At 53.2% G+C, this 56,815-nt stretch carries 55 protein-coding genes and 1 tRNA gene (1 of these 56 cut by a window edge); 27 read left to right on the plus strand and 29 right to left on the minus strand.

Features of this window, described 5'->3' with window-relative positions; genetic code table 11:
• Positions 1–599: 599 nt before the first annotated feature.
• Genes NXT00_RS04025 through NXT00_RS04035 form a run of 3 tightly spaced genes read right to left on the minus strand, consistent with a single transcriptional unit; the run spans position 600 to position 5,147 of the window.
• Positions 600–1,247, minus strand: coding sequence for a DUF3239 domain-containing protein (locus NXT00_RS04025; RefSeq protein WP_259078429.1), 648 nt, complete (start codon positions 1,245–1,247; stop codon positions 600–602).
• 2 nt (positions 1,248–1,249) lie between these two features.
• Positions 1,250–2,929, minus strand: coding sequence for a DNA repair helicase XPB (locus tag NXT00_RS04030; RefSeq protein WP_259078427.1), 1,680 nt, complete (start codon positions 2,927–2,929; stop codon positions 1,250–1,252).
• A complete protein-coding gene (locus tag NXT00_RS04035; protein WP_259158189.1) occupies positions 2,922–5,147 on the minus strand; it encodes a helicase-associated domain-containing protein in 2,226 nt (741 codons plus the stop codon). Before NXT00_RS04035 ends, NXT00_RS04030 begins: the two co-directional genes overlap by 8 nt.
• 65 nt (positions 5,148–5,212) lie before the next feature.
• Here NXT00_RS04035 and NXT00_RS04040 point away from each other — a divergent pair, with 65 nt between their 5' ends.
• Entirely contained in the window at positions 5,213–5,401 is a 189-nt protein-coding gene (locus tag NXT00_RS04040; protein ID WP_259078423.1) for a hypothetical protein, read from the plus strand.
• A gap of 72 nt (positions 5,402–5,473) precedes the next feature.
• Here the strand turns inward: NXT00_RS04040 and NXT00_RS04045 are convergent, their stop codons facing one another.
• The gene (locus tag NXT00_RS04045; RefSeq protein ID WP_259078422.1) at positions 5,474–6,091 is read right to left on the minus strand and encodes a resuscitation-promoting factor Rpf1 domain-containing protein; all 618 of its coding nucleotides are present in this window, start codon (positions 6,089–6,091) and stop codon (positions 5,474–5,476) included.
• A 623-nt stretch (positions 6,092–6,714) separates the two neighbouring features.
• On the opposite strand from NXT00_RS04045, the gene NXT00_RS04050 reads away from it, so the two are divergent.
• Positions 6,715–7,113 carry a cold-shock protein gene (locus NXT00_RS04050; protein WP_259078420.1) on the plus strand — a complete coding sequence of 133 codons (399 nt, stop codon included), beginning with the start codon at positions 6,715–6,717 and terminating at the stop codon, positions 7,111–7,113.
• Positions 7,114–7,148: 35 nt separating this feature from the next.
• On the opposite strand, the gene NXT00_RS04055 is transcribed toward NXT00_RS04050, so the two are convergent.
• Together NXT00_RS04055 and NXT00_RS04060 are read right to left on the minus strand one after the other, a co-directional pair.
• On the minus strand, positions 7,149–7,658 hold the full coding sequence (locus NXT00_RS04055; protein ID WP_259078418.1) for a DUF2771 domain-containing protein: 510 nt from the start codon (positions 7,656–7,658) through the stop codon (positions 7,149–7,151).
• 15 nt (positions 7,659–7,673) lie between these two features.
• Positions 7,674–8,477 (minus strand): glutaminyl-peptide cyclotransferase, encoded by an 804-nt coding sequence (locus NXT00_RS04060; protein WP_259078417.1) that lies wholly within the window; start codon positions 8,475–8,477, stop codon positions 7,674–7,676.
• 68 nt (positions 8,478–8,545) lie between these two features.
• On the opposite strand from NXT00_RS04060, the gene NXT00_RS04065 reads away from it, so the two are divergent.
• From NXT00_RS04065 to NXT00_RS04075, 3 genes are all read left to right on the plus strand, one after another.
• Positions 8,546–9,274, plus strand: a complete 729-nt coding sequence (locus tag NXT00_RS04065) for a DUF3027 domain-containing protein (RefSeq protein ID WP_259158190.1) — start codon at positions 8,546–8,548, stop codon at positions 9,272–9,274.
• A gap of 197 nt (positions 9,275–9,471) precedes the next feature.
• Positions 9,472–10,932, plus strand: a complete 1,461-nt coding sequence (locus NXT00_RS04070) for an NCS2 family permease (RefSeq protein WP_259158192.1) — start codon at positions 9,472–9,474, stop codon at positions 10,930–10,932.
• 69 nt (positions 10,933–11,001) lie between these two features.
• A complete protein-coding gene (locus NXT00_RS04075; RefSeq protein WP_259158194.1) occupies positions 11,002–11,886 on the plus strand; it encodes an RNA methyltransferase in 885 nt (294 codons plus the stop codon).
• Here the strand turns inward: NXT00_RS04075 and NXT00_RS04080 are convergent.
• The 3 genes from NXT00_RS04080 to serC all read right to left on the minus strand — a co-directional run bounded on the left by NXT00_RS04080 (position 11,853) and on the right by serC (position 14,936).
• Positions 11,853–12,806 (minus strand): DUF6928 family protein, encoded by a 954-nt coding sequence (locus NXT00_RS04080; RefSeq protein WP_259078409.1) that lies wholly within the window; start codon positions 12,804–12,806, stop codon positions 11,853–11,855. The genes NXT00_RS04075 and NXT00_RS04080 overlap by 34 nt on opposite strands.
• Positions 12,803–13,657, minus strand: a complete 855-nt coding sequence (gene sepH, locus NXT00_RS04085) for a septation protein SepH (protein WP_259078407.1) — start codon at positions 13,655–13,657, stop codon at positions 12,803–12,805. The genes NXT00_RS04080 and sepH overlap by 4 nt, the downstream gene beginning before the upstream one ends.
• Positions 13,658–13,811: 154 nt before the next feature.
• The gene (gene serC / locus NXT00_RS04090) at positions 13,812–14,936 is read right to left on the minus strand and encodes a phosphoserine transaminase (protein ID WP_259078405.1); all 1,125 of its coding nucleotides are present in this window, start codon (positions 14,934–14,936) and stop codon (positions 13,812–13,814) included.
• Between the two features lie 579 nt (positions 14,937–15,515).
• Here serC and NXT00_RS04095 point away from each other — a divergent pair.
• From NXT00_RS04095 to NXT00_RS04115, 5 genes are all read left to right on the plus strand, one after another.
• Positions 15,516–16,805, plus strand: a complete 1,290-nt coding sequence (locus NXT00_RS04095; protein ID WP_259158196.1) for a citrate synthase — start codon at positions 15,516–15,518, stop codon at positions 16,803–16,805.
• A 152-nt stretch (positions 16,806–16,957) separates the two neighbouring features.
• The gene (fkpA, locus tag NXT00_RS04100) at positions 16,958–17,317 is read left to right on the plus strand and encodes an FKBP-type peptidyl-prolyl cis-trans isomerase FkpA (RefSeq protein ID WP_259078400.1); all 360 of its coding nucleotides are present in this window, start codon (positions 16,958–16,960) and stop codon (positions 17,315–17,317) included.
• 470 nt (positions 17,318–17,787) lie between these two features.
• Entirely contained in the window at positions 17,788–18,126 is a 339-nt protein-coding gene (locus tag NXT00_RS04105; RefSeq protein WP_259158198.1) for a DUF485 domain-containing protein, read from the plus strand.
• A gap of 3 nt (positions 18,127–18,129) precedes the next feature.
• Positions 18,130–19,776, plus strand: a complete 1,647-nt coding sequence (locus NXT00_RS04110; RefSeq protein ID WP_259078392.1) for a cation acetate symporter — start codon at positions 18,130–18,132, stop codon at positions 19,774–19,776.
• Positions 19,777–19,872: 96 nt separating this feature from the next.
• Positions 19,873–20,709, plus strand: coding sequence for a hypothetical protein (locus NXT00_RS04115; RefSeq protein WP_259078390.1), 837 nt, complete (start codon positions 19,873–19,875; stop codon positions 20,707–20,709).
• Here the strand turns inward: NXT00_RS04115 and NXT00_RS04120 are convergent.
• The 3 genes from NXT00_RS04120 to NXT00_RS04130 all read right to left on the minus strand — a co-directional run bounded on the left by NXT00_RS04120 (position 20,672) and on the right by NXT00_RS04130 (position 23,500).
• On the minus strand, positions 20,672–21,547 hold the full coding sequence (locus tag NXT00_RS04120) for a DUF1906 domain-containing protein (protein ID WP_259158201.1): 876 nt from the start codon (positions 21,545–21,547) through the stop codon (positions 20,672–20,674). The genes NXT00_RS04115 and NXT00_RS04120 overlap by 38 nt on opposite strands.
• A 70-nt stretch (positions 21,548–21,617) precedes the next feature.
• Positions 21,618–22,865, minus strand: coding sequence for a cation:proton antiporter (locus tag NXT00_RS04125; RefSeq protein ID WP_396124744.1), 1,248 nt, complete (start codon positions 22,863–22,865; stop codon positions 21,618–21,620).
• Positions 22,866–23,427: 562 nt separating this feature from the next.
• Positions 23,428–23,500 (minus strand) — tRNA-Arg (locus tag NXT00_RS04130).
• A 195-nt stretch (positions 23,501–23,695) separates the two neighbouring features.
• On the opposite strand from NXT00_RS04130, the gene NXT00_RS04135 reads away from it, so the two are divergent.
• Together NXT00_RS04135 and cobF are read left to right on the plus strand one after the other, a co-directional pair.
• Entirely contained in the window at positions 23,696–23,992 is a 297-nt protein-coding gene (locus NXT00_RS04135; protein WP_259078386.1) for a hypothetical protein, read from the plus strand.
• 4 nt (positions 23,993–23,996) lie between these two features.
• The gene (gene cobF, locus NXT00_RS04140; RefSeq protein ID WP_259158203.1) at positions 23,997–24,746 is read left to right on the plus strand and encodes a precorrin-6A synthase (deacetylating); all 750 of its coding nucleotides are present in this window, start codon (positions 23,997–23,999) and stop codon (positions 24,744–24,746) included.
• On the opposite strand, the gene NXT00_RS04145 is transcribed toward cobF, so the two are convergent.
• The 4 genes from NXT00_RS04145 to NXT00_RS04160 form a co-directional block, all read right to left on the minus strand.
• Positions 24,741–24,998 (minus strand): mycoredoxin, encoded by a 258-nt coding sequence (locus NXT00_RS04145; RefSeq protein ID WP_259158205.1) that lies wholly within the window; start codon positions 24,996–24,998, stop codon positions 24,741–24,743. The genes cobF and NXT00_RS04145 overlap by 6 nt on opposite strands.
• 11 nt (positions 24,999–25,009) lie before the next feature.
• Positions 25,010–25,504 carry a dihydrofolate reductase gene (locus NXT00_RS04150; protein ID WP_259158206.1) on the minus strand — a complete coding sequence of 165 codons (495 nt, stop codon included), beginning with the start codon at positions 25,502–25,504 and terminating at the stop codon, positions 25,010–25,012.
• Between the two features lie 2 nt (positions 25,505–25,506).
• Positions 25,507–26,310: a thymidylate synthase gene (locus NXT00_RS04155; RefSeq protein ID WP_259158208.1), complete on the minus strand. Its 804-nt coding sequence runs from the start codon at positions 26,308–26,310 to the stop codon at positions 25,507–25,509.
• A gap of 126 nt (positions 26,311–26,436) precedes the next feature.
• Positions 26,437–27,195 (minus strand): 3'(2'),5'-bisphosphate nucleotidase CysQ, encoded by a 759-nt coding sequence (locus tag NXT00_RS04160; protein WP_259078379.1) that lies wholly within the window; start codon positions 27,193–27,195, stop codon positions 26,437–26,439.
• Between the two features lie 57 nt (positions 27,196–27,252).
• Between NXT00_RS04160 and NXT00_RS04165 the strand changes: the two genes are divergently transcribed.
• From NXT00_RS04165 to NXT00_RS04175, 3 genes are read left to right on the plus strand one after another with little or no spacing between them, the layout of a single operon-like run.
• Positions 27,253–31,968 carry an ATP-dependent helicase gene (locus NXT00_RS04165; RefSeq protein WP_259158210.1) on the plus strand — a complete coding sequence of 1,572 codons (4,716 nt, stop codon included), beginning with the start codon at positions 27,253–27,255 and terminating at the stop codon, positions 31,966–31,968.
• Positions 31,969–31,988: 20 nt separating this feature from the next.
• Positions 31,989–32,387, plus strand: a complete 399-nt coding sequence (locus tag NXT00_RS04170; RefSeq protein ID WP_259078376.1) for a YccF domain-containing protein — start codon at positions 31,989–31,991, stop codon at positions 32,385–32,387.
• Complete coding sequence (locus NXT00_RS04175) at positions 32,387–33,199, plus strand: DNA-formamidopyrimidine glycosylase family protein (protein WP_259078374.1); 813 nt, start codon at positions 32,387–32,389, stop codon at positions 33,197–33,199. Before NXT00_RS04170 ends, NXT00_RS04175 begins: the two co-directional genes overlap by 1 nt.
• A 44-nt stretch (positions 33,200–33,243) precedes the next feature.
• Here the strand turns inward: NXT00_RS04175 and pgi are convergent, their stop codons facing one another.
• Both pgi and NXT00_RS04185 read right to left on the minus strand, forming a co-directional pair.
• Complete coding sequence (gene pgi / locus NXT00_RS04180) at positions 33,244–34,881, minus strand: glucose-6-phosphate isomerase (protein ID WP_259078372.1); 1,638 nt, start codon at positions 34,879–34,881, stop codon at positions 33,244–33,246.
• A 130-nt stretch (positions 34,882–35,011) separates the two neighbouring features.
• On the minus strand, positions 35,012–35,329 hold the full coding sequence (locus NXT00_RS04185) for a chorismate mutase (RefSeq protein WP_259078370.1): 318 nt from the start codon (positions 35,327–35,329) through the stop codon (positions 35,012–35,014).
• Positions 35,330–35,413: 84 nt separating this feature from the next.
• Here NXT00_RS04185 and pcrA point away from each other — a divergent pair, with 84 nt between their 5' ends.
• Entirely contained in the window at positions 35,414–37,795 is a 2,382-nt protein-coding gene (gene pcrA / locus NXT00_RS04190) for a DNA helicase PcrA (protein WP_259158212.1), read from the plus strand.
• A gap of 34 nt (positions 37,796–37,829) precedes the next feature.
• On the opposite strand, the gene NXT00_RS04195 is transcribed toward pcrA, so the two are convergent.
• From NXT00_RS04195 to NXT00_RS04210, 4 genes are all read right to left on the minus strand, one after another.
• Positions 37,830–40,541 (minus strand): ABC transporter permease, encoded by a 2,712-nt coding sequence (locus tag NXT00_RS04195; protein WP_259158215.1) that lies wholly within the window; start codon positions 40,539–40,541, stop codon positions 37,830–37,832.
• A complete protein-coding gene (locus tag NXT00_RS04200) occupies positions 40,541–41,218 on the minus strand; it encodes an ABC transporter ATP-binding protein (RefSeq protein WP_259158217.1) in 678 nt (225 codons plus the stop codon). The genes NXT00_RS04195 and NXT00_RS04200 overlap by 1 nt, the downstream gene beginning before the upstream one ends.
• A complete protein-coding gene (locus NXT00_RS04205) occupies positions 41,218–41,757 on the minus strand; it encodes a PadR family transcriptional regulator (RefSeq protein WP_259078365.1) in 540 nt (179 codons plus the stop codon). Before NXT00_RS04205 ends, NXT00_RS04200 begins: the two co-directional genes overlap by 1 nt.
• A 146-nt stretch (positions 41,758–41,903) precedes the next feature.
• Positions 41,904–42,617, minus strand: coding sequence for a M23 family metallopeptidase (locus tag NXT00_RS04210; protein WP_259078364.1), 714 nt, complete (start codon positions 42,615–42,617; stop codon positions 41,904–41,906).
• A gap of 658 nt (positions 42,618–43,275) precedes the next feature.
• On the opposite strand from NXT00_RS04210, the gene NXT00_RS04215 reads away from it, so the two are divergent.
• From NXT00_RS04215 to NXT00_RS04230, 4 genes are all read left to right on the plus strand, one after another.
• Positions 43,276–44,916, plus strand: coding sequence for a DUF6350 family protein (locus tag NXT00_RS04215; protein WP_259158218.1), 1,641 nt, complete (start codon positions 43,276–43,278; stop codon positions 44,914–44,916).
• Positions 44,917–44,944: 28 nt separating this feature from the next.
• Positions 44,945–45,565: a phosphoribosylglycinamide formyltransferase gene (gene purN, locus NXT00_RS04220; RefSeq protein ID WP_396124749.1), complete on the plus strand. Its 621-nt coding sequence runs from the start codon at positions 44,945–44,947 to the stop codon at positions 45,563–45,565.
• The gene (gene purH, locus NXT00_RS04225; RefSeq protein WP_259158222.1) at positions 45,558–47,120 is read left to right on the plus strand and encodes a bifunctional phosphoribosylaminoimidazolecarboxamide formyltransferase/IMP cyclohydrolase; all 1,563 of its coding nucleotides are present in this window, start codon (positions 45,558–45,560) and stop codon (positions 47,118–47,120) included. Before purN ends, purH begins: the two co-directional genes overlap by 8 nt.
• 73 nt (positions 47,121–47,193) lie before the next feature.
• Positions 47,194–48,030, plus strand: coding sequence for a CoA ester lyase (locus tag NXT00_RS04230; protein WP_259078358.1), 837 nt, complete (start codon positions 47,194–47,196; stop codon positions 48,028–48,030).
• Here the strand turns inward: NXT00_RS04230 and NXT00_RS04235 are convergent.
• The 6 genes from NXT00_RS04235 to rpmB form a co-directional block, all read right to left on the minus strand.
• Complete coding sequence (locus NXT00_RS04235; RefSeq protein WP_259158224.1) at positions 47,993–48,664, minus strand: TetR/AcrR family transcriptional regulator; 672 nt, start codon at positions 48,662–48,664, stop codon at positions 47,993–47,995. The genes NXT00_RS04230 and NXT00_RS04235 overlap by 38 nt on opposite strands.
• 2 nt (positions 48,665–48,666) lie before the next feature.
• Entirely contained in the window at positions 48,667–49,569 is a 903-nt protein-coding gene (locus NXT00_RS04240; protein ID WP_259158363.1) for a putative nucleotidyltransferase substrate binding domain-containing protein, read from the minus strand.
• A gap of 169 nt (positions 49,570–49,738) precedes the next feature.
• A complete protein-coding gene (gene rpsR / locus NXT00_RS04245; protein WP_259078355.1) occupies positions 49,739–49,987 on the minus strand; it encodes a 30S ribosomal protein S18 in 249 nt (82 codons plus the stop codon).
• Between the two features lie 15 nt (positions 49,988–50,002).
• The gene (gene rpsN / locus NXT00_RS04250; protein WP_259078353.1) at positions 50,003–50,308 is read right to left on the minus strand and encodes a 30S ribosomal protein S14; all 306 of its coding nucleotides are present in this window, start codon (positions 50,306–50,308) and stop codon (positions 50,003–50,005) included.
• A 3-nt stretch (positions 50,309–50,311) separates the two neighbouring features.
• Positions 50,312–50,476 (minus strand): 50S ribosomal protein L33, encoded by a 165-nt coding sequence (gene rpmG, locus NXT00_RS04255; protein WP_006063179.1) that lies wholly within the window; start codon positions 50,474–50,476, stop codon positions 50,312–50,314.
• A 3-nt stretch (positions 50,477–50,479) separates the two neighbouring features.
• Positions 50,480–50,716 (minus strand): 50S ribosomal protein L28, encoded by a 237-nt coding sequence (gene rpmB, locus NXT00_RS04260; RefSeq protein ID WP_259078350.1) that lies wholly within the window; start codon positions 50,714–50,716, stop codon positions 50,480–50,482.
• 449 nt (positions 50,717–51,165) lie between these two features.
• On the opposite strand from rpmB, the gene NXT00_RS04265 reads away from it, so the two are divergent.
• The 7 genes from NXT00_RS04265 to NXT00_RS04295 all read left to right on the plus strand — a co-directional run bounded on the left by NXT00_RS04265 (position 51,166) and on the right by NXT00_RS04295 (position 56,319).
• A complete protein-coding gene (locus NXT00_RS04265; protein WP_259078349.1) occupies positions 51,166–51,432 on the plus strand; it encodes a type B 50S ribosomal protein L31 in 267 nt (88 codons plus the stop codon).
• Between the two features lie 14 nt (positions 51,433–51,446).
• Positions 51,447–51,620, plus strand: a complete 174-nt coding sequence (gene rpmF, locus NXT00_RS04270) for a 50S ribosomal protein L32 (protein WP_259078348.1) — start codon at positions 51,447–51,449, stop codon at positions 51,618–51,620.
• 167 nt (positions 51,621–51,787) lie between these two features.
• Positions 51,788–52,480 carry a response regulator transcription factor gene (locus tag NXT00_RS04275; RefSeq protein WP_259078347.1) on the plus strand — a complete coding sequence of 231 codons (693 nt, stop codon included), beginning with the start codon at positions 51,788–51,790 and terminating at the stop codon, positions 52,478–52,480.
• Complete coding sequence (locus NXT00_RS04280) at positions 52,477–53,919, plus strand: HAMP domain-containing sensor histidine kinase (RefSeq protein WP_259078346.1); 1,443 nt, start codon at positions 52,477–52,479, stop codon at positions 53,917–53,919. Before NXT00_RS04275 ends, NXT00_RS04280 begins: the two co-directional genes overlap by 4 nt.
• A 60-nt stretch (positions 53,920–53,979) precedes the next feature.
• Positions 53,980–55,206, plus strand: a complete 1,227-nt coding sequence (locus NXT00_RS04285) for a S1C family serine protease (protein ID WP_259078345.1) — start codon at positions 53,980–53,982, stop codon at positions 55,204–55,206.
• A 53-nt stretch (positions 55,207–55,259) separates the two neighbouring features.
• Complete coding sequence (locus NXT00_RS04290) at positions 55,260–55,853, plus strand: molybdenum cofactor biosynthesis protein B (RefSeq protein WP_259158229.1); 594 nt, start codon at positions 55,260–55,262, stop codon at positions 55,851–55,853.
• Between the two features lie 199 nt (positions 55,854–56,052).
• Positions 56,053–56,319, plus strand: a complete 267-nt coding sequence (locus NXT00_RS04295; RefSeq protein WP_259158231.1) for a hypothetical protein — start codon at positions 56,053–56,055, stop codon at positions 56,317–56,319.
• An 88-nt stretch (positions 56,320–56,407) separates the two neighbouring features.
• On the opposite strand, the gene mscL is transcribed toward NXT00_RS04295, so the two are convergent.
• A protein-coding gene (gene mscL / locus NXT00_RS04300) for a large conductance mechanosensitive channel protein MscL (protein WP_259078341.1) crosses the window boundary here: on the minus strand, positions 56,408–56,815 show its 3' portion. 9 nt of this gene lie beyond the right edge of the window; the window shows 408 of its 417 coding nt (coding positions 10–417); its start codon lies beyond the right edge, outside the window — the gene reads right to left on this strand; its stop codon occupies positions 56,408–56,410.

Here is a 56,815-nt window from a genome sequence, read left to right on the forward strand (position 1 = left end):
AGCGCTGATGGTACTGCAAACGGGAGTTTGTGGGAGAGTAAGTCACCGCCGACCTAAAACTTAAGATGGTGGGGAGGGGTTGTGTGCAGGCTGTGTGCTTGTGCGCATCCCCTCCCCCTTTTTTTGTCTCATATACCCGTAATCGGTTCCGGGTTGCTTACCATTTCTGGCGCAGGACTATTTTGTCCTTGAAATAGGCTAGAAGATTCCAGATGGTTAGTGTCGATACGGGCAGGATGCGGAGTAACTAACTCGCGGTTATTGTAGTCACCATTTTGCCGACTCCTAGGGGCCCAGGAGTAATAGATCCAGGGAATAAACGCCTAATTGCTCGGTGGAGAGTATACTCTCTACCGGCTCGGGATATAGAGCTGTGCAGCCGGCTTTAGATCTCAAGGGAGTTAATCGACAGCTATAATAAATGGTCCAAAAACTTCCTGTATTCTCCAGCATGGCGCCGTCAGCTCGGGGGGCTTGGGATCCGGATAATTTGGTAGACCTAGATCTAGCGGCTTGATGCTGTACCTAGTTCAAGTGGTCCCGATTCTTTCCTGCAACTAATACCTAAGCGGGGGGCACCCATATCTCCAATAGGGTGGCTATGAAAGCTCTAACTCGAGCAAATTTCTCGGGGTAGCTTGAACGTCTTCAAGACGGTGAAGATTTTCTTCCAAGACTCTCCATTGTTCCTCAGGGATTGCTGCTCTAGCGCGCGCAATTACCTCCCGGTCCGGTGTCCCCCATGTAATAGGCACAGGGGAGACTTCGCCCCATGCATCCTTTGCGTATACATCTTTGCGTCCACTCACCGCTACCGCAGGAACTTTCTCACCGATCTTTCGGGTGTGGTCCCCCAATCCAGTAACGGTGCGCGTAGCTAATGCCCATTGTGGTGGCTGGGTATCGAGTGCGCTTAAATTAACGAGGGCTAAAAGGACGCAGTCACGTGGATTAACCTCCGCGATCATAGCGGCGCACAGTTCGTAGCTATTATAAAGTTTCTCGGCGCTGCCAATAGCTCTAGGTAGAACGAAAACGAGCACTGCGTTCATAGCCGCTAGAGCACCTAAAACGATCTTGGCCACGACTGCGTAACCACCAAGATTTATATAGTCAACCACGAATATTAGGCCTATCAGGAGTACGACGGCTAATAGAGCCGCTTTGATTAATCGCGATCCATCGCGCAGCAGCTCGTTATGTTTGCGGGCATACTGTTCGTCGACGCTAAACGAGAATTTTTGCATCTTTATCCTTCTTTCCGTGGTGCAATCTGAGGCAAGAGCTCATCGAGGTCTTGAAGATCGACTATCCGGTAGGCGTAGCCTTGTTCTGCTAAGAAGCGTTGCCGATTCGCCGCGTACTCGGCGTCAATACTGTCACGACTGACAACTGTATAGAAGTGCACCGATTGCTTGTTTGCCTTAGGTCTGAGCAACCGCCCTAAACGCTGCGCCTCTTCTTGACGGGATCCGAAGGTACCCGAGACCTGAATCGCCACCTGGGCGGCAGGAAGGTCGATAGAGAAATTCGCAACTTTGCTCACCACAAGTGTTGGCACTTTCCCTTCGCGAAATTGCTGGAATAGTTCCTCTCGTCGGCTCGTGCGGGTACGCCCGTCAATGAGCGGCGCTCCGAGTTTCTCACTGAGCTCCTCAAGCTGCTCGACGAAAGCGCCGATAATTAAGGCTGGATCCCCAGCGTGGAAATCAAGAATTTTTCGCACCGCTGAGGTTTTGCTCTCCGAGCACGCTGCGAGGCGGTAGCGCTCCCTAGTTTCGGCGATAGCGTAGCTCATCTTCTCATCGTGCGTCATGGTACTTCTGACCTCAATGCACTCTGCGCTCGCGATGAACCCCTGCATTTCAAGGTCTTTCCAAGGGGCATCATAGCGCTTGGGTCCGATCAGTGAAAAGACATCGCTCTCGCGCCCGTCTTCTCTAATTAGTGTTGCTGTGAGGCCGAGGCGACGCCGTGATTGCAGATTGGAAGTCATACGGAAAACCGGGGCAGGAAGCAGGTGGACCTCATCGTAGATGATGAGGCCCCAGTCTCGGCTATCGAAGAGTTCGAGAGCCCGATACTCGCCCTTGGATTTGCGTGTCACCACCTGGTACGTGGCTATGGTGACGGGTCGAATCTCTTTCTTTTCCCCGGAATACTCACCGATCTCCGCCTCAGTGAGAGAGGTCTTCGCCAGCAGCTCGTCGCGCCATTGCCTCCCTGCAAGGGTGTTAGTGACCAAAATAAGGGTGGTCACTTGCGCCTTAGCCATAGCCGCGGCACCTACGATGGTTTTCCCCGAACCACAAGGTAACACTACGACACCTGAGCCCCCGTTATAAAAGGCGGCTGCGGCCATCTTCTGATAATCGCGGATATTCCAATCGCCGGTCTGTAGCGTGATGGGGTGACTTTCCCCGTCTATATATCCGGCAAGATCTTCGGCCGGCCACCCGATTTTAATGAGCTCTTGCTTCAAGCGCCCGCGCTCGGAAGGGTGGACGGCAATAGTTTCTGAATCAATACGGCTCCCCAGCATTGGTGCGATATTCTTATGCCGCGTGATCTCCGTCAGCACGCTAAGATCTTCAGACTCAAGTATGAGACCGTGAGCGGGATGATCGAGGATCCGCACGCGCCCGTAACGAGCCATTGTTTCAGCTATATCTATCAGGAGTGCTTGAGGGATCGGAAAACGCGAGTAGCTATCGAGGACGTCGATAAGCTGCTCAGCGTCGAATCCTGCGGCACGGGCATTCCACAGGGCAAGGGGCGTTATGCGATAGGTGTGGATATGTTCAGGGGCGCGCTCGAGTTCGGCGAATGGGGCAAGGGCAGCCCGAGCAACATCGGCGTTAGGGTGGTCAATTTCGAGTAGAACTGTTTTGTCTGACTGGACAATAAGGGGGCCCGATCCGTTAGTCATCCGTTTTTCCTTCGCCGTGTATGATCTGCGCTGCACTGAGGCGATGAGCGGGGATACGAATTAGCTCCCCGGTAACTTTCTCAATGGCTGAGATATGACCCGCGGTCATCGCAATGGGGCTCATTTCTTGAGAGTGCTGGATACCTGCAGCATCGACATAGCTAAGTATAAGGTCTAATTTATGGCGAATCGCTTTGTGAACCACGCTTATTGATGCCTCCCCGGACCCGATAGAGTGCGAGGGCGGAGAAGCCTTCAGTGCCTGGAGTGCTTTGAGGATGGAATCCTCACTGAGACTAGGTGTTGATCGTGGAGCCGGAGGGGTTTCCTGGCGTTCACGCTGAGGCCTGATATCGACGCTTAAACCGTGGTGATCCTCGGCTACGGCGTGGTAGCCATCCGCCCGTAAGGCTGCAATAACGTGGGCTAGCGGCGCTGACGATACCGCGACTGTGGGTGCTATCTGACTGAGGCTGAGCCTTTTGATACTTGGGCTGGCAATAATCTGAGTAAGAAGCACAGCATCGTCGATGCGGAGATAACTGGTGGCCACCCCGCCACGGATCTGCCCATGGGTGCGGGAAATATCATCGATGAGAAATTCGATTACTGAGGGTAGCTCCCCGACAAGGTGAGTCGTGAAGAAATTCCTGATATCAGCGGCGCTGCGCCCAGCGTCGAAGCCTCGACGCAGAGAGGATTCCGAGATTCTATATACACTAGCAAGCCCTGGGGATTCGAGGTCAGCATAAAGGTTAATAGAGCGGTGCACCGTTGATTCGAGAGGACCCGGGGCGAGCAAAGTGAGATCGCTATTAGGAATGAGATAGCTGATTTCCTGAGGCGTGAGCGCGACAAGGAGCTCAGCGAAGTTCTTGTCAATGCTGCGAAGCGCAGGAGCAGCGAAGTAGAATCCGTCACTGTGGATGAGAGCCCCCATCGAAAGGCCTTCGTTAATGAGCTCATCGATAAACTGATCATCGTAGGCAAGCTGTTGATAAGGATGGCGAAAAGCTAATTCCGCTGAGATATGTGCTCGAGTTAATCCGGTATCGCCAAAGAGCTTAAAAAATTGCCGTCGTAATGGGGGAAGCTTTTCATCCCAAGTTTCTTCGCTATTGAGGCGGATTGATTGTCCCTTATCATCTTTAGTGCCTGCTATCCAGTGTTGCAAGGCCCCTGCCCGCCACCAGCCCTGCCAGATCATCTCCCACTGAGTGGCCAAGGGCGATTCGAGGAATTCTGCGCAGCGCTCGGTATTGGCCAATTCCAAACCACCCTCCTCGTTGTGGTGGGTGACAACAAGGCGTGCCCCAAAAAGAAGAGCCACGACGGTATGCACAATGCCTTGACTCGTGTGGAGGATGTGAGTCAGTTGTTGTTCACCGCGTACTCCTAATCCGCGATTTTTTAATAGCGCAACGGGTGTGGTGTCTAGGTACTCCACTGTATGGCGACATAATCGTACGATATCAAGAGCGGTTGCAACCGCCTGTTCCGCTAGCTGAGAGTCGAGTTTAGGCTGTGAGTGACTGTTGGGGGAGCTTAGGGGTATAAACCGGTGACCTGCGAGAATCTGGCGCACATAGGTAGGCAAAGCCACTGTAGTATCATCTCGCCGCACCAATAGACCGTCGGCGATTAGGCGGGGTATTGGTTTGGATTGATCGGCATGAGGGTGCGCATCGCGGGTTGTTCCCGTAGCCTGCGGAGCCGCGAGGGCTGTGAGGATCTTCAGCGATATGTGATCAAGAGCCGACACTTTAAGAGCCGTTGTCGCGAAATCATCGCTATCTTTTTCTGCCAGAACGCGAACCACAGGGTGAAGATAGTCAGCCACGGACTCCGCTAGGGCTATGCCGTTAGCAGTGGGGATTACTAAAAGATAGCTGCTGAGGGTATCAATGAGCTCAGAGAGAGACCAAGACCCTTCGATATAAGGGCTTAGTAAGTTTTTCATATCCTCTTCGGGTACCGCGTGAAGATCGCCTCCTAAAGTATCCAAAGCCTCGAGAACTGCGATCTCGCGCGCGTTGAGCTGGAAGAGTGCGCGCACAATACTCTGTTTAAGTCTCAAACGGCCAGCCAGAGAACGAATATGTGGGGGTGTCGGAAAGAGAATATCGGGGCGGTTGGAAAAAAGAACACTCAACTCATCATCGTCGAGGGAGGTGAGATACTCTTCAAGAGATGGTGGTGTGGGGGTGGCAGAATTCATGGTGAAATCCAATTGTAGCTGTTGAAAAGGTGCGGTTTTGGTGAAGATTTGCCAAAATGAGAAGTATGTCAAATATGGAGAAAAAAGGTTATGTTGATCCAGGTTGGCCCACCGAGGTTCCAGGCGGCGGCCACTATGTAACGGATATTATCGCGAAATTTGCTGGTGCCAACAGTCCGTTCGGCGATATTGAGTTTCCTGTTCCAGCCGAGCAGACCGGCTACGTTCATCCTTATACGCGTATCAACAAATAGTATTTCCCAGCAGAAAAGGGCCCGACCGCTCAATAAGCAGTCGTGCCCTTTTTTTGTGGCTACATCGAGCTCCTAGAAGATGGAGTGAATGAGCTCACGGTTAGCGCTATAGAAGGCGTTGAGGTCTACGCGGAAGGAGTAGTAGAGAGCTTCGATCTGCGGGGGAACAGTGAGACCAAATTCTGCGAGGCGAGCCACGATGAGGTTATAGAGCGCGTCAACTGGTAAGGATTCCGCGTTTTGGCCGTCGCGCTCAGCCGCGAATTCTGCTTGGGCTACAGCTTCTTGGACTACAGCTGGAGCATCCGCCACGATAGTGCGGGGGGTAGGAGCTGCGTTGAGTCCTAGGCGAGACGAGCAGGAGGGCCACGCACCCCAGCCTTGGCCGGCGAGCACGCGCTCAGCGACCGCGATTTGCTGCTCACGGGTTGCTTGGTAGGCGTAGGGGGCGAACTCGCCGCCACCATAACCACTCCAGGTCGATGGGGAGAATTGCAGCCCCCCGTGGTAACCGTTGCCGGTATTAATGGACCAATTGCCTCCAGCTTCGCATTGGGCTAGTCGATCCCAGTCGGAGTCAGGAGCAGCATTGGCTGCTGGAGCGAAGATGACGGTGGTTGCTCCTACTACTGCGGCTCCAGCGGCTAGTTTCTTCAGCGGTGTAGCGGTCTTGCGGGCATGTTTCGCCATGAGTTTCTGGGTATCCTCTCAGTGGCCACCGGTTGTGGGGAGAAAGCGGTTAGCTTACTCCTGATACTGGCTGTTGATTTTCGAGCCAGTACTTCCCTTGGTGTGCTTGCAATGTCATTAAAGTGGTCATGATCCCCAATGAGGATCAGCTGTCTTTTTGGTCCTCTGAGCGTAGATTTCTCTCCATAAGGCATTTCGATGATCCAAGCAAAGACCAAGGGAGTGGTGGAGATCATCGAAGAATTGATGAGTATACATCGTACTTATGTTTGGAAAAACCAGAGCTGCAAAGGTTCTGGTCAATCAGCCTAGCGTATTTATAACGAAATTGTCACGTTTTACTGTTTACTTTTTCTCGTAGGTGGCCTCGGGTGGACTATCGTGGCTTGTAGGCAGCACTTTTCGGGTAAGTCGTGGCGAGAGTTAGGTAGTCGCAATATTTGTTGCTGATTCGTTATCTTGGGGCCACTACAGCTCTCTCCTTTAGGGGGTTAGCGTCAGGCTTCAGCCTTCGCTAGAATAGTATCTTTCGTCTATCTATTTTGACCCTCGCAGATTAGACTGAAGAACCAGTGTCCCGCGGAGGCGGCTGAGCTTAAAAAATTTAGGAAGGAATGAGTGTCATGCCTATTGGCAAGATCAAATGGTACGACCCCGAACGAGGTTTTGGCTTTGTATCCAACCCGGGATCTGAAGACGTTTTCGTTAGCCAAGCTGTTCTTCCAGATGGCGTCACTGAACTTCACCGCGGTCAGCGAATCGAATTCGATTTTGCATCTGGCAAAAAGGGCCCGCAAGCCCTCCGCGTCGCTATTATTGATCCACCTCGCGTACACGCAAAGCCGCAGCGCGTTGAGCGTAAGCACTCCGCCGAGGAGCTGGGATCCGTGGTCGCTGATCTCGTGAATCTCCTTGACGGTAAGGTGTTGCCGCAATTAACTGCGGGTCACTATCCTGACCGTAAAGAGGGCAAGCGTATTGCTGAGATTCTGCGAGCTGTCGCTGCTGAGCTCGATATCTAGCATTGAGATCTAATCTCACAGAGCCCGTCTGATCTTTAGGAGGCGGGCTTTTTCGTTGCGCCAACAGACCAAACCACGCTCAGCGGAGTTTCAGCTCCGTCGGCGTCGCGGCCGATGAGTACGGATTTAATCTCCACTACTAATAGCTCGGCATCACTATTGGTTGTGGGGATTTCGATATGCTTCTTTTCGTAGGGGCCGAAGTAGAATTCACTGTTGTGGGCTGGGTCGTCGTAGATACTCAAGACTGTCCAGTCATGGTCGTATATATCTCGAGGTACGTCAACAACCAGCTCGTTAGCGGCGCTAAGATCTTTGAGAGTGGGGCTGTCTTCTCGGCAGGGCTCTCCAAGTTCGCATACGCTATACGGGGGAACTTCGAAGCGCTCGCTTCCCAGTTGAGCCTGTATTTTGAGGTCCTCCGGCGCAGTACCGGGGCGGTTATTCCACCAATTTTGAAAGGCTATTGAGGTGATGAGAACCACGAGAACCGCCACACCAAGCCCCGCTACCTGAACAATGGTTTTTTTCGTCTTTGGGCGCATATTTTTTAAATCCTCCTAGGCTGGCTCACTGCTAAACCGGACCTCATAAAGGTCGGGCCACTGCTTACCCGTGATATAAAAGCGATCAGTGCCGGGGATATTAGCAATACCATTGAGAACATGATCGGTATCGCCGCTGGTGCGATTTGGAACCGTCGAGGCATCGATAATGGCGACCACTCGCTTATGGTCGAGATCAATTTTATAAATATCAGTACTTAAATAGATGTTTGCATAGACATATCGAGTTCCGGACTCCTTTGTGCAGGCGAGCTCGTTGAGCATACTTACCGGCTCACCATCGCGAGTAATGGAAATACGATCGCGCTCTGCGAAGCTCTCTCCGTCGAGAATTCTGAGAGTGTCACTTCCGTCGCTCATCACCATATAGTCCTCGTAGGAGCACAAACCCCACCCCTCGCCGGGGTAACGCACTGTATGAGTAACGTCGAGACTTTCTGCGTTGCGGGCAAAGGCAATTCCGCTTTGCCACGTGAGTTGCCATACCGTATCGCCAAATCGTGTGGCGCCCTCGCCAAAAAGCTCTGGGTCGAGCGGCTGATTATGAGTACTGACGCCGTCGAGTGTGTAGTAGTAAATTCGGGATCGATTGTACTGTCCGCCGCTAACCAGGAGGCGATCACCATCAACCTCCAGCCCCTGGGTGTAGGTGGTGGAGTCGAATGGATAGGTATGAAGAATTTCAACGTGCTGATACTCGATGGGGGCAGCAGAATACGGGGCGCAGGCCCCCGAGCTTAGCGCTGCAAAGACACTTATACTCGCGAAGGCACCGCGCCAATAAGAACTACTCGTCATAGCTATTATCATGCCCCACCACGGCTCGATTTGCGCAGACTTGCTCGGCTATAGGCCATAATAGAGGTGTGTCACGTAAAAGAACCCCTCCGCTGTTATTGAGTGCTAGAGCAGTATCGATCGCCCGTCGCGCCCTTGAGGAACTGGACGAAGGCGAGGTAGGAAGCCATATTGGGGTTGCGGCTCTTGGCAATAATAGTGCCACGCATTGTTTCGAAGCTGCCGTCCCTGGGTATCCTGGGTGGGAATGGAATGTGGTGGTTGCTGCCGCACCTGGTAGCCGTTGGGTAACTATCTCCGAACTTGGTCTCGTCAGTGGAGGGGAGGCTCTTAAAGCCCCTGAATGGGTTCCCTACCACGATCGAGTGCAGCCCGGCGATCTTGGCCCTGGGGATCTCATGCCTCCAGCTCCCTCAGATCCCCGCTTAAGCGATAAGGATACGGAATCGGTTCTCTTAACCGGTCAGGCTATTGCGCCAGGACAGCGAAAGCTTGCTGCGATAGAACTGGAGACCATGAAGCAACGCTGGCACAAAGGAGAGTGGGGACCGGACACTGAATATGCACAAAAAGCCCCGCACCCGTGCAGGAGCTGCGCATTCTATCTGCCGTTCGCTCACCCATTAGGGCCTGATTTCGGGGTATGCGCTAATGAATACTCAGCGCACGATCAGGTGGTGGCCAAAGACTATGGATGCGGTGCGCACTCGGGAGTGGAAACCCCACAAACTCAAAAGCGGGTAGAGACACCCGCTTTCGACGACGAATCCCTCGTCGAGGTGGAGGTGCGCACGTAGGCGGTGGGGTGATGTGAAAGAGCACTCCGGCCGGAGCCGGTATAACCCTTATGTAATATATCTCACATTCTCTCCTGATCATTTGTTAACAATGCAGCTTAAATGGGATTGTTTAAGACGTGCACTCCTCAAAAGTGATTTTTCACATAGTGAGAGTGCAATCGATAGTTACCTAGCCCAACCATTCTGGAGAGAATATGGCCGAAACCGCTGTGGGGCAGAATGCCTCCCCACTAGATCGCTTTTTTCACATCACGGAGCGGGGTTCCTCAATCAGCACAGAGATCCGCGCTGGCGTCGTCACCTTCTTCGCGATGGCGTATATCATCATCTTAAACCCCCTCATTATCGGTACCATTGCCGATTCTGAGGGGCTTACTCTTGGAGTACCCCAAGTAGCAGCCGCTACGGCTCTCGCCGCAGGCGTTATGACCATCGCCTTCGGTTTGATCGCTCGGTATCCTTTCGGCATCGCTACCGGTCTGGGCATTAACACCCTAGTGGCGGTAACCATGGTCAGCGTAGAGGGCCTCAGTTGGCCAGAGGCTATGGGGCTGGTTGTCCTGGACGGTATTATCATCGTCCTGCTTGCCGTATCTGGCTTCCGCATGGCAGTTTTCAACGCCATCCCGGCATCGATCAAGGCAGCTATGGGTGTAGGTATTGGTATGTTCATCGCCATGATCGGACTCGTCGACGCTGGTTTCGTTCGCCGTATACCAGATGCCGCAGGCACGACAGTTCCCGTCACTCTCGGCTCCGGGGGATCGATTGCCTCGTGGCCCACCTTTGTTTTCGTGATCGGCCTCGTTCTGTGTGGAATTCTGGTGGTACGCCAGGTTCGCGGCGGGCTCTTCATCGGAATCGTTGCCACCACACTTGTCGCAATGGTTGTCGAAGCTCTCACGCATGCCGGCCCATCCTTTGTCGACGGGCAACCCGTAGCAACTGGCTGGTCGTTGGCAGTCCCTACTCTGCCCGAAACTATCGGTGGACTTCCAGATCTTTCCATCATCGGCAATATTTCCCTCTTCGGAGCCTTTACTCGAGTCGGCGCGCTGGCGGCCACACTGCTTCTCTTTACCCTTGTGCTGGCCAACTTTTTCGACGCAATGGGGACCATGACAGCACTAGGCAAGCAGGCTGAACTTACCGATGAAAAAGGAAATCTTCCTAACCTACGAGCGGCACTGATCGTGGAAGGCGCAGGTGCCATCGTTGGCGGTGGAGCCTCAGCCTCCTCCAATACGGTTTATATCGATTCCGCAGCAGGCATTGCCGATGGTGCCCGAACTGGTTTAGCAAATATAGTCACCGGCATTCTCTTTCTCTTGGCTATGTTCCTCACCCCGCTCTACTCCATTGTTCCTATCGAAGCGGCAGCCCCAGTGTTGGTCGTGGTGGGTGCGCTTATGATCGCACAGGTTCGCGATATCGATTTCTCCCAATTCCATATCGCGCTACCGGCCTTCCTCACTATTGTCATCATGCCTTTTACCTATTCCATCGCTAATGGAATCGGGGTGGGCTTCATTGCGTATGTCATCATGGCAGCCGCAGCAGGAAAAGCAAAGAGTGTGCATTGGATCATGTGGCTCGTTTCGGCCCTGTTCCTTATCTACTTTGCAGCGGAACCACTGTTGCAGATCGTTGGCTAAAACCCTTTATTAAAGCCGCCTACCACATAAGTGGTAGGCGGCTTTTATCTTTTCGAGAGAGTAACCTCAATGGCTATGACTTATGTGAACATCATCCCTATTGACTCTGCTGTCGATGAGCGGGTAGCCGATTTTCGAGATCTCAAACATTCCGATAAACGCCCCGATATTCCGGGGGCCAAGGGCCTCGTCATAGCCGAGGGACCCTTGGTGATAGAAAGGCTCTTGCGCTCCCGATTTCCAGTTCGGAGCCTAATAGGGTTCCCATCGAAGGTGGACAATTTCCTCGCCCAAGATCATATCCCTGAACTCGTCAAAGATATTCCTATTTATGCAATCGAGCGCGATGATCTCGCTGAATTAGCGGGGTACGATATGCACCGCGGTCTCCTTGCCTCCGCCGACCGACCCAGCCCACTTGCCGTATCGGACGTTATTGAGCATGCGCGCACACTCGTCATCTTGGAAGGCGTCGGCGATCACGAGAATATTGGATCAATTTTTCGCAACGCGGCGGGGATGGGGGTCGATGGGGTGCTCTTTGGCAATGGATGCGCAGACCCGCTATACCGCCGCGTGGTGAGGGTATCGATGGGACACGTCCTGCGTACCCCGTTCGCCCACTTCGGGGGACGCTATACCAACTGGCAATGGGGACTAGAGCAGTTGAGAGAACAAGGTTTTCACCTCGTCTCCCTGACCCCAGACCCGCAGGCTGCGCATATAGCCACCGCGCTTTATGATTCACATGCTCAGCCCTATGAAAAGATTGCACTCTTAGTGGGAGCTGAAGGCCCAGGCTTAACGGAACATGCCATGCGGGCAACAGATATTCGAGCTCGTATTCCCATGGCGCCGGGTACTGATAGTCTTAACCTGGCCACTGCAGCCGCCATTGCACTCTACGAGAGAGTCCGCTCTCAAGCCTTTTCGTCGGGCTCTTCAGATTGTTGAGCTTTTAAGGATGAGAAAAAATTCTTTATCGATGGCGTGAGCCGATCGGAGTAGCGCAGCTTCTCTCCGAGGTTTTCCACAAACGCGTCGTAGAGTAAATGAGCACGCACGGCCGATTTCTGCGCCCAGCTGAATGAGCCACGAGCAGCTTGACCGAGTCTTAGCGTTAGGTCGTCGTCAAGCTCTGCTTCCTCGTCGGGATCTTCGTAATCATCGTAATCTCGATAAACCTCGCCGATCCCCAATTTTGCGGTGGACTGTTGCGCGATTTCGCCGATTGTTGGCTTTCGTGGAGCCGGAGGAGGTTCTGGGCGCCCATCGGTGGCATAACCCACCACGTTGATATTGGGGGCGGAGACTGGGTCGAACCCGAGCCACGCTCTCTGCGCAGCTAATGCCAAATCGAGAGGAGCAAAGGGGAGTAGGATCCCACCCTGACCGGAGCTGAATTCTCCCGCCCAATATGGACTTTCGAAGGGCTCTACGAGACCGCTATCTTCAATAATGCGGTCGGGCTCGGCACTAAATGCCCGCTTGAGCGTTGTGCCATGCCAGTGTGCGAAACCGGCATAACCTGATGCGGTATCGGTGGCGATTACAAATATATCCGCAGCAGGTATTGCTGCGATCAAACGTGGGTCTACATTTTCCAATCGATCTAGATGAGCCACGAGAGTCTGCATAAGACCCAATCCTGGGAAGGCCGCAATATAAAACTCATCGCGAGAGGGATGCGTTGAATGGTTTAGGCTAAAAGATCCGATTGGGGTTATAGGTAGTGTGGGATAAATTTGGGCGAGCAGTTTTCTTCCGAACCCACGATCAGCACGCGGTGAGGCGCTAATGACCTTTTCTGGATTGGCGCTCGTGACGTACCACAAGGTCAGTACCACGTCGCGGGAAAGCCTTTTTACGGTCATTTGCGGGGGCGCTTGGTATTCGTGCGAACTCCCAACAGCACATCTTCCCAGTGCGGCGTTACTGCTTTCCGACGTCGTTTCTCTGGCTTTTCCCCATCAGGATGCTGCAGCAATTCATCTCCACTGAGTTCCTCGAAGGTATCAGTTTTCTCCAGATCTTCTTGGGAAGTCTCAGCCGGACGCAACGAACTCACGGGACTCAAGGAGCGGACTGGCTGAGAAAAACTCGGATTGATGAGGTCTGCTGCGAGCCCATTGCGTGCAACAGCGGTGGCAGGAGAGGAGGAATGACGCAGATAACTCCACTCAGCAATATTGCTGACTAAGCCGGATTGCCACGTCAACGTGACGACCCACTGGGCGGCAGCATCGCGATAAGTATCCCACGTTGCCTGAGATAGATCCATATCGCGGGCGGCGAAAGCAGTAGCAAGGACTTCCCACAGCGTGAGTTTGGCAGGGCCATCGTCGCGGACGGGGTAGGCTTGCTTGGCCATGTCGGCTAGGCGTTTGCGCTCACCAATGATGGGATGTGCATAGGGCTCGATGCGAGAGGGAGAAACGCCGTTTAGCTCAGCAACCTCTTCGATCGTGGCGCCAGCGCGGATGCGATCTTGGATCTCTCTCGGGCGCATTTTTAGCGGTGAAGATGTCCGTAGGTCGACCCCGCGGGAAGGCTTCTCAGCCTTGTCATCGTTGTCAGGGAGCTCTTTTTTTATTTTCTCGCTGGGCTGCACAGTTGCGAGGAGGGAATCAGTGACCGCCAGAAAAAACTGCTCGTCCGTTTCCTTATCGGTAAATACCAATGAGGTGGGAGTCGATTCCGACTCATTGAAGAAGAGTTCTTTCATAGTTGCGGCTCTCCAATCGGTGATGTATCCGAGTTGAGGATCGGGGGAAAGTCCCCGTTCCTCAACTCAACATACTGAGGTGCGTATCCACCCAATCTTATCGCATCCCACCTCCTGTATTGGAGTTCCACGCAGGAGCTGAGTGCCACAAAGATTAGCGATGATCCAAGATATGATCGATCGCTTGGGTGAGAAGGTGAATATCTGCCGCATCAATAGCTGGGAATAATCCCACACGAAGCTGGTTGCGGCCTAGCTTCCGGTAAGGTTCCACATCGACAATGCCGTGTGCGCGCAGGATTTTCGCCAACGCTGCAGCATCGACGCTGTCGTCGAAGTCAATCGTGCCTACCACAAGGGAGCGGTGTGAAGGCTCACTGACGAAAGGTTGGGCATGAGGGTGGTTCTCGGCCCACGCGTATAACGTATCTGAATTGCGGCGGGTGCGTTCCACCATAGCATCGAGTCCGCCCAGCTCATTCATCCATTTTACCTGTTCAGCGAGCATGATAAGGGTGGCCACCGCCGGGGTATTATACGTCTGGTTCTTGCGGGAATTGTTCACTGCAGTCTTGAGATTGAGGAACTCAGGGATATAGCGACCCGACTTGGCAATCTCCTCAACGCGATCGAGTGCGCGAGGACTCATGATGGCTATCCACAACCCGCCATCCGCAGCGAAGCACTTCTGAGGGGAGAAATAATAAACATCAACCGCGTTCAAATCGGCTGGTAGACCGCCAGCACCTGAGGTGGCGTCGATAACAGTCAGAGCATCTTCGGGGGCCGCGGGGCGATGGGTGGGAATCATAGCGCCCGTGGAGGTCTCGTTATGCGCCCATGCGATGACATCGCATCCGTCAAAGTCATGAGAGCCCGGTGTGGGGATCTTGCCTGGCTCAGCAGAGATAATGGCGGGCTGATCAAGCCACGGGGCTTGGGCGGCTGCGGTCGCGAATTTAGAGGAGAACTCACCGCATACCAAGTGTCCTGATTTTTTTCGTATGAGACCGAAGGTGGCGGCATCCCAAAAGGCAGTCGCTCCACCTAAGCCAAGAATGACTTCATGGCCTTCGGGGAGATTGAATAGTTGGCTTAGGCCGGTGCGGATACTCCCGACAATGTCTTTGATCGCAGATTGGCGGTGCGAAGTACCCAGAACGGTGCGGGCTCCAGCTGCCACGGCATCAACCTGCGCGGGCCGCACCTTTGACGGCCCACAGCCGAAGCGCCCATCGTGAGGAAGAAGGTGTGCGGGGATTCTAGGTGTCTCACTCATATTTCTGCTTTCTGGTTTCGGGTAGATACTCGCGGGTGGATACTCATGGAGTAGAAATTCCAGATTACCGATATTCGTGCCCTAGTGGGGTATAAGTGAGGAAAAATCTTTCAGCCATAACCGTTACCTTAACGGGGGTAGTTAGAGGACGTTGATCTTCCCTTTTTGCCTAGTTTTAGTGAAATAAAGGGGGTAAAGGTAGTTCATATCACAATTTTTGCTAAAATGTGCACCAGGCCACTTTTTAATATTTTGGCGTCACTCACAGCTCGATAAACCCGCCAGCGCCTAGGATTAGAGGGTGGAGTGGTTTGAGGTTGTGGCTCCATAGAAGAAGTGCTCGCTATATTTGAACTAGAATATTGGGAAACGGCAATCCGCTCTGCAAGGCATGTAGGTGAAGATCCTTTTCAACCAAAAGAATCAATCCAATCTCTTGTGGAATTGGCACGTTGTAAGAACTCGTGTGACTTATTTGGCCAGCCTCCTGCTGCTCACGAAGTCTCTGCGAGGGTCGCGAAGTGTGAGGGTGGAGCTAACGAGCCGGGAACCACAACGAGTTTTCATGAAAGGGAAGCTATGACTACCAACAAAGATAAGGCCGTTCTTCAATATCCAGGCGGAGAATATGAACTTGACATCATTCGCTCTCATGAGGGTAATGACGGCATCGCGCTGGGCAACCTGCTCGCTGACACTGGTTTTGTTACCTACGATCCGGGTTATGTATCCACTGGGTCAACGGAATCGAAGATTACCTATATCGACGGCGCAGAGGGAATTCTTCGTTATCGCGGCTACAATATTGCTGACCTCGCTGAGAATGCCAATTTCAGTGAAGTTTCCTATCTACTGATCAAAGGGAAGCTCCCGAATCAAGAGGAGCTCGACGCTTTCGAAAATGAAATTCGCCATCACACGCTCTTGGACGAGGACTTTAAAGACCAGTTCTCCATCTTCCCGCGCAACGCGCACCCCATGTCGGTGCTCGCATCCTCGGTGAATATTCTCTCGACGTACTACCAGGATCAATTGGATCCACTGGATGAGAGGCAACTTGATATGGCCACAGTGAGGCTGCTGGCCAAAGTGCCTATGCTGGCAGCCCAGGCGTATCGTGCATCCAAGGGCGCACCGTTTATGTACCCGGACAACTCCCTCAATACCCGCGAAAACTTCCTGCGGATGATGTTTGGCTATCCAACTGAGCCTTATGAGGTTGATCCGGTGATGGCTCGTGCTCTGGACAAGCTGCTGATTCTGCACGCCGATCACGAGCAGAACTGCTCCACATCGACGGTTCGGATGATCGGATCTGCTCAAGCCAATATGTTTGTTGCCATTGCTGGTGGCATCAATGCCCTTTCTGGCCCCCTTCATGGAGGTGCTAACCAGGCGGTATTGGAGATGCTCGAAGAAATCGACGCCCAAGGTGGAGACGCAACAGACTTCATGAACCGGGTGAAGAATAAGGAGCAAGGCGTTCGCTTGATGGGGTTCGGACACCGCGTCTACCGCAACTACGATCCACGCGCCGCTATTGTTAAGGATGCTGCCCACGAGATTCTCGAGCATTTGGGCGGTGACCACCTGCTCGATCTAGCAATGAAGTTAGAGGAGATTGCACTGAAGGATGATTATTTTATTCAGCGCAAGCTGTACCCGAATGTTGACTTCTATACGGGTCTAATCTACCGAGCCATGGGATTTAATACCGATTTCTTTACGGTTCTTTTTGCAATCGGCCGGTTGCCTGGCTGGATTGCTCAGTATCGGGAGCAATTGGCCACCTCAACAAAGATTAATCGACCACGCCAAATATACACTGGCGAGGTGAATCGCACGCTTCCACCTATCTCCGAGCGCTGAGAAATTACTGGATAATTAAGGTCTCGCTGGACTTTACCGCTAGAATAAGCGGGAAAGGTTCCAGTGGGGCCTTAATTTATCAACTAAGACCTCATATGACGTAGAACCAAAACCCATCGACAGTAGTCGTGCTTGAAGGAGATACAGCTTCCATGGAAAAACCAGTTATTGAAGTCCCCGCAGGTGCAGCCCCTGAAGATCTTGTCATCACTGACCTTCTTGAAGGTGATGGAGCAGAAGCCCAGCCTGGTGGCATGGTTGAAGTGCACTATGTGGGCGTAGATTTTGAAACCGGCCAGGAGTTCGATTCCTCCTGGGACCGCGGACAATCCATTGAATTCCCCTTAAGCGGCTTGATAGCTGGATGGCAAGAGGGAATACCCGGAATGAAGGTGGGAGGTCGGCGCCAACTCGTTATTCCCCCAGAGGCTGCGTACGGCCCTGCTGGAGGCGGCCATCCACTTGCGGGACGTACCCTTGTCTTTGTGATTGATTTGCTAGACGCCCGCTAAATCGAATTCTTCAAACCCGCATCGCTAAAGCTGATGCGGGTTTTTTGTACGCAAAGGAAGAGTAGCTTAACAAAATTGTCGATTCCAGAACAGTGGTTTTTTTAGGGTGCGGGGGTAGCTAAAATCTTGCATAAAGCGAGGAGGTCGGGGGTAGTAGATAAAAAAGATAGTGAAAATAATTCAGGATCTGCGGCTATTGGGGGGAAGTTTGGGTAGGTTAGGAAGCGAAGATATATACATGTGACTGGCAACACATGGTGTTGCTGTTGTGGCTTATTTCTAAAAATTTACCTAGACGTCAAGCCGCACATCGCCAGAGTTTTAGCACACGCGAAATTCTCAAATATTCCGGCTCCGCGTAGTAAAAGCTCAGCCTTAGGCCCCAATCGACCGAAAATAATATAGCTCCGCAGTCAAAAGACCCACCTCGGTATTTGCACGCGAAGCTGTGATGCGAAAGAGAGTGCACCATGAATGCTCAGCCCATGCCTAGGCGGCGCGAGCCCACCGCCCAAGAATTTGTAGAGATGCAAAAAGACCGCCAATTCCTGGAACTCAAGTCGACCTATCGATCCTTTACTTTCCCTATGTCGCTTGCGTTCTTTGTGTGGTACATCGCCTATGTCCTAACCGCTACGTATGCGCCGAGCTTTATGGCCACCCCCGTGTACGGGAATGTGAATATCGGAGTGATTTTCGGATTTGCTCAGTTTATTACCACCTTCGTAATCACGTGGGTGTATATCCGTTATGCCAATAGGAATATTGAGCCCCAGGCTGCAGCAATCCGTTCACGTATGGAGGGTTAAAAAATGAAGATATTATATGTAGCTGAAACCGTTTCAACCGGAAACCCCGTGCTCAACATCTCCGTCTTTATCATCTTCATTGTTATAACCATGGGGGTGGTGTTAAAAGCTGGGCGGTCTACAAAGGAGGCCTCCGACTTCTATACCGGTGGTGGATCCTTCTCTGGACGACAAAATGGACTCGCAATTGCGGGTGACTATCTTTCTGCTGCCTCCTTCTTAGGTATCGTCGGTGCGATAGCGCTCAATGGATATGATGGATTCCTCTATTCTGTCGGCTTCTTTGTTGCATGGTTGGTCGCCCTTCTACTGGTGGCTGAACCCTTAAGGAATGTGGGTCGTTTCACGATGGCCGATGTGCTCTCCTTCCGTCTCCGCCAGAAGCCAGTACGGGTGGCAGCGGCATTTGGCACCCTATTCGTTTCCCTGTTTTATCTGATCGCTCAAATGGCCGGAGCGGGATCCTTGGTATCAGTCTTGCTTGATGTCCACGACTTTGGAAAACAGGCGATAGTAGTCGCAGCGGTGGGAGTAGTCATGATTTTGTACGTGCTCATTGGGGGCATGAAGGGCACCACCTACGTGCAAATGATCAAAGCTGTTCTTCTAATTATTGGCGTGGGCAGCATGTCGATTTTGGTTTTTATCTCCATCAAGGGTGGTCTCTCCGCCGTTATGGACATGGCGGTAGAAACCCATCGTGTGTCAGACACCCTCGCCCAAAAAGGTTACGAAGCGTCTCAGATTCTGGAACCAGGGTTAAAATTCGGCCAGACTGCGACCTCACGTCTTGATTTTGTTTCCCTCGGACTATCTCTAGTCCTGGGTACAGCCGGTCTCCCGCACGTGCTCATGCGCTTTTACACCGTTCCTACCGCAACGGAGGCACGGCGCTCAGTTACGTGGGCTATCATCCTCATCGGCGCCTTCTACCTGATGACGTTGGTTCTTGGATACGGTGCTGCCGCTCTGGTGGGACCGGACCGGATCCTTGCCGCACCTGGGGGAGCCAATTCAGCCGCTCCGTTACTTGCTTTGGCACTCGCTGGCCCGTTCTTCATGGCGATTATTTCGGCAGTAGCCTTTGCAACCGTCCTAGCTGTTGTCGCGGGACTCGCAATTACCGCCTCGGCATCAATCGCTCACGATATCTACAATGGGGTACTTCGCAATGGAGAAGCCACGGAAGAAGAGCAAGTACGGGTATCGCGCATAACGGTTGTCATCATTGGCGCGGTTTCGATAGCTCTGGGTATCCTTGCCATGGGGCAAAATGTAGCTTTCCTAGTCTCTCTTGCATTCGCAGTTGCTGCCTCGGCAAACCTACCTACCATATTGCTCTCGCTGTACTGGAAGAAATTCAATACCACAGGTGCTGTAGCCTCTATGTACACAGGTTTAGCTCTGGCCGTCTTGCTTATAGTCTTCTCACCAGCAGTCTCGGGATCGGCGAATTCCATGCTGGGGGAGAACGTCAACTTTGCATACTTCCCGCTCAACAGTCCAGGTATAGTATCGATTCCTTTGGCCTTCTTAGCCGGCATTATTGGAACTTTTATGGGCAAACCAGATAACCTCGATCACCTTCAGGCGGAGATGGAAGTCCGCTCTCTAACTGGCGTCGGAGTCGAAGCGGCGGTCGATCACTAGTATCGCGGTAGAGCCTTAAGGTTCCAAAAATAACCCTGTTAAGGCTTTAATCACGGCCGTTTGTAAGTGCTCATATACCGTCAATAGAATGAAGAAATGCTCTTAACCTCTGCTAGCAGGAAGGGCTTCGGTATATGGCCACACCGGGTCATAGGCCCGCTACTCATAGTCGGACTATGCCTCGGGGCTTGCACCCGCGAACCTGCAGATCAACCCTCCCTAACCCGACGTCAACACGAAGGGCGATGGCTTGATCTCAAAGGGTTTCAGGTCCCTCAGCTGGGAGATCCAGTAAAAGATAATTTCAGCGCTCAAATTACCTATGTCAATATCGCCGAAGGCGGTCATATCGGGACTGTGAATGAGCGCGCACCCCGTCCCGCTCTCAGTCTGATCAAGCTCTATATCGCTCAATATATTTTCGAGCGTGGCGATACAAGCGATTTCCCCCGGGCTAGGTCAATGGTTAGAACTTCCGATGACGATCTAGCCACGGATCTGTATGAAAAATATCCGCAATCCATCGATTGGGTGATTAAAAAATACGGTCTCGAATCAACCCAAGCGAATACTCAGTGGGGATATTCGCTGACGAGTACTTTCGACGTTGCCTACTTCCTTGCCCAGGTGCTCATTAATAATCCGCAGGCGCCGGTGCTGCGAGCGATGCGAGACACGGCAGCGACCGCTAAGGACGGAACGAGTCAAAACTTTGGTACCGCTATTTTTCCGGGAGTGGAAGGAACTAAGTTTGCGTGGTCTAATGAAAAAGACATCCACGCCTCCGCATCTTTTGGAACTGACTTTGTGGTCGTGGCCAGCAGTTACGGTGATGCGGACAAGCTGACCAAGCTCGTCCGCATGCAGCTTATCGATGCTCCGTTAGCGACATCGACTAGCTCGACAGCCGCACAATTTGAAGAGCCTGATTAATCTGATCCCCATGTGGCAATGGGAAGCGATCTGCACCTGGAATGTGCGAGCTTAAACCAGCAAGAGCGTGTCCCAGATCAGCGCGAGGTGGCGCCGGTGGTTGGGGGAGAAGGATTCCGCGGTCGCCCGGTCGCCACTGACCCCAGTCGCGAGCATAAACATTGTTGACATCAACGAGAATTCCGTCCACAGTACGTTGTTGACCGGCCTTTTGGTGGATGGTTGTGAGGGGATGGATACGTCCCTGGGAGCCCCAGTCGTGCTGCCAGTAGAAGGATCCGAGTCCATCGCGACTGGCCCACTCAATAGTGTTGTAATTGCCATAAACGCCCATGCTGTAGCCCCCTAATAAGAGAGCTTCTTGGAAAGCTCGAAGGTAGGGGCGAATGAGTTGATCGTACTCTGCCCATGTGGGGTTATCGTCGATGGCTACGTAGATGGGGCGACCAGTCGGTCCCCCTGCAGCCTTGTGCAAAGCGATAGCCTGCGGCGCGTGGATTGCCGCGCCGTATGCTCCCTGGCGCCAATCCGCTGTGGGGCCTTTGCCAAATTGATAGACGGAAGCGGTGCTGAGACCGTTCGCTGCAAAATCACGAGTCTCTCTTAGGCCAACGGGTTTGCCTAGCATCCAGAGTGCATCGGGGCGTGGGCGGGAGACATAGCGGACAGCGCCCGCAGCACCGCTGGCTTTTACAGCAGCTGCCGAGGGAACGCCAGCAGAATAGTCGAGAACGGTTGCTTGGATGGGTCCCAAAGCAAATGCTTGGGGTGAAAAGCCTATGCTGATGGCGGCGCTGAGAGCGAGAGCCTTGACGAGGCGGGTGTTAAAGAAAGACATATTGCTCCTTATCAGTGATGCTAATAGATCACACTGGTTCAAGACTTTAACACTTTCAACGCTTAAAAAACTACCCTGTTTGTTCCTGTTGCGAGTTGGATTTATCCAACAGGTGAGCCAGTAGAGGGAAAAGTAGCACTGTGATGCTACCTGCCGCCACCAGAATTGAAGCGTTGGCAGAGCTTATGATCTCAGAGGTTGTCGCCACATCGGTGACGGCCACAATAATGGGTAGCGCGGTCGCGCCATATAAGCTGAGCTGGATTTTCTCTCGAGTTGTCTCGAGCCCGGAGCCAGTATTGGAGAAAATCTCGCGAAGTAAAATCGGTAGCCCGCGCGCGATATAGATGACCGGAATGAGAATCGCTAGACGCATGGGGTTGTCGACGACGGCGGCAGTGTCGATTGCCATACCCGAGCACACGAAGAAAACGGGAATTAATAAACCGTACCCAACGACATCGAGACGCTGTTCAAGAGCGTTGCGATATTTTTTCGGCACCAACTGACGCAGGATGAAACCAGCTGCAAACGCGCCCAAAACTACGTCGAGTTGGAAAGCGGCTGCGACCGCCATCAATATGGCGAGCATCCAAATCACTACGCGCAATACCATCTGATTCGTTGCGCTCGCTGAGCTAATCATAGCTCTGCCCACCCATGGAACTAGATTCCTTACTGTCGCTGGAATTGCGGCGATGAGCACCGCAATCGCGAAGAATGAAAGCAGTACCGTGGCGGTTAGCCAGGTGGTGCGGGTAGAAAGCAGCAGAGCCATAGCGAAAATAGGGAAGATCTCGCCGATAGCGCCATGCACTAGCAGCGACTTGCCTACATTAGTATCCAGCATGTCCTGTTGTTTCATGATGGGCAGGAGCGTGCCTACGGCCGTCGATGTCACTGCGATTGCGAGCACCGTTGCAGTAGCCGATGTGCCATAATCTAAAATATAATTAGCGCCTATATAAGAGAGGGCGATACACGCGAGCCATGTAACAGAGGCCGTGAATCCTTCCCGGCTGCGTACAGTTGACACCTTGATCTCGTATCCAGCCAATAAGAAGAGCATCCCTAGGCCCAGATCTTTAAGTAAAGAAACTCCACCTTCAATATCAGCGAGGTGAAGGGCATGAGGGCCAATGAGAGCTCCCAAACCAATAAGCAAAACCACAGCTGGAATACGCTTCCCGGTCAGCCAAGACAATATTGGGGCTAAGGAGGCCGCAGCCATGATCCACGCGAAGGAGACAAGCGTGCTGGTTTCCACGGAGCCGGCGGCCAGGAGGACGGGTTCTGAATCACCCAGAAAATTCTGCATTGCATTGATTTTAATGTGATCACCGGAGAAATCTCATAATAAGAATCAAGCCAATTTCTCAGGCACGGGTGAATATCCCTAAGGCTGGATGGTGCTACAGACAGCGCACCCGGTCAAGGGCAATGTGAACTTCGTGCTTCTAGCGGTATTGGATGTCATCTCTTCCATTGTTAATTTCGCATTGCCACCTGTACCCCTGCGTTCTCGGAAGCTGCGATAAAGGGGGGGGAGGAAATTAAGCAAAGTCACAAGACGGCAAAGATTATGGCTGCGCCCTTAGGACTCCGTGATCCTAGCCGAATGAGCACGGCAGATATGAGGGCCGACGATAGGGGTGCATTCTGCACATCGAGTCCACACCAAGGGGCCCACGCGGTTAACACGAATCGAATTCTCCAAGCGTCAAAGCCTCATAGTTAAGGAATGACTCAGAATAAGACAGGTTGCGATTGTTGTTCACGCATAAAGGAGATGACGGAAGCGGGGTCCATGAGATAGATACTAAAAATCCGGCTATCGTTTGGAGCCCACTCACTAGGGATCGCTCTTAGGAATAAAAAAGTGCCCCAGAGAGGAATCGAACCTCCGACACCGGCTTTAGGAGAGCCGTGCTCTATCCACTGAGCTACTAGGGCAGCGGTTGGGTCAAAGCCCACCATCTAGGTAGCGTACCCGAATACTAAGAAGTGGCCATAATTAGTACCCCTAGCAGCAAAAATATCTCGCCATTCCAGCCGGTGGCTATCTGGCCTATGCTTTTGCTTAGCCATAGAACCGTATAGAATCACCACTACTAACTAGTGCAGACGAAGTGTGAGGAAGGTTTAGATATGTCCAGCGAGGCGATTTTTCGCGATGTTACAGGAATTAGCGTATCAGCATCAATGATCGAGGAGGATGGCCACCAGTATCTCGCCCTTGATCTGATCGACGACGAGGGACATCCGCTCTCTCGTTTGCTCACCCTCAACCGGTATGACGCTAAACAGATGTCAATGGCATGTGAGCACTATTTACGTCAACAGATATCGGCTGATTTTACCGTCCTATCAGGGCACTTCACCTCTAGTGAACGTGAGAGCTTTGTGGATCCAGTGGATCCAGTGGATCCACAAGATGAGAATTAGATAAATGCGGACAGTTCTCGTGATCGGCATCGGTGCCGGCGACCCAGATTTTCTCACCCTACAGGCTAGCGCAGCTCTTAAACGCGCCCGAGCTGTTTTCGCTCTCGATAAAGGCGATACTAAGGCCGATCTCTTAGAGCTTCGGCGTCGTATCATCGAGCGCCATGCTCCACAAACACCGATCTATTCCGTGGAAGATCCTCCCCGAGTTCGCAACCCTAAGAATTATGATGCCGAGGTACGCTCCTGGCACAGCGCTCGAGCGCACCTGTTGGCCTCAAGTATTCGAGACAATTCAGACAAGGACGATACGATCGCCTTTCTTGTCTGGGGGGATCCCTCTCTTTATGATTCCACCTTGCGCATTATCGAGAAAATGCGGGAGCTCGAGGGGCTAGAGATGGCAGTTGATGTTATTCCTGGCATTACTGCTATCCAAGTGCTGACCGCACGCCATGGACTGCTTCTCAATCGTATTGGTGAAGCTATTCATATCACTACCGGCCGCAACCTCAAAGATACCCGAGAGATAGAGCGCCGCAATTGTGTGGTTATGCTGGACGGCCACGCAGCTTGGCTGGAGAATTTTAGCCCTCAGACCTATATGTGGTGGGGCGCCTATCTGGGCACCGATAAGGAGGTACTGCGCCACGGGTATGTTTCAGAGATCGGTCACGAGGTGCGCGATCTCAAGCAAGATCTCCGTCAGTGCCACGGCTGGATTTTGGATATCTATCTCCTGCGAGAGCTATAAGGCGCTGAGCTCCTTATAGCGGCGCGCCACTTGACCGGCCGGAGGATTGGTGGCGTGGGATCCGTCAGAATACAGCACGGTGGGCACTACCCGATTGCCGCTATTGACGGATTCCACCCACGCTGCGGCTGTGGCATCAGCATCGACATCAACCGTGGTGTAGGGGATATTCTTGTGGTCCAAATCGGCCAGCAAGCGCCGACAGAACGGGCACCACGAGGTGGCGTAGATGGTGATGGGGGTTGAACTCATGAATCAAATCCTTAGTCGCTGAAGATTTCTGTTGCTATTCTATCCCAGGTTTGAAAACAATAACGCTGGCCTGAACGGGAGATGGTCCAATCGGTGTGATCGGTGAGTCTAAAATCTTGGGGGATCTCAGGGGCTAGAACGGCTTTTTCACCAACTTCGATATCGGCGTCGATAAGTGTCCGAACAATGCGACCCACCTGGGGGAGTGTTTGCCGGTAAATCTCCCCACCCCCGATGATCCAGCCACGATCGGGTAGCTGAGCTAGATCGTGTATCACCCTGGCACCCTGCGACCACGCGCCGGGTTCGCGAGAGGAAATAATAATATTTTCCCGATGAGGTAGGGGACGCACGCTCAACGATTCCCACGTCTTGCGCCCCATAATGACAGTGTGGTTAAGTGTCTGTTCTTTAAAGAACCGCATATCCTCTGGCACATGCCACGGCATGGTAAGGCCATCGCCGATTATACGGTTGAGATTTTGCGCCCAAATAGCTCCTAGCATCTCTACACCGCCACCTGAGCCTTAATTACAGGGTGCGGATCGTAGCCTTCGAAAGCAATATCGTCGAAGGTGTAGGAGAATATATCTGGTGCCGTGCGTAATTTGAGCTGGGGATAAGGGCGGGGATCTCTGGATAATTGCAGGGCTACCTGCTCACGGTGATTATCATAAATATGGCAGTCGCCACCGGTCCAGATAAATTCCCCGACGTCAAGACCAGCTTGCTGGGCAAATATGTGAGTAAGTAGAGAATAGGAAGCGATATTAAAGGGAACCCCGAGAAACATATCGGCACTACGCTGGTAAAGCTGGCAGGAAAGCTTGTTATCTGCCACGTACAGCTGGAATAAGAGATGACAGGGGGGCAGAGCCATATTGTCGAGCTCGGAAACATTCCACGCCGAGACAATATTGCGGCGGGAATCGGGGTTATTTTTCAATGTGGTGAGAGCTTGAGAGATCTGATCGATATGAGCCCCATTGGGGGTCGGCCAACTGCGCCACTGCACCCCATATATGGGGCCTAGGTCCCCATTCTCATCGGCCCATTCGTTCCAGATGCGAATATTATTGTCCTGTAACCATCGCACATTTGATGAACCCTGCAAGAACCACAGTAATTCACCAACAACTGAATGCACGTGCACTTTCTTGGTAGTAATAAGCGGAAACGATTGCGCTAAGTCAAAGCGCATTTGTTGTCCAAATAAGCTTGTCGTTCCCGTACCTGTGCGATCGTCTTTATGAGATCCTTCTGAGAGAATTTTCCGCAGGAGATCCTCATAGGGGGTGGCAATAGTAGACACGGTGAACGCTCCTTTATCTCCGAGTTGTATTTATGCTCAGTGCACCATCGTACGTTTTTAAACCCGCCACACACCGAGTGAATCAAAGGTCTCGGGGTGCAGCGGGCTAAAGTCTAGAGGTGCATCTTAATAAGATCCGTGCTCATCTCGAAACTCAGTAGCCAGCTTAATGATCTCTTCCGCTAACTCTGGGCGGCAGATGAGAATATCTGGCATATAGGTATCTTTGTTGTTATAGGTTAATTCACTGCCATCGAGGCGCGAGCAATGCAGACCTGCGGCTTTACACACACCAACTGGGGCTGCGGAATCCCACTCGTACTGGCCGCCGGCGTGGATATAGGCATCATAATCACCCAGCAGAACGTGCATAGCCTTGGCACCAGCCGAACCTAAGGAGACCGAGGAGAAACCGAGGCTCTTTGTTACATGCTGGGCTACCGCGGGTGGGCGGTTGTGTGAAATTGCGATACGCTTGGACATCGGGCCGGTAACGGCACGGGCTTCGTCGGAATGGAAGACCACGCCAAGGTCGGGAAGACCAACTGCGGCATGAGTGGGAATCCCGTTCTCAACCAGTGCGATATGCACAGCCCAATCCTGACGTCCGGTGGCATATTCTTTAGTGCCATCGAGCGGATCGATGATCCAAACGCGCTCTTTACCTAAGCGCTCTGGGTTATCGGCTGCTTCTTCAGAAAGGAATCCGTCGTGTGGGCGGTGCTGGGCGAGAACGCGGGCGATCCAGTTTTGGGCAAGATCGTCGCCAGCATCGCCTAGGGCACGATCCCGCAGAACATCATCTGTGCGCACGCCTTTAAGGATATCGCCGGTGCCTTTGGCGATTCGGTAGGTCAACGTAGCATCATCAAATTGAGCAGTCATAGTTAACTAGTCTAGAGGGTCAGCGAAAAATTGAACATTATTGACAATGATCTCTCAGTGGATTCTGAGAAAGTTTTCGAGCGTTTTCAACCAGCTGTGCGCACCTGGTTCACCGATGTATTCGCCTCACCTACCTCTGTGCAGAATGCCTCATGGAAGGCCATTTCTGCTGGTGAAAATGCCCTCGTGGTTGCTCCAACTGGCTCAGGTAAAACGCTAGCAGCCTTCTTATGGTCACTTAACGAGCTTTCTACGACCTCAGGTCAAACCACACTAGCTGTGGCAAATAACACTTTCGACCCAGCGTCGGAATCAGATAAAGACGCAGGTGTAGGCGTTAAGGTCCTCTATATCTCTCCACTGAAAGCGCTCGGAGTCGATGTCGAGCGCAACCTGCGCGCCCCTCTTATCGGAATCGCGCGCACCGCAGCCAATCTCGGACTCGCGCACCCTACTATCACCGTTGGTGTTCGCTCGGGTGACACCCCAGCCGCCGAACGCGCAGCGCAATTACGTAACCCACCAGATATTCTTATTACCACCCCAGAGTCTGCCTACTTGATGCTGACGTCCAAGGCGCGAGGCATCCTCACAACAGTGCGCACCGTGATAATTGACGAGATTCACGCCATAGCGGGTTCCAAACGCGGGGTGCATTTGGCCCTCAGCTTAGAACGCCTCGAGCGCCTGATTGCAGCCGAGGGCACGAACCGGAGCGGACTCCAGCGCATCGGGCTTTCAGCAACCGTGCGGCCGATTGAGACAGTAGCCCAATTTCTAGGCGGCGATCGTCCTGTGCAGATTATTAACCCCCCAGCAACTAAGAGCTTTGATCTCGTGGTCCGCGTGCCCGTGGAGGATATGTCGGATTTGCCCACACTCGATCAATCTCTCACAGCTAATGATGAACTGATCGACGATTCTTTAGGGCTCAGTAGCAATACCGACGAAACTATGATGATCGGCGGGGATCAGCGCACTGGCTCCATCTGGCCACATATAGAAGCCATGCTCTACGACGAGGTCATGGACCACCGATCCACGATCATCTTTGTCAATTCCAGACGCAGCGCCGAAAAGCTCGCCGCGAGGCTCAACGAACTCTATGTCACAGAGCATTCGCCCGAGGTGCTTGAGACCCCAGCACAAAGTACGATTCCGGCCCAGGTGATGCCGAGTAAGGATGCGATCAAAGATGCGGGTTTGGTGATCGCCCGAGCGCACCACGGCTCGGTGAGTAAAGACGAGCGCGCCACCACTGAAACCATGCTCAAAGAAGGAGCACTCCGCGCTGTGGTGTCCACCAGCTCACTTGAACTAGGCATTGACATGGGAGCAGTGGACTTAGTCATTCAGGTCGAAGCTCCGCCATCGGTGGCATCAGGGCTGCAACGAGTAGGGCGCGCCGGGCACGTGGTGGGAGCGGTTTCACACGGCTCTTTCTACCCCAAACATCGCTCGGATCTCGTGCAAACAGCAGTGACTGTTAAAAGGATGCGGGGCGGCCGTATTGAGGCACTGCATATCCCGCGCAACCCCCTCGATGTGTTGGTTCAACAGACTGTCGCCCAGGTGGCTGTCGAGGATATCGATGTCGAGGAATGGTATGCGACTGTTATACGCGCTTTTCCCTACCGCACGCTGCCGCGTGAGGTCTACGATGCCGTGCTCGACTTAGCCAGTGGAGTGTACCCTTCCACTGATTTTGCGGAACTGAAACCCCGCATAGTCTACGATCGCATCACTGGCACGTTATCTGCCAGACCTGGGGCCCAGCGTGTTGCGGTGACCAGTGGCGGCACGATTCCCGATCGGGGCTTATTCGGGGTCTATCTCGTAGGCGGCGAGGTCGGCGCACGCCGTGTGGGTGAACTCGATGAGGAGATGGTATATGAATCTCGGGTTGGTGATGTATTCACTCTTGGAGCGTCGAGCTGGAGAATTGAAGAGATCACTCGCGACCAGGTATTGGTTAGTCCCGCACCAGGGCATTCGGGGCGCCTGCCGTTTTGGGTGGGCGATCAGCTCGGTCGCCCAGCGGAATTAGGAAAAGCGGTCGGCGCTTTCCGACGCGAGATCTTTTCTACACCACAAGCTCTCGAGGAGATTGCCACCCTCGACCATAATGCCCGCGAGAATATCGTTCGTTTTCTCCAGGAACAGCACGAAGCGACAGGGGTCATCCCCGATGAGCGCACCTTTGTTCTGGAACGTTTCCGCGACGACCTCGGAGACTGGCGGGTCGTTTTACATACGCCGTTCGGTCGCGGCGTTAATGCCGCGTGGGCGTTAGCTGTGGGCTCGGAGATTGCGCAGCGCACAGGAATAGATGCGCAAGCAGTGAGCTCGGACGATGGGATTGTGCTGCGGTTGCCGGATGCTGATGTGGAACCTGGGGCTGAACTATTCCTCATTGACCCCGATGCAATCGAGCATATTGTGACCGAGCAGGTTGGCAATTCGGCGCTCTTTGCCTCGCGTTTTCGCGAATGTGCCGCCCGTGCGCTGTTATTGCCGAGACGTCATCCGGGCAAGCGCGCACCACTATGGCAGCAGCGGCAGCGGGCCGCCCAGTTACTCGATGTGGCTCGGAAATATCCGACTTTCCCCATTATCTTGGAGGCAGTACGCGAATGCTTGCAGGATGTTTATGATCTACCGAGTCTGATAGGCGTTCTCGAAGACCTCAAGCTCAAGAAAACCCGCATTGTTGAGATCACAACTGAGCAGCCCTCGCCATTCGCGGCCTCGATTCTTTTTAGTTATACCGGTGCCTTTGTCTACGAGGGCGATAGCCCCTTAGCTGAAAAACGAGCAGCCGCCTTGGCCCTCGACCCAGCCCTCTTGGCCAAACTCATGGGCACAGTGGAATTGCGGGAGCTCCTTGAACCTGAGATTATCGCCGAAGTAGACGCCCAGCTGCGTCGTATTAGCACGGATCGCCAGGCCCGCAACCCCGAGGAATTTATAGATGCCTTGCGCATTTTAGGGCCTATTGCTGATCTGAATGAGCATATTAGCTTTGATACCAGAACGGCTGAACTCCTCAAACAATTCCCCAACAGGATCATGCAGGTACGCATTAACGGCCTCGACCATCTGGCACAGGTAGCCGACGCGGCTGTTTTACGCGATGGTCTTGGCGTCCCCGTACCGAGAGGGGTGGGAGCACAGATTGAGCCAGTGACTGATGCTCTTGACCAATTAGTAGCCAGGTGGGCTCGCACCCGCGGACCATTTGTGCTCTCAGATCTCCAAAACGCATTCGGTCTGGCTGCGAGCGTCGCTTTTGCTTCCTTAGAAAAACTCATGGAATCTAAGGCAATCATCGCTGGCCATTACCGTAAGGGAATTGAGGCGGAAGAGTATATTGCCAGTGAAGTGCTCCGCATAATTCGGAGTAAATCGCTGGCGAAATTGCGCAGCCAAACCGCCCCCGTGTCACCTTCTGCCTTTGCCCGGTTTCTCTCGTCGTGGCATCAAGTGGCTGCCGTGGGCAGCGAGCCTGAACTCTATGGTGTGGATGGGGTGTACAGCGTTATCGAGCAGCTCGCCGGCGTCCGGTTGCCGGCGAGTGCCTGGGAGGAGTGGATCTTCCCCAACCGCGTGCGAAACTACAACCCGGCGGACCTTGATGAACTGACCTATAATGGTGAGGTACTCATCATCGGCCAAGGTAAGGCCGGGGCCGGAGATCCATGGCTGACCTTGGTTCCAGCTGCCTACGCAGATTCTCTGATCACCGACCCCAGCGATTATTCGTTGACTGATTTACAAGAAAGTGTATTAACTCAACTGGGCACTTCTGGCAGTCATCTCTACCAGGAGCTCAGATCGGATGCCCTCGATAAGGACCTGAGGGAGGCGCTATGGGGTCTCTTTGAATTGGGGCTGGTGTCTCCCGATAGTTTTCGCCCTATTCGCGCCCGCCTGGCAGGGGGAAAGAATACCGCGCATAGGGCCAAGCGCACCCCGAACCGAAGCAGGGGGCGCTTTCGAGGAATGCGCAGTCAAGTCCCCACTCACACCACGCCTCCCGATATGGTGGGACGGTGGGGGCGCACGATAGCCGCCTCCACGGATGCCACGTCGCGGGCCTTTACGCTCGGTGAAACACTACTGGATCGCTATGGAGTGGTAACTCGTGGTAGTGCGATGGGTGAAGATATCGTTGGTGGCTTCGCCTTGGTGTACAAGGTTCTCAAGCAGTTCGAAGAATCTGGTAAGGCGATGCGCGGGCACTTAATTGAAGGTATGGGCGCTACTCAATTTTCAACACCGGCGATTATCGACCGTTTGCGTGGTTATGACGATAGTGCCGATATTTCAGGATGGCCGTCGGGTGCGAAGAACCCTGAGGTTGTGGTTCTTGCCGCAGCCGATCCTGCCAATCCTTATGGGGCCGCTATCGCCTGGCCAGAACGGGGTTTAACGCGGGCTGCTGGATCCCTTGTTGTGCTCATCGATGGCCTCCTCGCGGCTTATATGACTCGAGGAGGAAAGAACCTCATCCTGATGGACACCCCCGAGCCAGCTTATGATTTGGTCATTAATGCCCTCGGAGAAAAGGTGCGTTCCCGGCTGGTTATCGAGAAAGTCAACGGAGATTCAGCTTTGGAGTCGCCTCTCCTTAAATCGCTGAAAGAGGCTGGTTTATCCATCAACCCACGGGGACTGGTCTTGATGCACCAGCCTACCCCGCGCCGCAATACACGAGGGCGACCAGGGCGGAGTTTAGACGATGCGTCTGCTGATCTCAGCTTCGATGACTAGTGATCGCTAAGATGAGCCTTATGCGTACTATCCTCAATATCATTTGGGTCCTCTGCGGAGGCCTGTGGTTAGCATTGGGCTATTTTTTAGCGGGAATTATCGCTTTCCTTTTCGTAATTACCGCCCCAATTGGGGTGGCTAGCTTCCGTATGGCCAGCTATGCGCTCTGGCCTTTCGGCCGAGTCGTGGAACCCCAAGCAACAAACGGCTTGAGCGATGTAGCCAATATCCTCTGGTTCCTAGTAGCAGGCTGGTGGCTGGCCCTCAACCATATTATGACCGCTGCAGCGCAGGCAGTCACCATTGTGGGGATCCCACTAGCTATAGCTAATATCAAGATGATTCCGGTGAGTCTGTTCCCGTTCGGGAAACGAATTGTCGCCGCTGATCAGTCCTCCCAACCGCGCGGTATTCTTTAATGCCCGAGGGTGATTCCGTCTTCCGATTAGCCCGACGCCTGCAATTTATGAGCGGACGGGAAGTTATCTCTAGCGATATTCGGGTTCCCCGATTCGCCCTTGCGGATTTCAGTGGTCGACAATGCGAGAAGGTGTGGCCCTATGGCAAGCACCTGTTTATGGCTTTCGGTCCAGATATTCTGCAGACCCACCTCAAAATGGAGGGAACATGGTCGGTTCACCGCTTAGGCGATCGATGGCGAAAGCCAGCTTTTACCGCCCGCGTGGTACTCAGACTGGCAGATCCCCCCAACGATCCCATCGAAATAGTGGGCCATTCTTTAGGACTGGTCAGAGTAATCAAGGCGAGTGAATATGACGAAGCGATTGGTTATTTGGGACCTGACGTTCTAGCCCCTGAGTTTGATGCCGCCGAGGCTAAAAGACGCCTCCTTTTAAGGCCGGATCGAACGATCGGGGCAGCTCTGATGGATCAGAAAAATCTAGCTGGAGTAGGTAATGAGTACCGAGCCGAGATTCTTTTCCTGGCTGGTTTGCACCCGTTACGCCGTGTTGGAGATGTTGATATCGATCAAGTGTTAGCAATCACTCGACGGTTGATGTGGTCTAACAGGCTATCGACCACCCGCGTGAGTACAGGGGTTAAAATCCCCGGCCAAACCTCCTATGTCTTCGGTCGTAATCGTAAGCCGTGTCGACGGTGTGGCACGCTGATCGAAAAAGGGAAATTGGGTGGCAAGGACGCGCACGGGGAAGAAGGGGAGCTCGAACGCATTATTTGGTGGTGCTCTCAGTGCCAACCTAATACATAGCAAAACCGGCCCAATAAGAGGGCCGGTTATGCTATGTCATGGTTTTAGCGATGGTTGCGATACCAGGTAATGAGCTGATCGGTGGAGCTATCTCCAGAATCTACAGTTTTCTCGCCAGAGACTGCTGGAGCCAGGTCATTAGCCTGCTGCTTGCCTAGTTCTACACCCCACTGGTCGAAGGAATTGATATCCCAGATGACTCCTTGAACAAAAGTGATGTGTTCATAAAGGGCAATCAAGGCACCGAGTACCTGTGGGGTCAATTCCTTAGCCAAAATAGTGGTGGTGGGGCGATTGCCCGGCATCACCTTGTGATTGACCAATTCGCTCTTAACACCTTCGGCGGCGATTTCTTCGGCGGTCTTGCCAAAAGCTAGAACCTTGGTTTGAGCAAAGAAATTGCTCATCAGAAGGTCATGCATGGAGCCAGATCCACTAGCGGTAGGAAGATCTTCCTTGGGGCGGGCGAATCCAATGAAATCAGCAGGGATCAGTTTGGTTCCCTGGTGAATCAGCTGATAAAAAGCGTGCTGGCCGTTGGTGCCGGGTTCACCCCAGTAAATCTCACCGGTCGAGGTAGTCACAGCGGTGCCGTCATGGCGCACAGACTTACCGTTGGATTCCATGGTGAGCTGTTGCAAATAAGCAGGGAAGCGCCCTAGGTCTTCAGAATAAGGTAGGACCGCGTGGGTCTCCGCACCGAAGAAATTATTATATAGAACTCCCAAAAGGCCCATTAGAACAGGAATATTTTCTTCCAAGCTGGCGGTGCGGAAGTGCTTATCCATGGCATTAAAGCCCTCGAGGAAGCGCATAAAATCGCGGGGGCCGATAACAGCCATCAGGGCCAGACCGATGGCAGAATCGACAGAGTACCGGCCTCCGACCCATTCCCAGAAGCCGAACATATTCTTGGTATCAATACCGAATTCGGCAACCTTCTCAGCATTCGTGGAAACCGCAACGAAATGCTTGGCCACTGCTTCTTCGGCGCCGAGCTTTTCTACCAGCCACCGCTTTGCAGCATGAGCATTCGCTAGGGTTTCCTGGGTGGTGAAGGTTTTCGAGGCCACGATAAAGAGAGTGGACTCAGGATCGAGATCATCGAGCGCCGCAATCATATCGGCAGGATCAACATTGGAAACAAATGTGGCATTGATACCGGCAGTGGCATAGCTGCGCAGTGCTTTGGTGGCCATGGCTGGACCCAGATCGGAGCCGCCAATACCGATATTGACTACGGTTTTGATGGTGTGTCCGGTGTAACCTAACCAGCTACCCGAGCGCAGAGAGGTTGCGAAGTCGCGCATCCGGCTGAGGACCTCGTGCACATCGGCGGCGATATTCTGGCCGTCAACCTTGAGGCTTTCTTCCACAGGTAGGCGCAGGGCGGTGTGGAGAACGGCGCGGTCTTCGGTGTTATTGATGTGTTCGCCGGTGAACATCTCCTCGATACGTCCGGAGAGATTGGCGGCTTCAGCGACCTTGATCAGGGCTGCGAGGGCCTGGTCATTGATCAGGTTTTTCGACAAATCGACGTGTAATCCTGCGGCTTCGAAGCTGAGGCGGGAAGCGCGCTCACTGTCAGCGCTAAAAAGCTCGCGCAAAGTGGTCTGCTCGAGTTCTTTATGGGCAACGCTGAGTTCTTTCCACGCTGGGGAGCTAGTGATATCAAGGGACATGAGAATATCTCCATTCATGACGATTACTGGTTTCGCACAATGCGAAAGATCCTAAAAGTCTACGGTAGTCGATAATGATATTAAGTAGTGACCTCGAGGGAGCTCAAGGTGGTCAACACCATAGTTGAGGCTAGGTGGATTTTGTGCCGAGCTTCCCGCGACCCATGCGCAATAAGATCTGCGCTAAGCTCGGGCCTTCATCGCCCAATTCGGCGTGAAACTGATTGATAATTGCCAGTTCGCGGGTGTGAACGAGACGCGTGCCGCCAGCGGACATCCGCGTGCGTCCAATCGCCTTGGAAATCTCAGTGCGACGCTTCACCGCATCAAGGATCAGACGGTCGAGACGATTAATCTCTTCGCGGTACAGCTGGATCTCGCGATCCGTGAGGGGATCGTCGGTGCCTGAGGGAAACCGAACCTCGAAGTGGGGATCAGAATCGTTCATGGTTACCTATTGTGCCACGCTAGAAGGCAAGAAGGTAGAGGGAGAACATCTTGTGTCCTTTTGGCGTTGTACATTAGAGGCACTATGAATGACAATCACTCGCCATTTTCCCCCTCCCGCCGCCATCGTGACATATCCAACCCCAGTCACCCGGTGCGAGATGAGCCAGATCTGCTTACCGGTTTAAATCCGCAACAAGAGGCCGCGGTGAAACATCAGGGATCCCCACTGCTGATCGTGGCCGGTGCTGGTTCTGGCAAGACCGCGGTGCTGACGAAGCGCATCGCCTATCTCATGCGGTATCGCGATGTCCATCCCGGCCAGATTCTTGCCATTACCTTTACCAACAAAGCCGCAGCCGAAATGCGAGAGCGTGTCACTGAGCTCGTTGGCACGGTGGCTCAACGTATGTGGGTGTCTACCTTTCACTCGACGTGTGTGCGCATTCTGCGCGAGCAGTCACATTTGGTGGCGGGGCTAAACGCAAATTTCACCATCTATGATGCAGACGATTCGAAACGGCTGATCGGCATGATAGCCAAAGATCTGCAGCTGGATTTAAAGCGTTTTAGCCCCCGTATGCTCGCCGCCCATATATCGCAGTGGAAAAATGAACTAATCACACCTGAACGGGCACTCGCGGACGCAGAGGCAATTAAAAATCCCTTTAATACCACTGTAGCCGAGGTTTTTGCGGAATATCACAGGCGGTTGCGCAGTTCCAATGCACTCGACTTCGATGATCTCATCGGTGAAGTGGTGCGTATCTTCACCGAGTATCCCGACGTGGCTGCGTTTTACAGGCGCCGATTTCGGCACGTGCTGATCGACGAGTACCAAGATACTAACCACGCGCAGTACCGCATGATCGCGTTGCTGGTGGGCACTGGTGACGATGCCTCAGAATTGTGCGTGGTAGGTGATAGTGACCAGTCGATTTATGCTTTCCGTGGGGCAACAATTCGCAATATCGAGGAATTTGAGCGAGATTATCCCCAAGCAAGCACGATCCTCCTAGAGCAGAACTACCGCTCCACCCAGACCATTCTTTCAGCCGCTAATGCACTAATCGCCCAGAATGACAATCGGCGCGAGAAGAAATTATGGACCGATCTTGGAGACGGTGACCAGATCACGGGCTATGTAGCTGATAATGAGCACGATGAAGCGCGCTTTGTGGCTGCTGAAATTGATAAGCTCACCGATCGCGGACGCAATTACTCCGATATGGCTGTGATGTATCGTACTAATAACTCCTCGCGCGCCCTGGAAGATATCTTTATTCGAACGGGCATTCCCTATAAGGTGGTTGGCGGTACGCGGTTCTATGAACGTAAGGAAATCCGCGATATTATCGCCTACCTCAAGGTTATCGATAATCCGGACGATGAAGTATCCCTGCGCCGCGTGATCAACACTCCACGGCGCGGGATCGGGGATCGGGCTATTGCGATGCTTACTATGCATGCAGAAAGCACTGGAGTCTCTTTCTCCCACGCGCTCAAAGACGCCGTCGAGGGAAGAATCGCCCTGATGACCTCGCGGGTGCACAAAGCTCTTGCAGGCTTCGTGGAGTTGATCGAGCATCTGCGCACATTCGCACAAGGAGCGGTTGACGATGTCACCCAGCTTCCCAATATTGGCGATATTATCGCCGAGATTCTCGAAACCACAGGGTATCAGGCGGAACTGGAAGCTTCGAGTGATCCTCAGGATGGGGCGCGCTTGGATAACCTCAATGAACTGGTATCCGTGGCCCGCGAATTTTCCTCGGAGGCTGCCAATCTTTTGGCCTATGAACGGATGGGAACCGATGAGGAACTAGAAGAAGAGATAGGAAGCGTAAAGGCCTTCTTGGAGAAGGTATCTTTGGTGGCTGATGCCGATCAGATCCCGGAGCACGAACAAGGTGTGGTCACATTGATGACCTTACATACCGCCAAAGGCCTAGAGTTCCCGGTGGTTTTCCTCATCGGGTGGGAAGATGGGCAATTTCCGCATATGCGCGCTCTCGGGGATCCACGGGAACTCTCAGAGGAGCGTCGATTAGCTTATGTCGGTATTACACGAGCGCGGGAGCAGCTCTATATTTCGCGCGCTATGATTCGATCCTCCTGGGGTAATGCGGTGAGTAACCCGCCGTCTCGATTCATTGGCGAAATTCCGGAAGATCTTATTCACTTCCAGCGGGTGGAACCTGAGAGATCTGAATGGTCAGGTGGGTCGAGTGCCCCGTATATTCCTCCGCAGCGCTCAACGCGGCAGCGGCCCTTGGGTGGGCCGAAGACGCAAGCACGTAACCTTCATCTCGAGGTCGGTGATCGTGTGAATCACGCTAAATATGGGCTCGGAACTGTGATGGAGGTAGGCGGAAGTGCCGCACATACCACCGTGATGATCGATTTTGGTTCTTCCGGAAAAGTTCGTCTGATGCTCATTGGCGGAGTTCCGTTGGAGAAGCTATAGGGATATGGGGGCCATATCTCATGGCCCCCTATTTCTAATCCTGTCGGTACTTCACCAGATCGCGCGGACGGCCGAGGAAGGCCCCCAGCAGCCCCGCCACGGCGGGAAGCACTAGAAGGAAGAGAATGACGATCGGCCACGAACCTTGGTATAGCCCCCGGCCACCCAAAGAGATGAGTTCGCCGTTGATATCATATTCGCTACTGTCGAGTAAAATATAACCGAGCCCATGTCCTAAGATCAGGGCTGGAATAGTAGCCAATAACGTGGTGATAATTCCATAAAAGGCGCTGATTGCGCTGAGCAGCTTCGGCGCGGCGCCGAGAGTGAATAGTTGTTCATTCTGCTGCCTCATTGTTGGCGCTGCCAGAATCATCATCAGAGCTACAATCACAATGAATAATGCCGCTAGGAAGAGGTACTCCGCCTGGAATTGCGATTCTGGGAAGTAGGAGGTGTAGTAATAATCGTCGACCATTTCGGAGATCTTGTTGAGTATCTTCGATGAGGGAATCTCGGGGAAGTTGACCGCGTAGGTTGAGGTGTCGAACTTGATGGTCTGATTCTGCTGGATGAGCGCTTGGGCAGCCTGTGGGCTCAGGATCCACCCATTATAGAATTCGGGCAGAACAGCCGCGAAGGGGAGTTGGGCTCGTCCAATGGTATGGACTCCCTCGTCTTGGGGAAGTTCACTCAGAATAAAGTCTGCCGTGGCGCCCTCGTGGACGATGGCGCTACTTCCCAAGACTCCACCTGCTGCAAGAACGTCAGCGGCGCGGGCTCGTTGCTCTGGACTAAAGATAAAGAGGTCCAGGATTCCGTTATCGGCCTCTCCTAATACTATTGTTGAGATGCCTGATTGCAGATTCACAGTGGGATTTAATATCTTATGTCGACAGTGCCGAGCCGCCTCAGGAGAATCAGTAGGCGATTGACCTTGATAGGAGAAATGAGACCAATCGTGAGCGCGGCAGCCATCTGCAATCTCCAGGGAGAAATCTGACCAGTCCGAGGTCGTCAGGGTTGGCAGTGGGGTAATAGTGGCGCCGGCGACAACTTTTTCGATATTTTCATCGCGGGCGGATAAGGCGCTGGCGATATCCGGAGATGTTTTCTCGGTAGCACTCCCAATGGTGACAAGTGTTTCCGAGAATGTTTTAGCCTCGACGACGCGCCACGGACTAGAGTAGCCGAGGCCGGTGACTGTGAGGAAGGTTGTTATTGTTGCAATGGCCAAAAGCGCCATCACGATGGAGCTCGAGCGCAGGGCTTGCCTTCTCACGAGCCGAGCTGCCAGACGTGCGGATAGTGGTTTTCTGATCATCCCCGCAAGGTAGATCAACCCCGGAACGCAGCCGATGAGACCGAGTATTCCTCCCACTGTTAGCAAGAACTGGATGGCTGCAAGGGCCACGACAGTGTCCCCACTGGAATAGGCTACGGCCTCGGAAGAGTGCGGTAAGGAATGCAGGGCGATAGCACCCATAATGCTCAGCAGGAGCAGCACAGGACCGATGGTCATCCACTTGTGCCAGCGCAGAATCTGGTCGGAGCGATTCAGGGTAACCCCAGCGATAGGGGACCCGCGACTAGCCAGGAGGGCGGGCACATATGCGGCTCCTATACCCCCAGCTACAGCGGTAACGAACACTAATAGCTGAAGCAGCGGGGCAAAATCTAAGCTGAAATCAGGAAAGAGGTACGTCCACCGAAAAAAGAAGGTACCCAATCCGATGACCAGCCCCAGGGTGGCGCCGATAAGAGCGGTGACGAGGCCGTAGCTTAAAACCGCGAGGCGAATATGGCGTCGGGAAGCGCCCTGGGTGCGCATCTGGGCGTAGACCTCGGCCTGTTTCGTGGCCGCAATAGCAAAAACAGGAGTGATCACACTCATCATGATCAGCAAGAGAATGAGGATAAAAGTGAATGATATGAACAACCACATCACAGACTCTGCTGCGTAGGAAGAATTAAAGTCCTTCAAGTCAAAACCTGGATAGAGTTCTTCGTCAGGGATATCCGAAGCCGATTCCATGACAGCTTCCGATTGCACCACCATGCCGCGGGCATTGGCCTGCTTCACGGTGGACCAGCTCGGGGTTTCGGCATCCCTGAGGACCCACTGGGTGTTGGCTGATTGGGCCACGTCGTCGACAGAGAGGAGGGAGCCGATGAGCACGAAGCTGTCCCAGCCTGGCGATATGGATTTTACTGTGAGGGTGGTTGTGGCTGCACGGGTGCTATCAATGAGCCGATTTTCCGTCACCCTCAGCGTATCTCCTGGCCGCAGCCCTAACCGTCCCGCTGATCCTTCGCCAATGATAATCTCTCCTGGGTTTAATGAAGGCGCCCGTTCGAGGGCCTGATTATCAGGGATATGCGTGATCTGGAGTGTAGTATTTCTGCCGTCGATAGTAGCGAGAGCCTCTGCTGTGGCAACGGGCTCGAGCTGAGCGCGTGCACCAAAGATCCGAGCTTCTGAGCGGGGATCTGTGCGGGCATCGGACTCGTTAGAGCATTCGTAGTTATACCCGGTGATATCTTGTTTACACTGGCCTCCGAGAGACTCTACGACAGTTGTGTCGGCGCGAAGATCCGAGAGGCTCATACGCGACTGGTCCATGGCGATATTAAAGCTCACCACCGCTACGGGGATAGTAACGAGCAATATACCAGCAATACTTCTCCATAGGTGCGCTCTTAGGTCTCGAAGCGTGGGCCTAAGACTGGCTATATACGCGCTCATTAGAACTCCTTCACTGAGATTTTGCCGTCACGGACATGGACAATGCGGTCAGTCCAGGCCGCTAAACGAGGTTCGTGGGTCACCAGAATTCCTGCGGCACCGCGATCAACTCGATCTCGGAGGACTTTCATTACCTCTTCGCTGCTGGAGGTGTCCAAAGCCCCAGTGGGCTCATCAGCAAGCACAATACTTCGAGGACCAATGAGGGCTCGAGCAATGGCGACGCGCTGCGCTTGCCCACCGGAGATCTCCCCTGGGTATCGATCGAAGGTGTCCGAGAGTCCCACTTCCTCCAAAGCCGCGGCGATATCGTCGGTGAGGCTGGCAAAGGAAGCACCCTCAAGCTCTAGAGGGAGCGCAATATTCTCGGCTACTGTCAGCGTTGGTATGAGGTTATAGCGCTGGAAAACTACTCCGATGTGTTGGCGACGCAGTCGGGCAGCATAAGCATCATTCATATTGGAGGTATCAACACCATCAATAAGAACCCGCCCTGATGTAGGTTGTTGTAATAAACCCGCAACATTGAGCAAGGTGGATTTCCCTGATCCGGATGGTCCCATGACGGCGACAAGCTCGCCTTGACCCACTGTGAGATCGATATGATCGAGGGCCACGACGCGCCGGACGCCGGAGCCGAATACGCAAGAGATGCCGTTGAGTTCGATGGGGTACATTACCGTTCTCCTTGGTGGGTGGGGCAGGGGTGGAGGGATTCGATGCGATCGAGCCAGCGAGCCTGAGCTTCGAGAGTGTAGATGCGGTGTTCGATCAGCAGACGTCGCGGGAGGCGTTGGTGGGGTAGCTCTCGAGCCTGCTTATTTAAGATGCGAAGCTGGCCTAAAATTTCGGAGCGCTGATTATCGAGTAGATCGATGAGGTCGATGGATGGGTCGGCAATAGCGAGGTAGATCTTTGTTTCTAATTCATCTCTTTCGCTTAACGGGGTAGATACTGGGCGCCTAAACCACTCGCGGACGAGTTCAGCGCCTTGTTCGGTGATGAGGTAACTTTCCGATTGGTGTCCGTTGGCGCCAGTGATGGGGCCAGCTGCAGTGATGAGCTGATCTCGTTCGAGCCTCTTGAGGGTCTGGGTTACTTGCCCCATATTGAGGGTTTGAGTGTGGTCGGTCAGTTCGAGGAATTGCGCTTGCAATTGACTGGGTGTGAGGCGTTGTCTGAGCAGTAGCGCAAGGAGTGCTTGCTTGATAGCCATGGTGCTGCCTTCTCCTAAGAATAGAGGTTACTGAGTAACTAACTTTGAGGTTACCGAGTAACTTAAGAGTAGGGCAAGTGACTGTGGGTTAAGACACAAAAATCCCCCAACCTCTTCAGAGGTGGGGGGTGATCTAGTGAGCCAACTTAAGCGACGAAAACGCCACGTTCAGCTAGCCACGGCACCGGGTCGATAGGACCTTGACCCGCAGGGTGAACCTCGAAATGAAGATGAGATCCAGTTGACCAACCACGAGAGCCCATGCCAGCAATACGCTGGCCAGCATCTACATGCTGACCAACAACGACCTCGACGGTCTCCATATGGCCATAAACGGTGATCGTTCCATCGTCATGCAGTACTCGAACCCAGTTGCCAAAACCTGATGCGGGACCAGCGTCAATAACAGTACCTGACATGGCAGCAACGATGGGGGTCCCCATAGCATTCGCGATATCGATACCGTTGTGCATGGTTCCCCATCGCGCACCAAAACCTGAGGTGAATAAACCCTCAGCAGGCTTTACAACAATATTTTTTGGGGTCCTAGCAAGATGATCAGCCTCTTCGACCTGAGCGGAGAAAGCGATAGCTTTGATCAGTTGGTCGGTGAGGTTAAAAGCCGGCTTGAATTCCGCAAACTCCAGAATTTGAGGAGCAGCAAGATCTGCGGCCGGGACATCATTAGCGGCGAGCTTAATGGCGGGCGAGCCGGACTGGGGTGCTGCGGCTAAGGCGGCGCCAGTGGCGCCCGCAGAGGAAGCGATGCCAGTAGCAGCTGCAACGAAAGCTACTCTCCCGCGGACTGGGTTGATCTGCTTGCGGTGCTTGCCCCCACTCCGAGTTCGTGGCTGATGCATGAAGCTAACTTCCCTTTGCTTGTTGGAAACCTGACGGACAATAAAATTTGCGTATTGTCCTCTATGAACACGCATTATCGCTGGTGTTACATCTTAATCACGATTGTAACCAGTTTGTTATGTACTGCGATATAACACTAGCTGTTAGCGAGGCGATAGGCAAGCCAATTGCGAAGAAAAAATACTTCTTATCAATCGTGATACCCCTCATCTTATTGCTGGTGGTTCACACAGTGCCTATCGATTGCTCGCCTACTCTTAGACATATTCTTCTAGTGCCTTAATAAGTATATGGACTGCAGCTGACGCATGCCCCACATTCTTTGAGGTTGTGCTTAGGAGATAGGTTGAGCGGGGTCCTTCTCTTATCCCCAAAATTCCCGCGGTGACGCGTGAGCAGTGGCTACCGGGTAAGGGTAGGAGAGTAAGCTTAATCTCTTCCGATTTCACAAACTTGCCACCACAGCCAGTATTCACTCCATATTGCCGCGTTTAAGAGATTCCCTAGTTCGAGGCAGATAGATATCCTCGGCACCACCCGTACGGGAGGTTTGGACTTGTGAGGGTGTGCGCATTCGAGGTGTAGATTGATTTAAATTTTTCAGGGGTGGCCGCGTCTTTCTGGCTGATCCCCACAGGTGATGGCAGACTGGAAAGAATGAGCAAAAAGACCGGCCCGAGTGTCGAACCGCAGCGTATTCGTCGCCCGCGAACAGCGGTGAGATCAACCGCTCCCGCTTCACGCACGAGCACGTCGAAGAAGAAAAGTGCCAGGATCTCTTCCACGGACAAGATTCCAGCTGATCTGAGTATAAAAGCTAAAATTCGTCATATCCTCTTTACCTTGACGGTTCCCATAGCAGTTATTCTGGGTGTGATAATTTCTGGCGCCCTGCTTATTTTACTTCTCACTGAAACCTCCATGGCGGCTCTACCTGCCACGATTGCGTTGGGTTGGTTAGCTTTTAATGCTGCGCCCCTCAGCGGTGAGGATGTGGTGATCTCCTACGTACCCCTCGCGCCTCCTCTCCTCTTCGCTTGTGTGCAGGCTCGAACGGTCTACCGTTTGATTAAGGACCGCGTCAGCCTTTATGATCTCGCGGTTATTGCCTGTGCGGTCCTTGGTATACCCACTGCCTTGACGCTGATCGCCGCCGGGATGCTCTTTGATGCTTCCGTCGTTTTCCCAGTTGCGGTGCCACCGTTGCTGCACGCAGTGGGGGCTACAGTCCTTCTGCATCTGCTTGCTCTGGTTGTGGGAATGGGCCCACGGTTGTGGCGCGCCCTGATAAAGCGAGCAGGTCTGTCGCCGAACCTGATTGACGGAGCAGTAGCCGCAGTCCGTTTTATTGCTTATTGCCTTGCGGCAAGCTTAGTGGTCCTTCTTATATCCTTAGGCTTCCACTATCACGTGCTATCCGAGCTTGTGCAGGTATATTCACCGTGGGGCATCGTAGGAGCGAGTATTCTCAGCCTCCTGTATGTGCCGAATTTTATGATCGCTACTTTAGCTTTGCTCTCTGGTTCAGAAGCGATTATCGGCCAGGCAACTATCAGCCTCTTTGGGATTAATCTGGTGGCCCTACCACCGCTACCGCTTATGGCCGCGATTCCTCAGTCTGCTCATAGTGTCGCACCTAGTCTATTAGCTATACCTGCTGGTGTAGCAATTTATGTCGCTGTAAAGGCGCGGTTGAACGCTCTAGAATCTGCCGTAGCTGTGAGCGTGGCTACTGTACTCAATGCGGCCCTTATTTACTTCGGACGGGGCGAATTGGGTGTTTATGGGCTGACAGGTCCACACGTCATCGCGATAGTTCTCGTTCCCACGATATTCACCACTGCACTATTTTGTACGTGGGCCACCGCCACTGTCCAAGCCTCGCGGCGCACCGACAATGAATCCTCGACATCTAATGAACCAGATCCTAGCGACACGGGGAATCACCCTGAGGCAGCCACTGGTGAGACGGAAGAAGATACCAGTCAACCTGAGCTAGCAGGATCGCCAGAAGTCGCGGGAGCTTTAGATTCCCAAGAGACCGAAGAGATCGCAAACGTATCAGAGCCGGTAGAGCCCGACAAAACTGATAGCGAACCAGAATTAGAGGAGAAGGATGAGGAGGGCGTAATTGAGGTCGGGCCATTAGATTCTGAAGAGGTCGCTGAAGAATCCGAGCCGGTAAAACCAGAGGCAAATCTAGAGGAACCAATCGCCTTCGGGCCCGAACGCACCGAAGCTGACCTTGAAGACATAGCTTTTGAATCAGCTCAAGAAGAAAAAGAGACAGAAAACTAGGAAAACCTTATATCAGCACGGCTAGGATATCCCTGTGATCAGCTTCGAATCTTCTCAGCCGCTCAAAATTGTGGTGCTCGCCTCAGGGGCGGGCACCCTTTTGCAATCCATCCTTGATAACCAGGGTTTATACCACGTAGTAGGGGTGGTGTGCGATATCACGTGTCCCGCGTTGTCGCGCAGTGAAAAGGCTGGTATTCCCAGCAGCATCGTGCCGCTGGGAATGAATCGAGATCAGTGGAATGCGGATTTAGCGGTCACTATCGCCCAGTATGAGCCAGACCTCATCGTATCCGCTGGATTCATGAAGATACTTGGTGCCCCATTTCTTGATCACTATGCAGGGCGTACCATCAACACCCACCCCGCTCTACTGCCCGCTTTTCCTGGGGCTCATGCGGTGCGGGATGCCTTAGATTACGGTGTGAAAATCACAGGATCTACCGTGCACTTTATTGATGAAGGGGTGGACACCGGTGAGATCATCGCTCAAGAGCCCGTGGCGGTCTTGAGCGGGGACTCTGAGGCGGAACTACATGAACGAATCAAAGACGTAGAGCGCAGGCTCATCGTCGACGTTCTCAATTCTTTTGCCCGAAAATTTCGGGAGGACCAGCACACAGAGAGGTTTTCTTCCATCCATGAGTGAAGATCGCAAAAAGATTAGCCGTGCGCTCATTAGCGTCTACGATAAAACAGGGCTCGCTGAACTCGCCCAAGCCCTTGACAGCGCTGGAGTGGAAATTGTTTCCACTGGTTCAACCGCGAAATATATAGCTGGACTCGGCATCGGAGTAACCGCAGTGGATCAGCTGACGGGTTTTCCAGAATGCCTGGAAGGGCGGGTCAAAACTCTACATCCCAACGTGCACGCCGGCATTTTAGCCGATACCCGAAAAGCCCATCATCTCAACCAGTTGGCAGAGCTCAACATTGCCCCTTTCCAGTTGGTTGTTGTTAACTTGTACCCCTTTAAGGAGACCGTCGCCTCGGGTGCCGATGTGGATTCGTGTGTCGAGCACATCGATATTGGGGGCCCCACAATGGTGAGGGCAGCCGCTAAAAATCACCCCTCGGTCGCCGTGGTGGTATCCCCGGCTCGCTATAGCGATATTGAGCATGCCCTTCAAATAGGAGGCTTTAGCATTAAGCAGCGCCAGAGCTTAGCCGCCGAAGCTTTCCGGCACACTGCCTCATATGATCTCGCTGTAGCGACGTGGATGGCCGAAAACGAGACTGATTCTCAATTCCCAGAATTTTTAGGGCTCGAGTACCAGCTCAGCACCACTCTGCGTTACGGAGAGAACCCACATCAAGAAGCCGCCCTCTATAGCTCGGGCACGGGACTCGCTAGTGCACAGCAGCTGAGCGGTAAAGAAATGAGTTATAACAACTTTACCGACGCTGACGCCGCCTGGCGGGCCGCGTGGGATCACGAGCGCAGCTGCGTGGCCATCATTAAACATGCCAATCCTTGCGGCATCGCGGTCTCGGATGAATCGATAGCGCACGCTCACCAACTAGCCCATGACTGTGATCCACTGTCCGCATTTGGTGGAGTTATTGCAGCCAATCGCGAAGTCACAGCTGACATGGCGCGCCGTATCGCTGAGATCTTTACTGAAGTGATCATCGCACCCAGCTATGAGGCTGAAGCGATCGAGATCCTCGAAGCTAAGAAAAACCTTCGCATCCTGCGCGCCGAACCACCTCTCGTTGGGGGAGTAGAGCGCCGTGAGATAGCAGGCGGCCTCCTAGTCCAATCGCGAGATATAATTGATGCCCATGGGGATAACCTCAAGAATTGGACCCTCGTTGCTGGTGCTCCCAGCGACCCAGCGGAATTAGAAGACCTTAACTTCGCCTGGCGGGCAGTACGCGCGGTGAAGTCCAACGCCATCCTTCTTGCAGCCAACGGCGCCACAGTGGGGGTAGGCATGGGGCAGGTTAATCGGGTAGATGCCGCAAAATTAGCAGTCGAACGCGCTAATAGTCTCGCTGGAGATATCGAACGGGCTCGCGGTGCTGTGGCGGCATCAGACGCCTTCTTCCCCTTCCCTGATGGCTTCGAAATTTTGGCGGACGCCGGTATTAAAGCGGTCGTGCAACCCGGTGGTTCGATTCGTGACACCGATGTTATCGAGGCCGCTAAACGCGCGGGAGTGACGATGTATCTTACGGGAACCCGACACTTCGCTCATTAGGAATTGGTGATCGTGGTGGTGGTTTTGCTCGCACTAGAAGAAAGCCGCCACCCGATCGACTATTTTTAAAGCTATGACTATTACCCTTCCTGGCCCTGCCATTCTATTTGCACCCGCAGGCCGAGTTGATATCATCCCCAAGGCAGCCCGTATAGCCGATATGGTCATTCTCGACCTCGAGGACGGTGCCGGTGATATCGACCGTGACTTGGCTTATGAAAATATCCGAGCATGCGGTCTGGATCCGGCTTCTACCATTGTGCGCACGATTGGTCCCGACAGTCAGTTCTTTGAACAAGATGTGGCTTTCGTAAAAACGACTCCTTATTCCACGGTGATCGTGCCTAAAATAGGTTCCAATATTCCAGCAGTCCTAGAGGGCCTCGATGTGATTGCGATGATCGAGACTCCTCAAGCAGTGGTCAACCTGCCAGCGATCGCCGCGCATCCGAGCATTGTGGGCCTTTTGTGGGGAGCCGAAGACCTAACCGTGCAACTGGGAGGTACTCACTCGCGCCGTGGACCCGACGAGGTGTACCCGCACACCTATCGCGACACGATGCGGTTGACTCGAGCCATGATGCATATGCAAGCCGCGGCTCACGGCAAGATCAGTATCGATGCAGTTTACGGGGACTTCACCGATGATGAAGGTCTGCGGGCGGAGGCAACCGATGCAGCTCGCTCTGGCTTCGCCGCCAGTGCGTGTATACACCCGCGCCAAGTCGAGGTGATTCGCAAGGCTTACGCCCCCGAGCCCAGCCACTATCAGTGGGCAGAAAAAGTTGTAGCTAAAGCAGCGAACTACCCGGGAGCTTTCCAATTAGATGGTGAAATGATCGATGCTCCACTTATCCAGCAAGCACATCGGATTATTGCGCGGCATAAGTACGCAAAAGATCAAGAGTAACGTCGACCCGGTCTTCTGGCAGAGGGGAATTTAAAACGGCGAGAGCTGCGTCGGCGAGCATGCACGCCGTTTCCGGCAGGCAGGTGGAACTGAGCTGATATGGGGTCGAGCCGTCATTATCGCGCATTTCGCTCACCGAGGTGGCTAAAAGAAAAGGTACGTGAGCGCGAGGATCGTCTGGGCCCACAATTTCAGCCGCGGTTGCGCGGAAGAATTCCCGCAACCGGCGACGCTGATCATGATAGGTGGCAAATTCTTCGGAGCTCACTACTGGCAGTTGGTATAGTTTACCGACATTCCACCGAGTAGATAGTAGCAGGCGACATTCTGAGGCTGTCAGCGCCCACAGCCGCATTGGGGCGGCTAAGGTAGCGTTTTCGAAATGCGCAGCGAGCGCCATCGACGGTTCTACCGTGGAGTTAAGTAAGGTTAGAAATATCTCAGTCTTAGAAGGAAAGTGGTAGTACAGACTCGCTTGCCTAATACCCACCGCATCAGCTATCTGGTGGGTGGACGTAGTGGCAAAGCCTTGGGTGGTGAATAACTCCGCGGCTGCATCCAAGATCTCTTCGCGGGCGGTAGCGCCACGCCGACGAGGACTGTTTTTGCGGGGACGCCCCACTGCTCCAGCCATCCTTATACCTCTTTCTGTGCAGGAAGCGCGGACTCTAGGGAAGAAAATACATCCGAAACCATACGTGTCGACGCTCCATAAGTACTGCGCTGAATGGCAGGCAAAGAAGCGGCGGTGGTTTCGTGGCCATGTACTCGATCAGTGAAGCGTCTAAATTGCAAGCCTAGTCCAGATTCCCACGCGGTGCGCAGATAGTCTGCCTGTGCAGCCTCGAGCGTTCCCGCCAGCACTGCCGAGTTTAGTCGCGCGGGAGTAGAGAACTCTTGTGATTTCGCGGCCACTCCAGCCCATCTAGCGAGCGCAATAATAGGATAGAGCAGCGATTGTCGAATATCGATATGAGCCTTAAGATCTGGCAATCCTGAGTTCATCCTAACGGCTGGCGGTCGGTAAGTAAATGCCTCTTTAAGCAGCTCAACGGCTGCATTTTCTTGGTTAACGACGTGTGCTAATAGCCACGTGCCAGCGTCGGCAAAGACGGCGAACCCACGACCATCAGTGCCTTTCAGTTCCATGAGCCACTTTTCCTTGCTCCGCGCTTCGAATCCAAAGTGGGTGCGTTCAGTCAGGAGTCCTACTTGCCCAATAAGCTCGATCAGTGGCTGGGTATCAACCGCGGTACCGCCGACGGTTAGCCACTTAATGGGTGAACTAGGCAGTGCGTCGCCACGGCCGACCGCTCCGGTGAGTACTAGATCCGCACCCCCAGTCAGGTCCTTGATACCTTCCGAGTGGAGTACATCGGTAATAAGTCGTGAAAACCAAATGACCAGCTCTTGGGGCCTAGCCTCATGCTCAATTGCGTTGCGGATGAGATCCTGAGACTCAAGGAGAATACCGCGAGCGGTGGCAGCATTCTGGCACTGCGGCGCCTGGGAGGCGAGTTCAAGAAGAGAATCATGCAACACAGTTTTCCAGCTTTCCCCGTTGTAAAAAAATAACCACATTAGTTTAGCGCACAAATCCAATAATAACTCGCTGTGCACAACAAAGCGCTCCACCAGATATAAGGTGGAGCGCTTAGGGCTGTCGTTGCAACTCTCTACGAAGAGAGAGGCGTTAATCGTCCCAGACTTAGCGGCTGGTGAACGGCAGGAGAGCCATCTCGCGAGCGTTCTTCACAGCGGTTGCGACCTGACGCTGTTGCTGTGGGGTAAGACCAGTCACGCGACGTGAACGGATCTTGTGGCGATCTGAGATGAATAGACGAAGGGTGTTAATGTCCTTGTAGTCTACCTTCTCAATGCCCTGAGCCTTGAGAGGGTTTTTCTTCGGGCGGCGGGATTGTTCCATCCGCGCCTTCTTCATATTAGTGCGCTTCATTAGATACTCCCTGAATTACCAGCTGGACTTACGAACGCCTGGCAGCTCACCGCGGTGAGCCATCTGGCGCATACGGACACGGGACAGGCCAAACTTGCGGAGGTAACCGCGAGGACGGCCATCGTGCGAGTCGCGATTGCGGACACGAACTGGGGAGGCATCGCGAGGTTGACGGTTCAGTTCGAACTGTGCATCCAGACGATCCTCGTCAGAGGTATTGGGATTCTTAATGATTGCCTTGAGCTCGTTACGACGCTCCGCATAGCGGGCGACGATTTCCTTGCGCTGCTCGTTCTTGGCGATCTTGGACTTCTTAGCCATAGATTATCGCTCCTCGCGGAATTCGACGTGCTTGCGGACAACCGGATCGTATTTTTTCAAGGTAATGCGATCAGGATTGTTGCGCTTATTCTTACGAGTGACATAGGTATAACCAGTGCCAGCCGTAGACTTCAGCTTGATAATTGGACGGATGTCATTACGTGCCATGTGTTAGACCTTCTCTCCCCGGGCGCGGATCTGTGCAACCACGGACTCAATGCCGTCGCGATCGATGATCTTCAGACCCTTGGTGGAAACATTCAAAACAATGGTACGGCCCTCAGAGGGCAGGTAGAACCTACGACGCTGCACGTTGGGGTTCCAACGGCGGGAAGTGCGTCGGTGCGAGTGAGAGACAGACTTGCCGAAACTCGGCGTGCGTCCCGTAACCTGGCAAATAGCCGACATGGGTAAAACTTTCTCCTAGCCGCCCTTCGTTCACACCTGCGCTAACAAGGTACTAAGGGCGTTAACGAACAATTTCGACAACAGCAAGGGACAACCATACCGAAAAACTCAATAAATTCCTAATCCCAATCCTCGATGACCCCGAAAAGTAGTCTGATGGACGTAAAGGAGTAGCACATTAGTGGTTGCAGTCATGCGGACCACCTCGTACTACCCGATGCCGCATGAGAAGTTTCACTGTAAAAGTGGCTAAGAAGATTTCCTTTTCCACCCTTGCTGCTGGTAGTATTTCCGAGGTTGCTATCACGCCACCGCATAGGTGGTGGGCTTATATGTGGTAGAAGCATGACAACTAACCGTAAACGAAACCCAACTCAGGCACGATCACTCCATATAGTAAGTAGGGGCGAGACGACCTGAAGTTTCAATCCTGAGGGAATCGGAGAATTATGAAGAAGGACATCCACCCGGACTACCATCCGGTCGTGTTCCAGGATGCTGGTACTGGCTTCCAGTTCCTGACTCGTTCCACCGCTCATAGCGACCGCAAGGTCACGTGGGAGGACGGTAACGAATATCCGTTGATCGTCGTAGACGTCACAAGCGAATCGCACCCATTCTGGACCGGTGCTCAGCGCGTGATGGATACCGCTGGTCGTGTTGAGAAGTTCCAGCGTCGTTTCGGTGGCATGGCCCGCCGCACTAAGAAGTCCTAAGGAGGGAAGAAAAAATGGCAGTTCCAAAGCGTCGTATGTCGCGTGCTAATACCCACGCCCGCCGTTCCCAGTGGAAGGCTGATAACGTGGCCCTCCAGGAAGTCACGATCGATGGTCGCACTGTGCGTATCCCTCGTCGTCTGGTTAGGGCAGCTAAACTAGGCTTGGTCGACGTCGAGCAGTTCTAGATTTATTAATATAGAACCTAGCCCCATGGTGCGGATAAAATCTGCGCACCATGGGGCTAGGTTTTTCTTAATCTAGCAAAAGTGCTGTAGAAGTGATCCGAGTAACTTAAGATGGGCATAATGAACTCCTGATCGTCAGGAGGTAGAACAGTAGGGCTTTTTATATTATGAAAATCTTAGTCGTCGACGATGAGCAAGCAGTGAGAGAGTCACTCAGGCGCTCATTATCGTTTAATGGATACACCGTTACTACAGCCAAAGATGGTGAGACGGCGATCAGCATGATCGACAGCGAGGACCCAGATCTGGTGATCTTGGATGTCATGATGCCCAATATGGATGGGCTGGAAGTGTGTCGCTTCCTGCGCGGTTCTGGGGATGACCGTCCTATCCTCGTCCTAACCGCCCGTGATGGCGTTTCCGATCGCGTCGCCGGACTCGATGCTGGCGCAGATGACTATCTTCCAAAACCATTCGCCCTCGAAGAACTACTAGCAAGGGTCCGATCTCTGCTGCGCCGTGCTGCTGCCGAATCAACCACTCCTGCTGCCAGCGGCGAGTTAGTATTCGCCGATCTGGTTCTCAACCCCGAAACCCGTGATGTCACTAGAGGCCGCCGCCGTGTAAGTCTCACGCGTACCGAGTTTGCTCTCTTACAGTATTTACTCGCTAATCCCAAAAAGGTACTCAGTCGCAGCCAAATCCTCGAGCAGGTCTGGGGCTACGATTTTCCAACCTCGGGTAATGCCTTGGAAGTTTATATTGGTTACCTACGCCGCAAGACCGAGAGGGGAGGGGCGACCCGTCTCATCCACACGGTGCGCGGCGTGGGTTATGTTCTACGCGATACGGCACCGTGATCCTCAGACGTCCCAGTTTTGGCCCCGCCGCGCCGGTGGGGCCAGCGGAGGATGCGCTCCTTAAAGACGACCTGTTCGGCTCCTCCAATTCTTTGCGGTGGAGGGTAACAATCTTTACCACCTATATGGTGGCGATCGTCATCTTCGTGGTATTAATCCTCAGTTACTTATCGGCTTCGAGGGCGATTACTAATGCAGTCGACCAAGACCTGCGTGCCAAGGCGGAATCTATGATGGTTCTGAGCGAGTCCCCTCAATTCGCCTTAAATGCTCGATCAGAGATTGATTATTTCAAGGTCCGCAACCCTGACTATTTTGCCACTGTGCAGCGCTCCGACTGGGTCTATTCCGTTGGCGATGAACTCCCGCTTCCGGTCATTCGAGCCACCGACCGATCTAAAGTAGAAACTATTGACGGAAAACGCATCTATCTGCTTATCGATGACCAGCGCACTATGGTGATGATAGCCCGCGACTTTGGTGGCGTTCAGTCGCTCTTAGCTGCTCTAGGTTTTGTTTTACTGATTATCGCAGGCCTGGGTATCGTACTCGCAGTGGCAATAGGTTTATTTGTTGCTAGGGCAGGATTACGGCCTTTGGTAGCACTGCAAGCTGCTGTAGAAGAAGTCACCAAAACCAAAAAACTCGAGCCGATTCCGGTCTCAGGCACAGTAGAATTAGCCCAACTGACCACTTCCTTCAACGAGATGCTTCGAGCATTGGAAGAGTCCCGCAAACAACAAGCAGAACTCATCGCTGATGCGGGTCATGAACTTAAAACACCGTTGACTTCTATGCGAACCAATATTGAATTGCTCATGATGATGGAAAAACAAGGCGGGATAAGTGCCAGTGATCGCGCTGAGATGGAATCCGATGTGCTGGCGCAGATGGAAGAATTGACCACCCTTATCGAGACCTTGGGAGATCTAGCACGCGAAGATTCATCCTCCCTAGAACTGCAAGTGGTCGAGTTAGCCGACTCCGTTGACGAGGCCTTTGAAAAAGTGCGCCGCAGGCGCCCCGATATTCAATTCATAGCGAATCTCAGTCCTTGGTATTTATGGGGAGATCTCCAAGGGATAGATCGAGCCATCCTCAACTTGATTGATAATGCGGCGAAATTCTCTCCCCCGGGGGCCCCTGTCAAGGTAAATATGGAGCAACTCTCTTCAGATCTCTTGGAGCTATCTGTTGCTGACTCGGGACCTGGAATTGCCCCAAGGGAGAGGCACAAAGTATTCGGGCGATTCTACCGGTCAATTGAGGCTCGAGCGGTACCTGGGTCCGGCTTAGGGCTATCGATTGTGGCCAAGGTGATTGCGCGCCATCACGGCACTATAGAAGTCCTAGATTCCGAGGACGGCGGCACACTAATGCGAGTGACCATTCCGGGATCAACGGACCCCGACGCAGTCGGCGGAACACAAAGAAGATAAGCTAGATTCACAGACTCTTTTTAAAATCATTCCAGCCTCCCTTAACAAACGTGGAGCATCATGACTGATATGAACGATAATAATCAATGGATCCATCCCGAGCGCGATCCTCGCTTTGAGCAGGTTGTTAACCCCTACGCCCAGCCAATCGTTGCACAGCAGACACCAGATCCCCAGTCTTTAGCCACCCCAAAGCGCACCATCGGTGTTCGCAGTGCTATAGCTCTAGCACTAGCAGCGGCCGTCGGTTCAGGTACTTTGACCGGCATTTATGCCACCCAACTATCAACCAATAACCAGTCCCAAGGTCAAGTCATTGCTGCATTAAATGCTCCAGTTAGTCACGGGGTCACACCTGACATGCCAACCGGGGGAGTTCAGGAAGTGGCAGCCAAGGTGCTACCGGCGGTGGTTTCGTTGAAGGTCAGCGACTCCACGGGAGTGTCAGAAGGGTCAGGTTCAGTCCTGTCACCCGACGGCTATATCCTGACAAATAACCACGTTGTGGAGGGAACTGCGGGTGATCCCCACCGCACGCTGATCACGGTTGTGTTCAACGATGGACGTCGCATGCAAGCTCGCTTTGTAGCCGGGGATCCCAATACCGATGTAGCTGTTGTAAAAATCGATGACGTCCAGGATCTTCCCGTTATGAGCTTCGGCGACTCCTCATCGATCCAAGTAGGACAACCTGTCGTCGCAGTCGGTGCCCCCCTCGGATTGTCTTCGACAGTAACAACGGGGGTGATCTCGGCAATTAATCGACCCGTACGAGCCAGCAGCAGGGACCTCGGCCAGTCCTCCCTCATCGACGCTATCCAAACCGATGCTGCGATCAACCCCGGAAACTCAGGTGGACCACTCGTGGATATGAACGGAAACCAGATAGGTATCAATTCTATGATTGCCTCGATTCCGCACAACGGTGACAGTGCTGGATCGATTGGATTGGGCTTCGCCATTCCCGCCAATTTTGCCAAACGAGTAGCGCAGCAATTAATTGAGAGCGGGGAAGCTAAGCAGCCCATGATCGGAATTCGATTAGGCAACGACCCCCGCATCGTTGGTGCTGTCATCGCTGATACCACTTCAGGGAGCCCAGGTGAAACTGCGGGCCTACGCCCAGGCGACGTAGTAGTAGGATTTGGTGATCGCCGCATTGACAGTGCTGACGCTCTTATAGCGGCCGTGCGATCTGCTGACTTCGGCCAGACCATAACTCTCAAACTAACGGATCTCAGGGGTGAAAATCCGCGGGAGGTAGAGGTTCGACTTTCCGACGAGTAGGTTAATAAGAAACCGAGCGACCGCCTAATTTTCAAGGAGAAACTGAGCATAATATGGGTTCCAAAAACCATTTAAATTTGCCCGGAGATCTATCAAAGCTGAGTGATATCCGAGAACCTGACGATGATCTCTTCTTCGCCCAAGAACAAGCTGAGCATAAGAAGGGGTTGCGCCGCGCTCTGGCAGTTTTGGTCACTGATAGTCGTGATGACCGCGAATGTGAAGCAACCTGCACACTCGTTGCTGAATTGCTGGCTGAGGGCGGATTCGTGGTGGATGGCTCTATTAGGGTTCCCGCAAAGGCCTCGCAGATTCGCAACGGTATCGAGGCAGGAGTCATCGGTGGAGCTGACCTAGTGGTGACAATAGGGGGAACAGGTGTGGGCCCGCGCGATAAGACCTTGAGGGCCACCAAAGCGGTTCTCGATCAGGAAGTGCCAGGGATTGCTCAGGCTTTACGCTTTTCAGGTATGCTGTGCAACGCTTTAGACGCTTGCACGTCGAGGGGAACGTCTGGTGTCTCGGGTTCTACCGTGGTGGTCAATCTTGCGGGATCTCGGACCGCAATTCGTGATGGGATGGCCACGATGATCCCGCTGGTTCATCACCTAGTTGATCAGCTGCGTCCACCAGTAACCAATGGCTAAGCGGCGCGTCTTTCGACAAAGCCTCGCTCAGAAATACGATCGCGAGGCTGACCGAGTCGAACCAACGGAGGTTCTACACGAACAGTGCGATCACTATTCACGGGAGCATTATCTTCATCAACGACCGCCGCACTACGGGGAGTAGAACCACTCGAAGTGGGAGCTTAGCTTTTTTCGTGAAACGGATAAATTCTTCCCCATGGAAAAATCCAATGCTTGGCATTTAGTTATGCAAGCGGCGGCTTTCACCATCGTGGTAAGTGCCTGCAGTTCATCTGATGAACCTCATGGGGCGAGCGCATCGTTACTACAGGACTCCGAAAAAGAGCCTGCACCTTCCACGACGCTGATTGACTATTTGCGTAACAGTAGCGGCATTGACCAATCAAACGGCATCAGCTTGGCTAATACCGGCACCCGGGACCTGCCGAGACAAAAACGTCGAGCGCTATCCCAATGTTTTTGATATGACTATTTGATTACGGGTAGCTGGACGGTTGATTTGTCAGATGGAGGTGTGCTGAGCTCTCATATGGACATACCTGATAAGTCAGTTAGGGATGCGACTTAGTGCCACGCTCTTGGCTGAGCAAATCGCGGATCTCGGTTAAAAGCTCCACCTCAATGCTGGCAGCTTCAGAAGTCTGGTCGACTCCTTTTTCCTTGGCAAGGGTCTCACTGAGCTTATTCATAGGAACTATAACGAGGAAGTAGACAACTGAAGCCACAATCATGAAATTGATTCCGGCAGTAATCACGGCACCAAAATCAAGGAAGCTGGCCTCATTGCCCGGGCGCAGATAGAATCCGAGACCAGAAACATCAGCTCCGCCCAACGCGGCGATTACTGGGCTGATCAGGGAATCACTGAAGGCGTTGACCAGGCCAGTAACGGCTCCTCCCACAACCACAGCGACGGCCAACTCGATGACATTACTTCGTAGCACAAACTCTTTGAAACC

The sequence above is a fragment of the Corynebacterium sp. ES2715-CONJ3 genome (genome assembly GCF_024814365.1).
Lineage (GTDB): Bacteria > Actinomycetota > Actinomycetes > Mycobacteriales > Mycobacteriaceae > Corynebacterium.

Bases quoted from the DNA above. Each gene is read 5' to 3' on its own strand.
- NXT00_RS04025 (WP_259078429.1), bottom strand. From the start codon at position 1,247: ATGCAAAAATTCTCGTTTAGCGTCGACGAACAGTATGCCCGCAAACAT.
- NXT00_RS04030 (WP_259078427.1), bottom strand. From the start codon at position 2,929: ATGACTAACGGATCGGGCCCCCTTATTGTCCAGTCAGACAAAACAGTT.
- NXT00_RS04035 (WP_259158189.1), bottom strand. From the start codon at position 5,147: ATGAATTCTGCCACCCCCACACCACCATCTCTTGAAGAGTATCTCACC.
- NXT00_RS04040 (WP_259078423.1), top strand. From the start codon at position 5,213: ATGTCAAATATGGAGAAAAAAGGTTATGTTGATCCAGGTTGGCCCACC.
- NXT00_RS04045 (WP_259078422.1), bottom strand. From the start codon at position 6,091: ATGGCGAAACATGCCCGCAAGACCGCTACACCGCTGAAGAAACTAGCC.
- NXT00_RS04050 (WP_259078420.1), top strand. From the start codon at position 6,715: ATGCCTATTGGCAAGATCAAATGGTACGACCCCGAACGAGGTTTTGGC.
- NXT00_RS04055 (WP_259078418.1), bottom strand. From the start codon at position 7,658: ATGCGCCCAAAGACGAAAAAAACCATTGTTCAGGTAGCGGGGCTTGGT.
- NXT00_RS04060 (WP_259078417.1), bottom strand. From the start codon at position 8,477: ATGACGAGTAGTTCTTATTGGCGCGGTGCCTTCGCGAGTATAAGTGTC.
- NXT00_RS04070 (WP_259158192.1), top strand. From the start codon at position 9,472: ATGGCCGAAACCGCTGTGGGGCAGAATGCCTCCCCACTAGATCGCTTT.
- NXT00_RS04075 (WP_259158194.1), top strand. From the start codon at position 11,002: ATGGCTATGACTTATGTGAACATCATCCCTATTGACTCTGCTGTCGAT.
- NXT00_RS04080 (WP_259078409.1), bottom strand. From the start codon at position 12,806: ATGACCGTAAAAAGGCTTTCCCGCGACGTGGTACTGACCTTGTGGTAC.
- sepH (WP_259078407.1), bottom strand. From the start codon at position 13,657: ATGAAAGAACTCTTCTTCAATGAGTCGGAATCGACTCCCACCTCATTG.
- serC (WP_259078405.1), bottom strand. From the start codon at position 14,936: ATGAGTGAGACACCTAGAATCCCCGCACACCTTCTTCCTCACGATGGG.
- NXT00_RS04095 (WP_259158196.1), top strand. From the start codon at position 15,516: ATGACTACCAACAAAGATAAGGCCGTTCTTCAATATCCAGGCGGAGAA.
- fkpA (WP_259078400.1), top strand. From the start codon at position 16,958: ATGGAAAAACCAGTTATTGAAGTCCCCGCAGGTGCAGCCCCTGAAGAT.
- NXT00_RS04105 (WP_259158198.1), top strand. From the start codon at position 17,788: ATGAATGCTCAGCCCATGCCTAGGCGGCGCGAGCCCACCGCCCAAGAA.
- NXT00_RS04110 (WP_259078392.1), top strand. From the start codon at position 18,130: ATGAAGATATTATATGTAGCTGAAACCGTTTCAACCGGAAACCCCGTG.
- NXT00_RS04115 (WP_259078390.1), top strand. From the start codon at position 19,873: ATGCTCTTAACCTCTGCTAGCAGGAAGGGCTTCGGTATATGGCCACAC.
- NXT00_RS04120 (WP_259158201.1), bottom strand. From the start codon at position 21,547: ATGTCTTTCTTTAACACCCGCCTCGTCAAGGCTCTCGCTCTCAGCGCC.
- NXT00_RS04125 (WP_396124744.1), bottom strand. From the start codon at position 22,865: ATGCAGAATTTTCTGGGTGATTCAGAACCCGTCCTCCTGGCCGCCGGC.
- NXT00_RS04135 (WP_259078386.1), top strand. From the start codon at position 23,696: ATGTCCAGCGAGGCGATTTTTCGCGATGTTACAGGAATTAGCGTATCA.
- cobF (WP_259158203.1), top strand. From the start codon at position 23,997: ATGCGGACAGTTCTCGTGATCGGCATCGGTGCCGGCGACCCAGATTTT.
- NXT00_RS04145 (WP_259158205.1), bottom strand. From the start codon at position 24,998: ATGAGTTCAACCCCCATCACCATCTACGCCACCTCGTGGTGCCCGTTC.
- NXT00_RS04150 (WP_259158206.1), bottom strand. From the start codon at position 25,504: ATGCTAGGAGCTATTTGGGCGCAAAATCTCAACCGTATAATCGGCGAT.
- NXT00_RS04160 (WP_259078379.1), bottom strand. From the start codon at position 27,195: ATGACTGCTCAATTTGATGATGCTACGTTGACCTACCGAATCGCCAAA.
- NXT00_RS04170 (WP_259078376.1), top strand. From the start codon at position 31,989: ATGCGTACTATCCTCAATATCATTTGGGTCCTCTGCGGAGGCCTGTGG.
- NXT00_RS04175 (WP_259078374.1), top strand. From the start codon at position 32,387: ATGCCCGAGGGTGATTCCGTCTTCCGATTAGCCCGACGCCTGCAATTT.
- pgi (WP_259078372.1), bottom strand. From the start codon at position 34,881: ATGTCCCTTGATATCACTAGCTCCCCAGCGTGGAAAGAACTCAGCGTT.
- NXT00_RS04185 (WP_259078370.1), bottom strand. From the start codon at position 35,329: ATGAACGATTCTGATCCCCACTTCGAGGTTCGGTTTCCCTCAGGCACC.
- pcrA (WP_259158212.1), top strand. From the start codon at position 35,414: ATGAATGACAATCACTCGCCATTTTCCCCCTCCCGCCGCCATCGTGAC.
- NXT00_RS04195 (WP_259158215.1), bottom strand. From the start codon at position 40,541: ATGAGCGCGTATATAGCCAGTCTTAGGCCCACGCTTCGAGACCTAAGA.
- NXT00_RS04200 (WP_259158217.1), bottom strand. From the start codon at position 41,218: ATGTACCCCATCGAACTCAACGGCATCTCTTGCGTATTCGGCTCCGGC.
- NXT00_RS04205 (WP_259078365.1), bottom strand. From the start codon at position 41,757: ATGGCTATCAAGCAAGCACTCCTTGCGCTACTGCTCAGACAACGCCTC.
- NXT00_RS04210 (WP_259078364.1), bottom strand. From the start codon at position 42,617: ATGCATCAGCCACGAACTCGGAGTGGGGGCAAGCACCGCAAGCAGATC.
- NXT00_RS04215 (WP_259158218.1), top strand. From the start codon at position 43,276: ATGAGCAAAAAGACCGGCCCGAGTGTCGAACCGCAGCGTATTCGTCGC.
- purH (WP_259158222.1), top strand. From the start codon at position 45,558: ATGAGTGAAGATCGCAAAAAGATTAGCCGTGCGCTCATTAGCGTCTAC.
- NXT00_RS04230 (WP_259078358.1), top strand. From the start codon at position 47,194: ATGACTATTACCCTTCCTGGCCCTGCCATTCTATTTGCACCCGCAGGC.
- NXT00_RS04235 (WP_259158224.1), bottom strand. From the start codon at position 48,664: ATGGCTGGAGCAGTGGGGCGTCCCCGCAAAAACAGTCCTCGTCGGCGT.
- rpsR (WP_259078355.1), bottom strand. From the start codon at position 49,987: ATGAAGCGCACTAATATGAAGAAGGCGCGGATGGAACAATCCCGCCGC.
- rpsN (WP_259078353.1), bottom strand. From the start codon at position 50,308: ATGGCTAAGAAGTCCAAGATCGCCAAGAACGAGCAGCGCAAGGAAATC.
- rpmG (WP_006063179.1), bottom strand. From the start codon at position 50,476: ATGGCACGTAATGACATCCGTCCAATTATCAAGCTGAAGTCTACGGCT.
- rpmB (WP_259078350.1), bottom strand. From the start codon at position 50,716: ATGTCGGCTATTTGCCAGGTTACGGGACGCACGCCGAGTTTCGGCAAG.
- NXT00_RS04265 (WP_259078349.1), top strand. From the start codon at position 51,166: ATGAAGAAGGACATCCACCCGGACTACCATCCGGTCGTGTTCCAGGAT.
- rpmF (WP_259078348.1), top strand. From the start codon at position 51,447: ATGGCAGTTCCAAAGCGTCGTATGTCGCGTGCTAATACCCACGCCCGC.
- NXT00_RS04275 (WP_259078347.1), top strand. From the start codon at position 51,788: ATGAAAATCTTAGTCGTCGACGATGAGCAAGCAGTGAGAGAGTCACTC.
- NXT00_RS04285 (WP_259078345.1), top strand. From the start codon at position 53,980: ATGACTGATATGAACGATAATAATCAATGGATCCATCCCGAGCGCGAT.
- NXT00_RS04290 (WP_259158229.1), top strand. From the start codon at position 55,260: ATGGGTTCCAAAAACCATTTAAATTTGCCCGGAGATCTATCAAAGCTG.
- NXT00_RS04295 (WP_259158231.1), top strand. From the start codon at position 56,053: ATGGAAAAATCCAATGCTTGGCATTTAGTTATGCAAGCGGCGGCTTTC.